Below are 57,355 nucleotides of genomic sequence, written 5' to 3' on the forward strand. Positions count from 1 at the left end.
GGATACGGTCTGGCTTTGTGCGGCGAGCGAGGCCTTTTCGGCCGCTCTGATGTTGCGTGCTCTGCGCCATGTCAGCAGCACACCGGCCAGATAAAGGGTGGCAATCACCACAAAACCCACCACGTTTTGCCAGGTGAAAAGCTGAATAAGCAGCCAGGTGAATGGCGAACCGCCCTGGTCCATTGATGCCACCAGACTGCCCGATTTCAGCGCGCCTGCGTTGGCGGCAAGCTGCGTATGCAGGCCGATGGTTTGCGTGGCGACCCACAGCGTGATGCTCATGATAATAATGCCGGAGATCAGCGTGCGGAACAGGTTGCCCTGATGTACCGCAACCGCCATCGCCACAAAGAACCCGATGGTTGCCAGATCGCCGAAGGGCAGCACCTGGTTACCTGGCACCAGCACCGCAATCAAAATGGTTAGCGGAATAAAGATCAAACTGGCGGAGACCACTGAGGTGTGGCCAAGCAGCAATGCCGGATCTAGACCAATCAGGAATTCCTGGCTGCCAAATTTAGCCTGTAGCCGTTTACGCGCCTGTTTCGCGATAGGCGTTAGCCCATCCATAATCGGTTTGATGACGCGCGGCATCAGCAGCATCACGGCAGCCGTTTTCACCGCCAGTTGCAGCACGCCTTTCAGGTCGTAGCCTGCCAGCAGACCAATGACAATCCCCATCACAAACCCCACGGTGACCGGCTCGCCAAACGGGCCAAAACGTTTCTGAATATCGTCGGCGCTAAAGTGAACGCGGTTAAGGCCGGGGATTTTTTCGATGATTGTATCAACCAGCACGGCAATGGGGCCGAGGTAAGCAGAGGTACCGTGTGGGATGGCAATCCCTTCCAGCCCAAAGAAATCCCGCGTGTCCTTTGCAAACCAGTCGCCCAGCTTGAAGACGAACGCCGCATGCGCCACGACGCCGAGTATGCCGATCCAGTAAGAGCCGGTAGCGAGGTGCAGCATGGCGCCGGTAAAGGTCATGTGCCAGATATTCCAGATATCGACGTTCACCACGCGCGTCATGCGGGTGACCAGCATCAGGATATTCACGGCAATCGCGACCGGGATGGCGACCAGCGCGATCTGTGACGCCCATGTCATCGGTGACGAGCCAGGCCAGCCGACATCAATCACATGCAGGTTAATCTGGAAATGTTCAGCCATTGCTTTTGCCGCCGGGCCTATGGAGTCCAGCATCAGGCCAATCACCAGCCCAATACCGACAAAGCCAATCCCGATGTGCAGGCCCGATTTAAAGCAATCCCCGAGCTTCATCCCCAGTAATTTCGAGAAGATGATGATCACCGCCGGCAGCATGACGGTAGGACCTAAATCGAGGATATAACGCATAATTTCGCTAAACATCGCGTTACCCCCTGAGGATCGTCAGGATTTTTTGTTGCAGCGCTTCAATGCCCACGCCGGAGACGAAAGGCATGCCGTGCACAACAGGTATATCGCCAAAGGTACGATCGACTCTCGCAGTGGTGCAGATCATATCTGCGCCATCCATATAGGTTTCAATTTCATTCACCCGACACTGCACGAGGTCGAGTTCGATCTGGTGGTCGGCGCAGAGCTCTTTGATCTCTTCCGCTGCCATGGTGGAGGTGGCGACCGCACCGCCGCAGGCGACGATTACTTTACGTTTCATAGGGTACTCCTTTTATTATCAGTATGTTATTAAGCCTGCTCGCACTTCTCAGGCTCCAGGATCGTGTCCCGAAAAAGCGTCGCCAGGTTATCGGCAGGCGTATCCAGCAGCGCTTCCAGCGTGTTCGGGTTTTGCAGCTCACTAAAAAGACGTCGTAACAACTTCAATTGCTCGGCCGGGTTTTCCACAATCAGGGCGATAATTAGCGAGACGGCGATTTCGGCATCATCGTCAGCTTGTTGAAAATAAACCGGTTTATCCGGGCGGATCAGATACAGTGCCGGGGACTTAGCATGTACCGCCTCGCAGTGCGGGATGGCCACCGCGTGGTGTTCAAGGGCAATGCCGGTCGGGTAAATCGCTTCGCGCGCCACGAGGGCTGCCGGATAGCTTTCATGCACGACGCCCTGCGCCAGCATCTCCTCGCCAATATGCGTCAGCACATGCTGTCGCGAGGTAAATTCAATTCCGGTGCAGACAAACAGTTGGCTCATACATTCTCCGGTCATCAGGCAATTTCAGGGGCGCATCCATAGCGATAGGCGCGCAATACATCCTGTATTTTGTCAATGATCAGGCTGTGCGGCGTTGCGGCGATCTCATTTAGCGACGCGCGTTCCAGTTGTACGGGTAAATACTGGCTGATCAGCCCTAACGGCAGCGTTGTGGCGCTGAGATTTGCCAGCAGTTTCCCTACGCTCTGGCGAATGCGCGGGTGCGGCCAGTAGTAGCGGATACGATCCGAAAGGCTGAAGTGGATATCCACCATCGACTGGCTCCAGGTCGGACGGTAATACTTTTTCCAGTAATCTGGTTCGTTAAGCATCACTTCATCGATTACCTCCAGTACGCGGCTGCGGTTTTCCGGCGCAATCAGTTCGTTTTCCATCTGCGCCAGCGCAAAAATGGCTTCGCGTAGCGCAAAGGTCAGCGCGGGACCCACTTTCAGAATGGCGAAGTGGTCGCGTACCAGCGCGCGGTAAGCCTGGCGGGACTGGTAATCAGTGGAGTGCGCTTCGTAGACCATCGGCGTCTGGCGGATCCAGCCGGAAAGCGCTTCTGCTGCCTGCGGCTGATAGTGGATAACCTGGGTATGATCGAATTCAACGCCTGGCTGCACGACGATAGCAATAACGCGGTTCATCGCGTCATCCAGCCCTAATGCATGGAAAGCGACACGGTGTGTTTCCAGCGTACGAGCAGCATCTTCGACGCGTGTAACGTGAACCGTATTGATACTGCTGGCTTCGCCGCCGGGAACCGGAACTTCAGTACCTATCACGTAGGTCAGGTTTTTTTTCAGCGCGTCGCTGGCGGTTTCTTCCGCCGCCTGGCACAAACGTGCGGCGCGTTCGGCGACAACATGCGGTTCCAGCGGAACCGGATCGTCGGCGCAGGACATCGATGCATCCAGATGGATCTTGCTGAAACCGGCAGCCACATAGGCTTTGATCAGCGCCACGGATTTTTCCATCGCGGCGGTAGCGGTTTCGTTTTGCCAGCAGTTAGGCCCAAGGTGATCGCCGCCAAGGATCAGCCGCTCCCGTGGAAAGCCGATCTCATCGGCGATGCGGTAGACAAAGTCGCGGAAATCGGCGGGTTTCATGCCGGTATAGCCGCCAAACTGATTGACCTGGTTCGAGGTTGCTTCGATCAATACTTTCGCGTCGGTCGATAAATCAAAGCGCAGCGCGGCTTCAATGACCAGCGGGTGCGCTGAGCAAACAGAACAGATACCGAGGTGCTCCCCCGCTTTATGGCGGGCAATAATCTCTTTCACGTCTTCCTCCGGTTATTACGCAATATTTTCAAAAGGTTGTGGCGTTATAGCTTGCCTTCGCAGCCGCAGACGCCGATCACTTTGCGCACCACCTCTTTCATGGCCGTTTTGGCCGGAACCATGTAGTGGCGCGGATCGCTGGCATCCGGGTGCGAAGCAAACCAGGCCTTTAACGCGTCCGAGAAGGCGATTTTCAGTTCGGTAGCGACGTTCACCTTGCAAACGCCCAGCGCGATGGCACGGCGAATATCCGCTGCGGGCAGCCCGGATGCGCCGTGTAAAACCAGAGGAATATCAACCTGTTGGCGTATTTCCGCCAGCCGTTCAAAATCGAGTTTCGGCTCGGCGGTATAAAGGCCGTGTGCGGTGCCAATCGCCACTGCGAGCGAATCAATACCGGTTTTCTCGACGAAATCTTTAGCCTGTTGCGGATTGGTGTAGCGGGTGTCTTTTGCATCGACAATCAGATCGTCTTCCTGTCCGCCGAGGCGGCCCAGCTCCGCTTCCACGCTGGCGTCGTAGCGATGGCATAAATCCGTTACCGCTTTCACCAGCGCAACATTGTCGTGGTAGGGGAAGTGGGAACCGTCAATCATCACCGAACGAATACCGGCCTGAACTTTGGTTTCTATGTCGCTGAATGTTTCATGGTGATCGAGATGAATGGCCAGTGGCTGGTTGAAGTGGCTGGCCAGATTACCGGCGATAGCTACCAGATTGCCGACGCCTGCATAACTGAATGTCCCTGGTGTGCCCGCAACAATCAGCGGAGAGCGCAATTCGGCAGCAGTTTCGACTACCACTTGTAAGGTTTCGAGATTGTGGATATTGAAGGCGGGCACCGCGTAACCTTCACGTTGTGCTTTGTTAAGCATGGTTTTCGTCGAAATAATATACACACAGCCTCCGAAATCTTTCGTTTGTTTTCTTCGAAAGAATCTATAGGCTTTCGTAATGTTTTTTTGTGATTGGTGTCTGGAAAATGAAAATTTCGAAAGTGAAAGGAAGTTTGTGAAAGGAAAAGCAGGCAAAAAAAAGCATGGCCGAAGCCATGCTTAAAAGTGAGGTTTACGTTTTTGTTATTAAAATCAAGTCACCGGAGCCGGGTTAAACACTGCCAGCTGGTTATGCAGCCCCCACTGATCGGAGAAGGTTTTCTTACGACCGCTGGCGACATCAAGGATAAAGTGGAACAGCTTCCAGCCCACATCCTCGATAGTCTCTTCGCCGGTTGCGATCGTCCCGGCATTGATATCCATTAAGTCATACCAGCGATTTGCCAGCTCGGTGCGGGTCGCCATTTTGATTACCGGTACGGCAACCAGGCCGTACGGCGTGCCACGCCCGGTGGTAAACACTTGTACGGTGATCCCGGAAGCCACCTGCTGCGTACCGCAGACGAAGTCGCTCGCCGGTGTTGCGGCATAAATCAGCCCGCGTTTGGTCGGACGTTGTCCCGGAGAGAGCACTTCAGAGATGGCGCTCTTACCGGATTTCGCGATCGAACCCAGCGCTTTTTCCACGATATTCGCCAGGCCGCCTTTTTTGTTCCCCGGAGAAGGGTTGGCGCTGCGGTCGGTTTTACCCATATCGAGATAGTTATCGTACCAGGCCATCTCTTCCAGCAGGCGTTTGCCCACTTCTTCGTTGATGGCACGCGGCGTCAGCAGGTGAATCGCATCACGTACTTCGGTCACTTCGGAGAACATCACCGTACCACCGCAGCGAATAATCAGGTCGGAGGCATAGCCCACCGCCGGGTTCGCCGTCACGCCGGAGAATGCATCGCTGCCGCCACACTGCATACCGACTACCAGTTCAGAAGCCGGGCAGGTTTCACGTTTACGCTGGTTCAGCTTCGCCAGGTGGCGCTCGGCAACCTGCAGAATATCGTCAACCATTGAGCGGAAGCCCACATGCTGCTCATCCTGCAAACGAACAATACTGGCGCTGTCAACCGGAATGGCTTTCACATCCTCGGTCCCTTCCAGCAGACGCTCCGGCTGCAATTTTTCACAGCCCAGGCCAATTACCATGACTTCGCCGCCGAAGTTCGGGTTCAGCGAAATGTTATGAATGGTGCGAATGGGAATGACTGCCGCCGGTGCATTAATGGCTACGCCGCAGCCATACAGGTGATTCAGGCCGACCACGCCGTCAACGTTCGGGTATTTCGGCAGCAGATCGCGCTCAATGATCTTCACGACATAATCCACCACGCCCGCAACGCAGTGCACGCTGGTGGTCAGGCCGAGCAGGTTCTTGGTGCCGACGCTTCCATCCGCGTTGCGGTAACCTTCAAAGGTATACCCCTCCAGCGGCGGTAGTGGCTCCGGGACTTTCGTCGCCAGCGGCAGTGTATTCAGCGGCGGTGCTTTTGGCAGCTCAACCATGGATTCATCAATCCAGCTACCGCGGGGGATATCACGCATGGCGTAACCAATGATCTCACCATAGCGCACGATTTCGCCGTGATGGGGGATATCAACCAGCGCCACTTTATGGCCTTGCGGAATATGCTCAATTAGCTCGAGACCGTCCGGAAAACGGGTTCCCGCCTTTAAGCCATTGTCATTGACGATGATAGCGACATTATCCGTGTCGTGTACCTTAATATAAAACGCCCCTGGCGGTTGCTGTCTAATTTCAATGTTGGACATTGTCAAGTAATCTCCAGCTAACTTATACGATGCATTGCTCTATAAAAGCGGAATCATTCTTTATTCTGGAATTAATATCGGGAATAAAAATCTTGTTTGCTGAAATAAGAATGTCAGGAGTTTAAATATTAAAATGTGATCTAAATCACTTATTATCTCGATTCCCCATCTGGCGGGGCTGCATATTGCAAGATCTGTGCATCAGCGCCCAGGCTTATGTGCAAATGCTCAAAATAATCTTTCCAGATAATGTTAAAATTGAGCAACCCACCAGTGTGTGGTGCCTTGTCGGTGATTATACTGAAGGCTAATAAAATCAAAGTGCCATTATCTGATAATAAGTTTCGAGTGCTTAAATAAAATCAGATAAGAAACGTCTCAATAATTATATTTTAAAGTTAGCGGCGCCCAAGGAAATTAAAAATGACTATCGAAGATTCTGTCGTGGAAACAAAACGGGGGTTGCCGACCCGTTATTTAATTCTGCTGATTATATTTATTGTAACCGCAGTGAATTATGCAGACCGCGCCACGTTGTCCATTGCCGGGACCGAAGTGGCGAAAGAGCTGCAACTTGACGCTGTATCGATGGGCTACATTTTTTCGGCTTTCGGCTGGGCTTACCTGCTGATGCAAATCCCTGGCGGCTGGCTGCTTGACCGCTTCGGCTCTAAAAAAGTGTATACATGGAGCCTCTTTTTCTGGTCGCTCTTTACTTTCCTGCAAGGTTTTGTCGACGTTTTCCCGATCGCCTGGGCCGGCATTTCCATGTTTTTCATGCGCTTTATGCTGGGCTTCTCTGAAGCGCCGTCATTCCCGGCGAATGCCCGCATCGTTGCGGCCTGGTTCCCGGCGAAAGAGCGCGGCACGGCATCAGCGATTTTTAACTCTGCGCAGTACTTCTCACTGGCGCTGTTCTCGCCGTTGCTGGGCTGGCTGACCTTTGCCTGGGGCTGGGAACATGTCTTCACTGTGATGGGCGTGATCGGTTTTGTGCTGACCTTCGCCTGGGTGAAATTTGTTCACAACCCGACCGATCACCCGCGTATGAGCCGCGAAGAGCTGGAGTATATTGAGAAAAATGGCGCGGTTGTCGATATGGACCACAAAAAAGCCGACGATGGCAAAAATGCGGGTCCAAAAATGGATTATATCAAGCAGTTGCTGTGCAACCGCATGATGCTCGGCGTCTTCTTCGGGCAATACTTCCTGAACACCATTACCTGGTTCTTCCTGACATGGTTCCCGATTTACCTGGTGCAGGAAAAAGGCATGTCGATCCTGAAAGTGGGATTTGTTGCTTCCATTCCGGCGCTGTGTGGTTTTGCCGGTGGCGTACTGGGCGGGCTGTTCTCTGATTATCTGATCAAGCGCGGTTCAACCCTGACGATGGCGCGTAAATTCCCGATTGTGGTCGGGATGTTACTGGCTTCCAGCATCATTCTGTGTAACTACACCGATAACACGGTGATGGTGGTCGCACTGATGGCGCTCGCCTTCTTCGGTAAAGGTTTTGGCGCGCTGGGTTGGCCGGTTATCTCCGACGTCGCGCCAAAAGAGATCGTCGGTCTGTGCGGTGGTGTATTCAACGTATTTGGTAACGTGGCTTCTATCGTGACGCCGCTGGTCATCGGATACATGGTTAAAGAGTTGCATTCTTTCAACGGTGCGTTGGTGTTCGTAGGCTGTTCAGCGCTGATGATGATGGTCTGCTATCTGTTCGTGGTCGGCGACATCAAACGTATGGAATTGAAGAAATAAGCAACGACACATTTAAGGTACAAAAGATGAATAACGATATCTTCCCAAACAAATTCAAGGCCGCGCTGGCGGCCCAACAGATTCAAATCGGTTGTTGGTCTGCGCTGGGTAGTCATATCAGCACTGAAGTTCTGGGCCTGGCAGGCTTTGACTGGCTGCTTCTGGACGGCGAACACGCCCCAAACGACGTGCTCACTTTTGTACCGCAATTAATGGCGTTGAAAGGCAGCGTCAGCGCACCGGTCGTGCGTGTACCGACTAACGAGCCGGTGGTTATCAAGCGCTTGCTGGATATCGGCTTTTACAACTTCCTGATCCCGTTTGTGGAAACCGAAGAGGAAGCGGTAAATGCGGTAGCGGCAACCCGTTATCCGCCGGAAGGCATTCGCGGCGTGTCGGTTTCGCATCGCGCCAATATGTTCGGCACCGTGCCGGATTACTTCCGTCAGTCCAACGCCAACATCACCATCCTGGTACAGATCGAAAGCCAGGCCGGTGTGGATAATCTTGATGCAATCCTTGCCACAGACGGCGTGGATGGCGTGTTTGTCGGCCCAAGCGATCTGGCGGCGACGCTGGGTTATATCGGTAACGCGGCGCACCCGGAAGTCCAGCGCACCATTCAGCACATTTTTGCCCGCGCGAAAGCACACAACAAACCGAGCGGCATTCTGGCGCCGGTGGAAGCTGATGCTCGCCGCTACCTGGAATGGGGCGCGACCGTCGTTGCGGTTGGCAGCGATTTGGGCGTGTTCCGTTCGGCGACGCAGAAACTGGCCGACACCTTTAAAAAATAACCAAACCACCCTTTAAAAGAGAGACGCAATTATGACGATGAAAGTTGGTTTCATTGGCCTTGGCATCATGGGTAAACCAATGAGTAAAAACCTCATTAAAGCAGGTTACTCACTGGTGGTCGTGGACCGTAACCAGGAAGCGGTGGCTGAACTTATCGCTGCAGGCGCGGAAACGGCAGCGAACGGGAAAGCGGTTGCTGAGAAGTGCGATGTCATCATCACCATGCTGCCGAACTCCCCACACGTGAAAGAAGTGGCGCTGGGTGAGGGCGGCATTATTGAAGGTGCTAAAGCCGGTACCGTGCTGATCGACATGAGCTCCATCGCACCGCTGGCCAGCCGTGAAATCAGTGACGCGCTGAAAGCGAAAGGCGTGCAAATGCTTGATGCGCCGGTAAGCGGCGGCGAACCGAAGGCGATCGACGGTACGCTGTCTGTGATGGTTGGCGGCGACAAAGCTGTCTTCGATAAATACTACGACCTGCTGAAATCCATGGCCGGTTCTGTCGTGCACACCGGTGATATCGGTGCGGGCAACGTCACCAAACTGGCAAACCAGGTGATTGTGGCGCTGAACATCGCTGCGATGTCTGAGGCGCTGACACTGGCAACCAAAGCCGGCGTTAATCCGGATCTGGTGTATCAGGCTATCCGTGGTGGTCTGGCAGGCAGTACCGTGCTGGATGCGAAAGCGCCAATGGTGATGGATCGCAACTTCAAACCGGGTTTCCGTATCGATCTGCACATCAAAGATCTCTCCAACGCGCTGGATACGTCGCATGGCGTGGGCGCTCAACTGCCGCTGACCGCTGCAGTGATGGAAATGATGCAGGCGCTGCGCGCTGATGGTCTGGGCAACGCCGACCACAGCGCCATTGCTTGCTACTACGAGAAACTGGCGAAAATCGAAGTTACTCGTTAATTAAGAAGGGCGCGGCTCTGCGCCCTGGATTTCTTGTACATCCACATCTTCGGGCCGCAGTGGGCCTGAAGGGTGAAGTGCGCGGCACTATCAGGCTCACAATTATGAAAATCGTAATCGCCCCAGACTCTTATAAAGAAAGCCTTTCTGCTACTGAAGTAGCTCAGGCGATAGAAAAAGGATTTCGGGAAATTTTTCCTGATGCTCACTACGTGTCAGTTCCGGTTGCCGACGGTGGTGAGGGAACAGTTGAAGCCATGATTGCTGCCACTAAAGGTATTGTGCATACCGCGCACGTTACAGGCCCGCTGGGGAATGATGTTGATGCCCGGTGGGGGATGTCCGGCGACGGGAAAACCGCTTTTATTGAAATGGCGGCGGCCAGCGGTCTGGCGCTGGTGCCACCGGAATTACGTAACCCTTTGATTACCACTTCGCGCGGCACCGGGGAACTTATTTTGCAGGCGCTGGAACATGGGGCGAACAATATTATTATCGGCATTGGCGGCAGTGCGACCAACGATGGCGGTGCGGGCATGGTACAGGCGCTGGGCGCCAAACTGACCGATGCGAACGGCACCGAAATTGGTTACGGCGGCGGCAGCCTGATGAGCCTGAATGCGATTGATATTTCCGGGCTGGATCCGCGCCTGAGCGATTGTACGATTCGCGTGGCCTGCGATGTGACTAACCCGCTGACCGGCGAGCAGGGCGCATCGCGTATTTTTGGGCCGCAAAAAGGGGCCACCGAAGCGCTGATCGTTGAGCTGGATCGAAACCTTGGTCACTTCGCCGACGTCATCAAAAAATCGCTGCGAGTGGATGTGAAAGAGGTGCCAGGCTCCGGCGCGGCAGGCGGTATGGGCGCGGCGCTGATGGCTTTTCTCGGCGCGGAACTGCGCAGTGGTATTGAGATTGTGACCCAGGCGTTGAATCTCGAAGAGCATATTCATGACTGTACGCTGGTAGTAACTGGCGAAGGGCGTATCGACAGTCAGAGCATTCACGGCAAAGTGCCGGTCGGCGTGGCGCATGTTGCTAAAAAATACCACAAACCAGTCATCGGGATTGCCGGCAGTCTGACCAGCGATGTTGGCGTGGTTCACCAGTACGGTATCGATGCGGTGTTCAGCGTGTTGACCGGCATTACCACGCTGGAAGAGGCGTTCCGAGGCGCGTTTGATAATATTTACCGCGCGTCACGCAATATTGCGGCCACATTGCAGGTCGGAATGCTGACGGAAGGGTGACAGGCGCGCGCAAACCCACTATACTGCGCGCCGAAGCTGACCAGACAGTCGCCGCTTTGTTGCAGTCCTCCTTCGGGGGAGACGGGCAGAGGGGAGGAAAGTCCGGGCTCCATAGGGCAGGGTGCCAGGTAACGCCTGGGGGGCGCAAGCCTACGACCAGTGCAACAGAGAGCAAACCGCCGATGGCCCACGCAAGTGGGATCAGGTAAGGGTGAAAGGGTGCGGTAAGAGCGCACCGCGCGTCTGGCAACAGTTCGCGGCACGGTAAACTCCACCCGGAGCAAGGCCAAATAGGGGTTCACAAGGTACGGCCCGTACTGAACCCGGGTAGGCTGCTTGAGCCAGTGAGCGATTGCTGGCCTAGATGAATGACTGTCCACGACAGAACCCGGCTTATCGGTCAGTTTCAATTTTTCAGGCAAAACCCGCTTCGGCGGGTTTTTGCTTTTTTGCTTTTTTGCTTTTTTGCTTTTTTGCTTTTCTGCGGCTCTGCGGCGAGAGATGAATGACTGTCCACTCCGCTTACCCGGCCTACGCCCGGACCTGCAATCCCACACTCCCGCTACGCCAGGCGCATGGCGATATTCCGCTGAACAGAGCATGCGAATTGAATCTCTTGCGCTTCTGCCTTCCCCATTTTGGGAAAACAGCTTTATTGTCGTAGAGACGTATCGCTGGGAAATGTATAAAGATGCCCCGGCATAAACCGGGGCGGGAGATTAGGCGGCGTCTTCTTCCGCCTGCCGAATTTCGGCTTCGGCGACGATGGCTTCCAGCTCGGTCAGCATCTCTTCAAACCCAAAGGCCGGAAGCGGTTCATGGAGCGTAGGCTGTGTGTGGACGCTCTCAACAGATATTTTAGTTACGCTGCTATTCATATACTCACCTGCTAAAACATAACTGTCACACTGGTAAATCTATCAGCAAAGCGCGCAACGGCGTATCGGCAACTAACGTTATGTTAGCCTCATCACGAATAAAAGCGCCGTCGCCGCAGGTCAGGGCTTCCTTCGCTTCGCAATGCGTAACCGCATGCACCGTGCCGTGGATCGATTGCAGATAGGCGCGCGGGCCATGTAACTGAATTGTCAGCTCTTCGCCTTTTTTCAACTCGATATGGTGCAGCCACACTTGTTGGCGCAGTTGCAAACTGCCCTGGTTGCCATCCGGCGAAGCCAGCAGTTGTTGCGCTGCATCGGCAATCGTCATTTTCTGTACCGGCGGATTTTCGCGCTCCGGGCAGGCATCAAGCCACAACTGCATACGCGTTAACGACTTGTCTTTGCTCAGGTTATGTTCGCTATAGCTGATGCCTGGCTGAGTGGCAATAAGCAGCGCTTCACCGGCTTTCGCCTGGACATGGTTCCCTTCGCTGTCGCGGTATTCCGCTTCACCTTCAAGGATCAGGTTCAGAATATCCACTTTCGGGTAGGCCCGTGGCTGGAAGGAGGCACCTGGAGCAAGGACTTCCTGGTTCAGTACACGCAGGGAGGCATAACCTAACAGTTTCGGGTCAAAGTAATGTCCAAAAGAAAAAGTGTAGCGGGCCTGAAGCCAGCCGAAGTCAGCTTGTCCGCATTGTTTTGCAGTACGGGTAGTAATCATCGTTATTGACCTCTCTTTACTTAAAACAATGTTAAAGGTATGGACGATGCATTGTTAGCCAGATATTCTGCCCGGTATGTTCAAATTTACTGAATGAGAACAATAAATGGCGAAAGAAAGGGCACTTACGCTGGAAGCGTTGCGCGTGATGGATGCGATTGATCGACGCGGAAGCTTTGCCGCTGCGGCGGATGAGTTGGGGCGCGTTCCTTCCGCACTCAGCTACACCATGCAAAAACTGGAAGAAGAACTGGATGTGGTGCTGTTTGACCGCTCCGGCCACCGGACCAAATTCACTAACGTCGGGCGTATGCTGCTGGAGCGCGGGCGCGTGCTGCTGGAAGCGGCAGATAAACTGACGACCGATGCCGAAGCGCTGGCGCGCGGTTGGGAAACGCATCTGACGCTGGTCACCGAAGCGCTGGTGCCGACGGTTGAACTCTTCCCGCTGGTGGAGAGGCTGGCGGCGAAAGCCAATACGCAATTATCGATTATTACCGAAGTGCTCGCCGGGGCGTGGGAGCGTCTGGAGCAGGGGCGCGCGGATATCGTTGTCGCGCCGGATATGCACTTTCGTTCGTCTTCGGAAATTAACTCCCGCAAGCTCTACTCGGTAATGAATGTGTATGTTGCCGCGCCGGATCACCCGATTCATCAGGAGCCGGAACCGCTGTCGGAAGTCACTCGCGTGAAATACCGCGGCGTGGCAGTGGCGGATACCGCCCGCGAACGGCCGGTGTTAACGGTACAACTGCTGGACAAACAGCCGCGTCTGACGGTCAGTACCATTGAAGATAAACGCCAGGCGTTGCTGGCAGGCCTCGGCGTGGCGACAATGCCTTACCCGTTGGTGGAGCAGGATATTGCCGAAGGCCGGTTGCGGGTGGTGAGCCCGGAATATACCAGCCAGGTGGATATCATTATGGCGTGGCGTCGCGACAGCATGGGTGAAGGGAAAGCCTGGTGCCTGCGTGAAATCCCCAGGCTGTTTGCCGGTAAATAACCGCTTTCAGGGAAACGCTTTCGGCTGCGGCCCAAAACGGTTCTCCTCCGGCGTACTGCGCTGGCTGTAAAAGGCCAGCAACATTAACCAGCCCAGCACCGGAAGCAGGAGCAACAACAACCAGCGACCGCGGCGATCGGTATCGTGCAGGCGGCGAACCTGCACCGCCAGCGAAGGCACCAGTACCAGTAACGTGTAAATCAGGCTCAATGGGCCAAACCCGCCGTCAAAGTGCCAGCCAAGAATGTGGTCCACCGTCATCAGCACGCCGGAAAGGATGATGTTGACCAGCGCGAACATCCAAAACTCGCGCCGGTGCGCCCGTCCGTGGAAGGTGGCATAGTTACCCAGTACCTTAAAATACCAGTCCATTTTTAACCTCGATCAACGGTCAATTCGTTGTTTTCTAAACGATCAAAGTAAGAATAGACGGCAAAAATACAAAGCGATAAATCCGGCGGGAAATAATTTGGGCGCGCTAACGCGCCCGAAAGATCAGGCGAAACGAATGTCGCGCCCGTGAGGTTCATCCAGATCCTGCCATGGCCCGACAGAGATAATCCCGGTTGGGTTGATGGTTTTGTGGCTGCGGAAATAGTGATTGCGGATATGCGCAAAATCGACGGTTTCCGCAACGCCCGGCATCTGGTAAATATCGCGCAGAAAACCGTGCAGATTGAGGTAGTCGCTGATGCGGTGTTTATCGCATTTAAAATGGGTGACATATACCGGATCGAAGCGGATAAGCGTGGTCCACAGGCGAATATCAGCTTCTGTCAGCCGATCGCCGGTCAGATAACGGTGCTGACCCAGGATCTGCTCCAGCCGTTCCAGCGAGGTAAAGACATTCGTTACGGCTTCGTCGTATGCCTGCTGGCTGGTGGCGAAACCCGCTTTATAAACGCCATTGTTGACGTTGTCGTAGATCCAGCTATTAAGCTCATCGATTTGCGCGCGCAGTTCCGGCGGGTAGTAATCCCCGGCTCTGGCGCCCAGCCCGTCAAAGGCGGTATTGAACATGCGGATAATTTCCGCTGATTCATTACTGACAATGGTGTGATTCTTTTTATCCCACAGCACCGGCACGGTGACGCGGCCGCTGTAGTGTGGATCGGCATGCAGATAAAGCTGATAGAGAAATTCGTGCTGATAGAGGGTATCACCGGTCGCTGCCGGGAAATCGTCATCAAACGTCCAGCCATTTTCCAGCATCAAAGGGTTAACTACGGAAACAGAGATAAACGGCTCCAGGCCTTTCAGTTTACGCAGGATCAGAGTGCGGTGCGCCCACGGGCAAGCCAGCGAAACATAGAGATGGTAGCGATCTTTCTCTGCGGCGAAGCCACCTTCGCCGGATGGGCCTGGCGCGCCGTCGGCAGTGAGCCAGTTGCGAAATGCGGAAACAGAGCGCTTAAACCGCCCACCGGTGGATTTGGTGTCATACCAGGTGTCGTGCCAGACGCCGTCAATCAGTTGTCCCATTTTGCTTCCTCCTTCTGATAGCAAAAAAGCGAGGAGTGAACTCCTCGCTTTGATCTCTTTACTCAGTATAGAGTGCTTACCATTTTTTATTCAGCACGCGGTCGATGCTGATGGCACCCGGACCGGTGATGCCCAACAGCAGATAGCCGCCAGCGATGGTCAGGTTTTTCATAAACATCAGAGAGTTCACGCCTTCCGCAAAGTTGCTGTGGAAGATGAATGCGGTCAGCAGTGTGAAGCCCGCAGTGAACAGAGCGGTGGTACGGGTCAGGAAACCGAACAGAATTGCCAGACCGCCGCCGAACTCAAGCAGGATGGTCAACGGCAGCAGGAACCCCGGCACGCCCATTGCTTCCATATATTGCTGTGTACCTGCATAACCGGTGATTTTTCCCCAGCCAGCCACGATAAACAGAATCGGCATCAGGATACGTGCGACCAGAAAACCAACATCTTCTAATTTTTTCATCTTTCTCTCCAGGGGGCCACTACCGCGGCTATCAGTAAATAGTGTGCAATTACGGGCATATGCCGCGTGCTTGCTGTTGATGGAGAGGATAGTAATCGTGGCGGGAAAAGATTGTTAGCAAGGAAAACTGTCGAATCTTTTCAAAAAAACTGAGTAAGAAGAGAAGGGCGGTCGTCAGGACCGCCCTTAACGCATTAACGCGGTGAGTTAAGCGTGGTTTTAACCAGGCGCCACAGGCTCCAGATGCCGAGACCGCGTTTACCCCAGCGCACCAGCATATTAGGATGGCGAACCGACCAGACAGCGAGCGCGCTGCTGCCAATTAATGCCCATGAACGCAGGCTGAGCAAGGTATTCCAGCCGCGATCGTAAGGGCTGGTCGCTTCAAGCCAGTCACGACGCCCGGCGGTGAGATCCAGCCGTTGCTGCTGGATCTCGCTGAGCAGGCGCGCTTTACGTTTCAGACGCTCTGCTTTGCTACTCACGATTTATCGTCCTCCAGCAGGGCGCGGTCATTTTCAAGCTCCTGCCGGGTATGGCGCAGCAGTGTTGATGCGCGCGCTTTGCGTAGCGTCCAGATGCCGCCAATCAGCGCCAGCACCAGTAACACTACCGTGGTGGCAATCATCGCGTTCAAGCGATATTGCGGATCAATGGCCCAAATAATCAGCACCATCAGACTCATCAGGCCAAATGCGGCAAAAAGCATGGTCAGACCCAGCATCATCAACAGTTGGAACAGATTGGCTTTCTCTTCTTCCAGCTCGACAACCGCCAGCCGCAGGCGGGTCTCAACCATCTCTACAAGGATCGTCAGAATACGCTGACCAATCCCCAGTGCGCTTTTGCCTGGCCCCTGCGCGTGTCGTGGCTCCGTCATATCAACGACGCGTCAGCAGCACGCCCAACACCACCCCAATAGCGGCACCGATGCCTACACTGGCCCATGGGTTTTCGCGGACATATTCATCAGTACGGGCGGCGGCTTCACGCGTTTGTTTGGCGATAACATCGCCCGTTTCGCCGAGGCGATGACGACTCTCACGCAAAGCCTGCTCAGCTTTTCCCCGCAATTTACTCAGCTCTTCTTTCGATTTTTCACCAGAATTACTCAGCACTTCTTCCAGCGTATCCGCGAGGGATTTCAGTTCAGCGCGCAAATGGTCGGCATTATCTTTTGACATAATTTTCTCCAGGTGAGTGAGTGGTAACGTCCTTAAAAATCAGTAATCGCGAGCCTCCAGCTCTTTCAGTTCAAGCTGTGCTTCTTTCAGCTTGTGTTCGCGTTTGCTTATTTTCTCCGCATCGCCTTTCTGCTTTGCTTCCGCCAGATCGCGACGGCGCTCGGCAACCTCTTCTTTCTGCTCGGCTATTTTTTTCTGGTGGGCGGCGCGGAGTTGGGTATCTGAACAGTTAGCGCGCATTTCATGCAGCGCCTTTTTCAGCCCCTCAATTCGGCTCTGGTTGTTATGCTTTTCGGCATAACTGATTTCGCGCTGGATATCATGTTCTTTCTCCTGACAGGGGCTTGCAGCCTGTGCAACAGCGCTCAGAGAAAGAAGAACCAACGCCAGTGCGATGCGGTTTTTCATCATCGAAACCTTCCATTGTTGGCCAGCGAAACGGTCGTTGCGCCAGCATCCAGTTGTACAAAGTGAACCCTGGTTCCGTTTACTCAAGCATAGTAAGTAAACCGATAAACACCAAAGTGAGTGAAAAGATTCAGAATCCTGGAAGGATTAACCGAATCGGTGAGTGGTAGTGCGCAGAAGCGCCAGCCACGCAGAGGGTTGGCCGTTTTCATCATCCTGGGCGGCGATGATATAGCCACGGGGCAAGGTACGATCGAGGACGGCTTTCGCCGCTGCGCTTTGGTCGCTGGATTCGAAAGTAATCAATAACGTATCGTTTTTCGGCGTAATACTTTTGAATTGGATGCCGTTGGCATCCAGATGGTGCCAGACGGAGAAACCATCCGGCACGCTGACGTTCTGCGTCGCCGGGCGAATCGCCAGCGTGGATTCACTGTTTTGCAGCGTCGCCCAGGCAATAAACATGACGCTGAAAATCGCCATCGTAATGAAACCCATTAATAACCGGCGCAGGAAGGGACGTTGCAATTCCATGTTTCTTAGCCTCGATCGCGATATTTTTTCTTCCACAGCACCACCAGTGAGCCGACAAGGCCAATCACCAGCAATACGACCGGAAGCAACATCAGGCAGGACATCAGCGCGTCTTCATACTTACGAAACACTGGCGTCTTACCCAGCAGGTAACCGAGCGATGTCAGAATCAACACCCACAGCAGGCCGCTCATCCAGTTGAAAAACTGAAAGCGTGCATTACTCAGACCAGAAAGACCGGCAATCGTTGGCAACAAGGTGCGAACAAAAGCAATAAAACGCCCGATTAACAGTGCGGAAAGGCCATGCTTATGGAACAGGTGGTGCGCGCGCTGGTGATAATGCGCGGGCAGATGCGACAGCCAGTTTTGCACAATGCGCGTGTTGCCAAGCCATCGCCCCTGGATGTAGCTCAGCCAGCAGCCAAGGCTGGCCGCAACGGTCAGAAGGATGATAGTTTGCGGGTAACCCAGCGCACCTTTGGCAATCAACACGCCGATCAGCACCAGAAGACTATCACCAGGCAGAAACGCAGCCGGAAGCAGACCGTTTTCCAGAAATAAGATGACAAATAAAACAAAATAGAGCATGCCGATCATGCCGGGATGCGAAAGCGTTTCGAAATCCTGGCTCCAGAGGGCATGAAGTAATTGGCTTAAAAGTTCCATTCGGTGTTCCTGGTACATCGGTTTACGTCACGTCTGTTACTGGCACAGAACAACACGGCGGCGGGCTCTAATATATTATGACCGCGCATGGCACATCCGGGTGCGATTGTTATGCAGCTAAAAGACGCTGTGAGTAAGCGCTAACTCATTCAATGGCGAAATGCATCTAATTGTAACAAAAGCTGACCATGTGCGTCAGTCAGAATAACGCTCGCAAACGATTTTGCTTGCCAGGAGAGGGGGTGGCGAGGGTATTTACAAAGGCTGACACTCTATACCATTCACTGACCCAAAAAGGGGGCGGCGCAGCGTAAGTGTGCGCCTGCATAGCGGTTTTTATTTCGTGCCGGTAGCGGCAGTATCAAGATGGACCACCGGGTTTTCGGCAAACAGGTAGCGGTCAGCGTTGAACTCAAAATCATCGCTGGTTTCGTTAAACAGCATCTGCTTGGTATTTTCCAGGTGTTGCCACATCGCCACTTTCGCCGCGTGCGGATCTTTGCGGATCAGCGCCTTCAGAATTTGGTCATGATCGTCACACCAGTTATCTACGGTGCGTAAATCAATATGATCGTGCAGTTTTTTCCAGTACGGGTTATGTACGCGCTGCGTCCACATTTTCTCGACAATCGCCGCCAGTGCGCTATTTTGCGTTGCCAGTGCGACCTGAACATGGAATTGCAAATCCCATTCTGAATCGCGGAAGCACTTCTCTTTGCGGGCGTTATCCTGGATTTCCATCAGCTTCATAATGTCCTGTTTCGTCACCTGAGTGGCGGCGAACTCAGCGATATTACTCTCGATAAGCTGACGAGCCTGCAACAGTTCAAACGGGCCGTAATTGGCAAACTCCAGGCTCTCATCCGGCGCTTGCGTATGGCGTGGCTGGTTGGAAATGACATGGATGCCGGAGCCTTTGCGAACTTCAACGTACCCTTCCACTTCCAGCATAATGATCGCTTCGCGAACCACGGTCCGGCTGACGCTTTTCTCATCGGCAATAAAGCGCTCAGCGGGCAGTTTGTCCCCCACAAGATACACGCCTTGCTCAATACGGCTCTTAAGCTCGGCGGCAAGCTGCTGGTACAAACGACGTGACTCGGAAATTTCCATATAGGCTCCAGGGAAAAGAAAGGCGAGAGTAGATTTGTTATACCACTTTTACCGCATTCTCACCATCATCTGTGACGAAAAAGCCGCCTTGAGGCGGCTTTTACATCGTTCTGTCATACTTCCGTGAATCGCTAATTTTGCGCAGCGGTTCCGCCAACCGTATGATTCACCACCTCTTCGGCGGTCTGGTTTTTCAGCACCGTCCAAATCACCACGGCGCCCATCAGGTCAAACAGTGCCAGCACGGCGAACAGCGGGCTGAAACCGATGGTATCCGCGAGCGCACCGACGACCAGAGCGAACAGCGTACTTGCGGTCCAGGCAGCCATACCGGTCAGGCCATTTGCCGTTGCCACTTCATTACGACCAAAGACGTCAGAAGAGAGCGTAATCAGTGCGCCGGACAGAGACTGGTGAGCAAAACCACCGATGCACAGCAGACCAATTGCAACGTACGGGCTGGTGAACAGGCCGATCATACCTGGGCCGATCATCAGCAGCGCGCCCATGGTCACCACCATTTTACGGGAAACGATCAGGTTGACACCAAACACGCGCTGGAACAGCGGTGGCAGATAACCCCCCACGATGCAACCCAGGTCAGCGAACAGCATCGGCATCCAGGCGAACATGGCGATTTCTTTCAGGTTGAAACCGTACACTTTAAACATGAACAGCGGGATCCAGGCGTTGAAGGTACCCCAGGCCGGTTCTGCCAGGAAGCGCGGCAGTGCGATACCCCAGAACTGACGGGTGCCCAGAATCTGCCAGACGGACATTTTCTTGCCGTTGTTGGTCTGGTGCTGTGCTTCCTGACCGCCAATGATGTATTCGCGTTCTTCTTCGCTCAGTTTTTTCTGGTCACGCGGGTGTTTATAGAAGAACAACCAGGCCATTGCCCATGCGAAACTCAGCACACCAGAGATGATGAACGCCATTTCCCAGCTGTGCATCACAATTGCCCACACCACCAGCGGCGGAGCGATCATAGCACCGATAGAAGAACCGACGTTAAAGTAGCCAACGGCGATAGAACGTTCTTTCGCCGGGAACCATTCAGACGCGGCTTTCAGGCCTGCCGGAATCATGGCTGCTTCAGCCGCACCTACCGCACCACGCGCCAGCGCCAGGCCGCCCCAGCTGCCTGCCAGCGCTGTAGCGCCACAGAATACAGCCCAGGTGATCGCGAAGAAGGCGTAACCAATTTTGGTGCCCAAAATATCCAGCACATAGCCGGCCACAGGCTGCATAACAGTATAAGCCGCGGAATACGCTGCAATGATGTAAGAATATTGCTGGGTAGAAATGTGCAGCTCTTCCATTAATGTTGGAGCCGCGGCTGCCACTGTGTTACGTGTCAGATAGCCCAATACGGTGCCGACCGTCACCAGAGCTATCATGTACCAACGTAATCCTTTGATTTTACGCATGTAAACCTCATCGTTATGTTATTACCGCTAGCGCGGTCACCCTTCGATCGTGTTCGGAGGATGAAAACGGGAGGACGTAACCGGGAGAGTCCCCGGTACGGCCCAAACCTTGCCACAAGTAAGCGTTTTTTTAATCCGGCATCCGTACCGTCAAGACCGATTTAATGAGTTATCGGGAATGCATTCCGTCGGCTATGTGTTCGACGGCTGAAAGATAACTTGTCATACAACTTGAAAAGGTGAGTGATATCACAAAAGTGTTTTTCTTTGTGTGGTCTTTAACTTTGCCGGGAGAAGCCAGATTTGGCGCGGTCTGGCGGGGTATTTATCGCGCAGAAGCGGAAATTTTTGTCCGTTTTTATTGATCCAACTCACGAAAATATCTTCGGTCTATAGAAATTGGTGTGATAACTTTGTCAGCATCAAAGGTAAGCATCAGACGCACTCGTTGAGAGGAAGACGATAATGACCCCGTTTATGACTGAAGATTTTCTATTAGATACCGAATTTGCGCGCCGCCTGTACCACGACTACGCCAAAGACCAACCGATTTTCGACTATCACTGCCATTTACCGCCGCAACAGATCGCTGAAAACTACCGTTTTAAAAACCTGTATGACATCTGGCTGAAAGGTGACCACTACAAGTGGCGCGCGATGCGTACCAATGGTGTGCCTGAGCGTCTGTGTACCGGCGATGCGTCCGATCGTGAGAAGTTTGACGCCTGGGCGGCGACGGTGCCGCACATGATCGGTAACCCGTTATACCACTGGACACATCTTGAGCTGCGTCGCCCATTTGGTATTACAGGTAAGCTGTTTTCTCCGGCGACTGCGGATGAAATCTGGGAGCAGGGCAATGCACTGCTGGCGCAGGATAAATTCTCCGCGCGCGGCATCATGCAGCAGATGAATGTGAAAATGGTCGGCACCACCGACGATCCGATCGACTCCCTGGAGCATCACGCGTCTGTCGCCAAAGACAAAACGTTCAGTGTCAAAGTGCTGCCGAGCTGGCGCCCGGATAAAGCGTTCAACATTGAACAGGCGACCTTTAACGATTACATGGCGAAACTGGGTGAAGTGTCCGATACCGACATTCGCCGCTTTGCCGATCTGCAAACTGCACTGGCCAAACGTCTGGATCACTTTGCGGCGCACGGTTGTAAAGTTTCCGACCATGCGCTGGATGTTGTGCTGTTCGCCGAAGCCAGCGAAGCAGAGCTGGATAGCATCCTGGCCCGCCGCTTGGCTGGTGAAAGCCTGAATGAAAAAGAGATCGCGCAGTTCAAAACCGCAGTACTGGTCTGGCTGGGTGCGGAATACGCGCGTCGCGGTTGGGTGCAGCAGTACCACATTGGCGCGCTGCGTAACAACAACCTGCGCCAGTTCAAACTGCTGGGGCCGGATGTTGGCTTTGACTCCATCAATGACCGTCCGCTGGCAGAAGAGCTCTCCAGACTGCTGAGCAAGCAGAATGAAGAAAACCTGCTGCCGAAAACCATCCTCTACTGCCTGAACCCGCGCGACAACGAAGTGCTGGGCACCATGGTCGGTAACTTCCAGGGTGAAGGTATGCCGGGCAAAATGCAGTTCGGCTCCGGCTGGTGGTTTAACGACCAGAAAGATGGCATGGAACGTCAGATGACCCAGCTTGCGCAGCTCGGCCTGCTGAGCCGTTTCGTCGGCATGTTGACCGACAGCCGCAGCTTCCTGTCTTACACCCGTCACGAGTATTTCCGCCGCATTCTGTGCCAGATGATTGGCCGCTGGGTGGAAGCAGGCGAAGCGCCGGCAGATATCCAGCTGCTGGGCGAGATGGTGAAAAATATCTGCTTTAACAATGCGCGTGATTACTTCGCAATTGAACTGAACTAAGGCCGTTTGAGGTTGATATGCAATACATCAAGATCCATTCGCTGGATAACGTTGCGGTAGCACTGGCGGATCTCGCCGAAGGGACGGAAGTCGTTGTCGACAACCAGACCGTTCGGCTGCGCCAGGCAGTGGTGCGCGGGCATAAGTTTGCTCTGCAACCCATTGCCGAAGGTGAAAATGTTGTCAAGTATGGTCTGCCAATTGGTCATGCGACATCAGATATCGCGCCGGGCGAGCACATTCATTCCCATAACGCGCGTACCAATCTGAGCGATCTGGACGAGTATAGCTATCAACCTGATTTTCAGGATGAAGGCGCACAGGCGGTGGATCGGGACATTCAGATCTACCGTCGCGCAAAGGGTGAAGTCGGGATCCGCAACGAACTGTGGATCCTGCCGACCGTGGGCTGTGTTAACGGCATCGCCCGCCAGATCCAGAACCGTTTCCTGAAAGAGACCCAGGATGCCGAAGGTATCGACGGCGTTTACCTGTTCAGCCACACCTATGGTTGTTCCCAGTTGGGCGACGACCACATCAACACCCGCACCATGCTGCAAAACATGGTGCGTCACCCTAACGCCGGAGCGGTGCTGGTAATTGGTCTGGGTTGTGAAAACAACCAGGTCGATGCCTTCCGCGAGACGCTGGGTGAGTTCGACCCGGAACGCGTTCACTTTATGATTTGCCAACACCAGGACGACGAAGTGGAAGCCGGGCTTGAACATTTGCATGAGCTCTATCAGGCAATGCGTAACGACAAACGCGAGCCGGGTAAACTGAGCGAGCTGAAATTCGGTCTGGAATGCGGCGGCTCAGATGGCCTGTCCGGTATTACCGCGAACCCGATGCTCGGTCGTTTCTCCGATTATGTGATCGGTAACGGCGGTACTACCGTGCTGACCGAAGTGCCGGAAATGTTCGGTGCTGAGCGTATTCTGATGAGCCATTGCCGCGACGAAAGCACCTTTGAGAAGACCGTCACCATGGTGAATGACTTCAAACAGTACTTTATCGCTCATAATCAGCCGATTTATGAGAACCCATCGCCGGGTAACAAAGCAGGCGGTATCACCACGCTGGAAGAGAAGTCCCTCGGCTGTACACAGAAAGCAGGGGCCAGCCAGGTCGTGGATGTGCTGCGTTACGGCGAGCGTTTGAAAACTCACGGCCTGAATCTGCTGAGCGCTCCGGGTAACGATGCCGTTGCCACCAGTGCACTGGCAGGTGCTGGTTGCCATATGGTGCTGTTCAGTACCGGTCGCGGTACGCCGTACGGTGGTTTTGTGCCAACGGTAAAAATCGCCACCAACAGCGAACTGGCCGGGAAGAAAAAACACTGGATCGACTTCGATGCAGGTCAACTGATTCACGGCAAAGCGATGCCGCAACTGCTGAACGAGTTTGTTGATGTGATTGTCGATATCGCTAACGGTAAGCAAACCTGTAACGAGAAGAACGATTTCCGCGAGTTAGCCATTTTCAAAAGCGGCGTTACGCTCTGATTGGCCTTTATCTTTCGCGCCCGGGGTCGCCGTTGTAGCCCTGGCGCGAAATATTTTGGTAAATACGTTAGCGCTGGCATGTTGTAACATCTTCTCTTTTGGACCTGACAAGGATTTTTCATGACCACGTATTGGCTTGCCCAGGGCGTTGGTGTCATTGCCTTTCTGATTGGTATTACAACCTTCATCAATCGTGATGAGCGCCGCTTCAAAAAGCAGCTCTCGCTCTACAGCGCCATCATCGGCGTGCACTTTTTTCTCATGGGCGCATTTCCCGCCGGATCGAGCGCCATGCTCAACGCAATACGAACGCTAATCACGCTGCGCACCCGCAATGTGTGGGTGATGGTGCTGTTCATTGTGCTGACCGGCGGGTTGGGGCTGGCAAAATTCCACAATCCGATTGAGTTGTTGCCGGTGGCGGGAACGATCGTCAGTACCTGGGCGCTGTTCCGCTTTAAAGGTTTACCGATGCGCTGTGTCATCTGGTGTTCGACCGGATGCTGGGTGATCCACAACTTCTGGCTCGGATCGATTGGCGGTACGCTGATCGAAGGCAGTTTTCTGGTGATGAACGGGCTGAACATTATTCGTTTCTGGCGTATGCAGCGACGCGGTATCGATCCGTTTAAAATCGAAACCGCGGTGCATAAAGAGCCTGCCGCCCGCTGACGGCAGGTTTGCTATTCCTGCGCTTTTTTCTTGTCGTTCTGGTAGTTAACCCAGGCGTTGATCAGCAGCGTCAGCGCCAGGATCCCGCCGACCACCCCCAGCGAAATGGCGATAGGGATATGGAAGAAATCCACGATCAGCATCTTGATACCAATAAACACCAGGATCACCGACAGCCCGTACTTAAGCATTGAGAAGCGCTCCGCGACGCCCGCCAGCAGGAAGTACATGGCGCGCAGACCCAGAATCGCGAACAGGTTTGAGGTCAGTACGATAAAGGGATCGGTGGTCACCGCAAAGATCGCCGGAATGCTGTCGACGGCAAAAATCACATCGCTCAGTTCCACCAGAATCAGCACCAGCAACAGCGGCGTGGCGAACAGCAGGCCATTTTTACGCACAAAGAAGTGCTCGCTTTCGATGCGATCCGTCATGCGCAAATGCCCGCGCAGCCAGCGCACCAGCGGCTTATCGCCGATCCCGGTTTCATCTTCTTTCGCCAGCGCCATCTTCACGCCGGTAAACAGCAGGAAAGCGCCAAACACATACAGCAACCATGAGAATTGCGAGATTAGCCAGCTACCGGCGAAGATCATGATGGTACGTAGCACAATCGCGCCGAGTACGCCGTAAACCAGTACCCGACGCTGGAGCGCCGCCGGAACCGCAAAGTAGCTGAACAGCATCAGCCAGACAAAGACGTTATCCACCGCCAGCGCTTTTTCAATCAGGTAACCGGTGAGAAACGCCAGCGCCTGCGTATCTGCCACTGCGCGCCCTTCGGTTTGCGTCAGATACCACCAGAACGCGGCATTGAAGAGTAACGAGAGGCTAACCCAGACGATCGACCATACGGCCGCTTGCTTCATGGACATGGTGTGCGCGCCGCGTCGTCCCTGAAGCAAGAGGTCGATGGCCAGCATAATCACGACCACGACAGCGAACCCGCCCCATAACATCGGTGTGCCGACTGTATTCATAATGAATTCCTTACCTAAAACAAAAAACGGCTAACGTCGAAAGACGTCAGCCGCTTGCTTTAGATGCAGGGAGTCTCGCCTTCCGGCAAGGTCTCACTTACGTCTGCGAAGACGCCCGGCGACCGGATGCAATAACGCATCGTAATGACGATCCACCGGCAATGAAGTTACTCCCCTTTGCGAGTAACAAAATATGTCAGTCTATTCGTGCCGTCAATGATTCGGCTTGCCTGGTTTACGAACCTTTACGCAGTGAGTTCAACGCCAACGTCATCTGCCGGGAATTTCACGCCGGTCTGACGGCGGATTTCCGTTTGCAGTTTGGCCGTGGTACGGCTGATAGCCAGCCCCGGATGGTTGATCTCATTCTCTTCCACCAGCCGCGCAAAGGTCTCCGCTTCATAGAGCATGGTGTTGATATGCTGCGGCTGCGTCAGCTCCTGCGCTTTACTGCCGCGCGGCACGAACGACACTTTCTGGCATTCGGAGATCTTTTCCACCACCAGCGAACCGGCTTCACCCTGGATCTCGCTTGGCAAAACGGAGTCGCTCACTTTCGAGTGTTGCAGCGTAACGCTGAAATCGCCGTAATCCATCACCACCACGCCGTGCGCATCAACGCCGCTGTCGAGCAGGCTGGCGGTGGCCTGTACGCTGTGCGGCTCGCCCCACAGCGCTACCGCAGATGCCAGGCAGTAGAAGCCGATATCCATAATCGAACCGTTAGAGAACGCCGGATTAAAGGTATTCGGGTTTTCGCCATCCAGATAACGCTGGTAGCGCGAAGAGTACTGGCAGTAGTTGATAAAGGCTTTTCGCACTTTGCCCACTTTCGTCAGCGACTGTTTCAGCAGCACGAAGTTCGGCAGGCTGGCGGTTTTGAAGGCTTCAAACAGCACCATCTGATTTTCCCGCGCACAGGCAATCGCCGCTTCGACTTCCTGTAAGTTCGAGGCCAGCGGTTTTTCACAGATCACATGCTTTTTGTGGCTCAGAAACAGCCGGGTCTGCGGGAAATGCAGAGAGTTCGGGCTGGCAATATACACCGCATCAATGGCATCGCTTTTCGCCATCTCTTCCAGAGAGGTAAACAGATGTTCTACCGGGTAGTCGTTGGCGAACGTTTGCGCCTGTTCAAGGCTGCGGGAAAAAACGGCGGTGAGTTTATATTTGCCCGTCTCATGGGCGGCGTCGACAAACTGGCGGGTGATCCAGTTTGTACCTATGACAGCGAAACGTATCATAAGGGCGCAATTTCTCCGTAAAGGGGGTATTTGTGCACTCTACCACGTCATAATGACAAAACCAGTGCACTGCTACGCAGAAGCACAAATGGCCTCAACCGGGGAAGAGACGCAGCGCGGCAATACGCGAAAGCGCGGTTTCGAGCGCCTCATCGCTGGCCGTCAGGCTGATACGAATAAACTGCTCGCCTCCTTTACCAAAGCCTGAACCCGGCGCAACCAGCACATGCGCCTCGTTGAGCAGTAAAGCGGAAAACGTAGCGGCGTTAAAGCCCGCAGGTACGGGCAGCCAGAGAAAAAACGTGCCTTGCCTTGCGTGTACCGGCCATGACATCGCGGCCAGCATTTCCAGCACCCATTTGCGTCGCTGATGGTAAACCGCCACCAGTTGCTGCGTACGCTGTGGCGGCAGCGCTAATGCCGCGATTGCCGCATCCTGCACCGCACCAAAAACGGTGCTGTAGCTGTGGGTATGCAGCTTTTTAAACGCCTGAATGACAGACGCATTGCCGACGGCAAAACCAAAGCGCCAGCCCGCCATGCTGAAGGTTTTCGACAGCGTATAGGTCTCTACACCCCACGCTTTAGCGCCGGGCATCGCCAGCAGGCTTAATGGCGCTTCTTCCGCGTGGCTGCCAATCGCCGCATAGGCAAAATCATGCACCACCGGAAGATGGTATTCGCGGGCGAAATCGAGCGCCGCCGAGAACAACGCTGGCGTGGCCAGCGCGCCGGTGGGGTTGTGCGGATAATTGAGCATCAACAAACCGGCATGACGGGCGACATCGGCGGGCACGCGGCTGAAGTCCGGTAAAAAGTCATCGGCTTCCTCCAGCGGGATGCCATAAAAGCGAGCCTGTGCCTGTAGCGCGGCTGAGCGATAAATGGGGTAACAAGGATCGGTGGAGATCAGGTATTGCCCGGGCTTGAGCAGCGCGCGCGGCAGACCGCTGACGCCGATATGCGATCCCTGAAAAACTGCCACTTCCCGCTCCGGATCCAGTTCGACGCCATAACGTTGCCGGTAAAAATCGGCAATCGCCTGGCGCACCTGTGTCTTGCCCCAGAATGAGGGATAACCGTGGTTCTGCTCGTCGGCAACGGCGTGTTGCAGGCGGGCAATAATTTCCGGCGGTGTGGGTTGCCCAGGGCTGCCGCTGGAGAGATCCACGAGCGGCAACGCGGCGGTATCAATGGTTGCCGCCACCTTTTCCAGCGCGCTAAACAGGTTCTCTTCCAGCGCATCGATCAACGGTGAAGGGGAAAAATCAGGCATAGTTTGCTCAACATAGTATCCATTATTCCCTATGGCATAACAGCAAATGGCGGATTCGCTAAAGAATAAAAGCGGCAATGTTTTTTTATTTTTTGAATATTCTGTGGGCAATTATCGTTATGACAAAAAAACAAAATAAAAATATATCGCCTGTGATTTAATCAGATCGAAATTTACTCTGATGGGGACATTATTAATGAGCAGGCCAGTCATATTGGGTGTTATCTTTGCATTATTAGCCACTTCCTCTTCGCTGGCGCTGGCGGCGGATGCACAAACCAAACTCATCCGCGTGGGTTTTAACCCTGGTCCTTATAAAGAACAGTTTGAAAAAGGTGTTGTCCCTTTCCTGCAGGCCAAAGGCTACACCGTCGAATTTAAAGATTTTAGCGACGGTATTCAGGTGAATGATGCGGTGGCGCGCGGGAATATTGAAGCCAATATCATGCAGCATCCGGTGTATCTAAAATCGGTGAATGAACGGTTAGGCATCGATAATATCGGCATTGTGCAGGTGCCAACGCCGCCGATGGGCCTCTATTCCGCGAAGATAAAACAACTGGTGAAACCCGAAGCGGGTACCACGGTATCGGTACCGAATCAGCCCTCGAACGAGTATCGCGCCGCGCTGGTGCTGCAAAGCCTGGGCTGGATAAAGATCGATCCAAAGAGCGATCCGGCAACCTTCTCCCAGCGCAATATCAGCGAAAACCCGTATAAAATCGTATTGAAAGAGATGGATAACGCCCAGCAGGTTCGCGCCCTGCCGGATGTGGATTATGGATTAATTCAGGGGAATTTTGCGGTCTCCAGCGGAATGAAACTGGCTTCGGCATTAAAACTGGAAGATCCCACCAGCAACTTTATTAATGTGGTGACCATCGCGGGCAAAAATAAAGATGCGCAGTTTGCCAAAGATATTATTGCTGGCTATCACTCGGCCGAATTCAAAAATTATATTCACGGACAATCGCAATATAGCGGCTATCTGTTGCCTGATTACTTTAAATAAATAATCCGATGATTGAGTTTCGTAACGTCAGTAAAACCTTTGCGCGTAACGGCCACCAAATCCAGGCGCTGGATAATATTACGCTGAAAATTGAAAAGGGCGATATTTTCGGGATTATTGGTTACAGCGGTGCAGGGAAAAGTACCTTGCTACGTTTAATCAATCGTCTTGAATCGCCAGGGAAAGGCGATGTCGTGCTGAATGGCGAATCGTTGCAGGGCGTAACCGGAAAGCGCTTGCAGGCGATCAAAAAAAACATCGGCATGATCTTTCAGAATTTTAATTTGCTGAATGCGAAAACCGTTTTCCATAACGTGGCCATCCCGTTGATTCTGCAAGGCAAAGATAAAGCTTTTATTCAGGCGCGTGTTACGGAACTGCTTGATTTCGTCAGCCTTGGCGACAAGGCGCACAGCTATCCGGACGAGTTATCCGGCGGGCAGAAACAGCGCGTTGGCATCGCCCGTGCGCTGGCAACCAACCCTTCAGTGCTGCTGTGCGACGAAGCGACCTCGGCGCTGGATCCGCACACCACCGTGCAGATCCTGCTGCTACTGAAAGAGATCAATCAGCGCTATGGCATCACTATCGTGTTGATTACCCATGAAATGTCAGTGGTGCAAAAGATTTGCAACAAAGTGGCGGTGATGGAGCGGGGCCGGGTCGTGGAGCACGGCGAGGTGTTTACGTTGTTTGCTGAACCCCGTCACGCCGTAACCGCCAGCTTTGTGCAGTCGGTGATCCATGACCGGCTTCCGGCGCGCGTTGATGCATTACTTCAGGCGCACGGGCGCGGGTTGCGGCTGGAGTTTGTCGGCAGCACCGCGCAACAGCCGATCATCAACCGCATCATTAAAAGTTATGCGATTGAAATCAATATCCTTTTTGCCAGCATGTCAGAAGTCCAGAACCGCATTATCGGTTTTATGATTGTGCAAATTCAGGGAGACGACGCGGCGATAACCAGCGCGATTGCCGATCTTCACGAGGCGGGGGTAAAAATCAGCGATGTTTGAGTTATTTGATACTGCCGTGACCGGCGATCAGTTTGTGCTGGCGCTGCATGACACGCTGGTAATGGTGTGCGTGTCGTTAGGGTTTGGCTCCCTGCTCGGCATTCCGCTGGGGATTGTGCTGGTGATTTGCCGACCCGGCGGCATTGTGCCTAATCGCGTGGTTCATCAGGTGCTAAACCCGGTGATCAACGTCGTGCGCTCGCTGCCTTTTATCATTTTGCTGATCACCATTCTGCCTTTCACCCGTTTGCTGGTTGGCACCACCATCGGTACTGCCGGGGCGATTGTGCCGCTGATTGTCTTTATCGCCCCGTACATTTCGCGGCTGGTGGAGAGCTCACTGCTGGATATTGATGACGGCATTCTGGAAGCGGCGGATGCGATGGGCGCTTCTCCGTTGCAAACGATCTGGCACTTTATGCTGCCGGAAGCCGCCTCTTCGCTGGTCCTCGCATTAACGACCGCCACCATTGGCCTGCTGGGCGCCACCGCGATGGCCGGAACGGTCGGCGGCGGCGGTATCGGCGATCTCGCCATTACTTACGGTTACCAGCGTTTTGATGCGTTTGCCACGCTGGTGACCGCCCTTGTTCTGATTGTCATTGTGCAGTTAATCCAGACCCTCGGCACCCGCCTGGCGCGCCGTCTGCGCCGCGAGTCGTCGCGGTAACCCTGAGGAGAAAATCATGCCTGTTGTTGAAAGCTTTACGCTCGACCACACCAAAGTAAAAGCCCCTTACGTTCGCGTTGCCGGTGTTGAACGCCACGCGCTGGGCAGCGTGGTGCAAAAGTTTGATTTGCGTTTGCTGCAACCGAATACCGACGCCATTCCGACAGCGGCGCTGCACACCCTGGAGCATCTGCTGGCCTTTGGCCTGCGCGAGGAGCTGGACGGCATTATCGATATCTCACCAATGGGCTGTCGTACCGGTTTCTACCTGATCCTGTGGGATGAGCACAAACCTGCTGATGTGGCTGCCGCTCTGACGCGCGTCCTGCGCCGCGTACTTGACGCGACAGATGTTCCGGCTGTGACGCCGCTGGCCTGCGGCAACTATCGTGACCATTCGCTTTTCTCGGCGCAGGAGTACGCAAAACAGGTGCTTGACGCCGGGATCAGCGATGACCCGTTCCGGCGTAACTAACCATGATTGCCCTCGACTTTAGCGGGCAAACCGCCGTGGTGAGCGGTGGGTTACAGGGGATCGGCAAAGCGATTGCCGATCTGCTGCATCATGGCGGCGCGAATGTTGTTGTCGGCGATATCGCTGCGACAGCCGCACAATTGCATTCACGCTATCTGCTGCAACCCTGCGATGTGGCTTCGCGTCCGCAGGCGGAGGCCTTGATCGACGCTGCGATGAGTACGTTTGGCGGGGTGGATATTCTGGTCAATAGTTGCGGCGTTTCGGCGATGAGTCCGGTAGATGCAATGCGCGACAGCGACTGGCAGCGGCTGCTGGACATCAATGTTAAGGGGCTGAGTTACCTGTCAGAAGCGGCGATCCGCGTGATGAAACCGCAATCCGCCGGGCGCATCATCAATATTGCGTCGCAGGCCGGGAAAAACGGTTACCGGTTGATGGGGCAATATGTCGCCACCAAGCATGCGGTGCTGGGGCTGACGCGGGTGATGGCTATCGAACTGGCGCGGCATAACATTCTGGTGAACGCCGTTTGCCCCGGTATTGTCGAGACCGAAATGAAGTGGCGCGAACGCCGCGAAGGTGCGGTTTTGCGCGGTTTAACGGCGGAAGATATCTACGCAGAAGATTGTTCGCAAGTGCTGCTCGGGCGCACGGCGCAGCCGCTGGATGTCGCCAACGTGGTCGCCTTTCTCGCCAGTCCTTTAGCCTCGTATATGACCGGGCAGGCCATCAATGTCACCGGGGGCATGACCATGCATTAACAAACCGGGTTCCGCGTCCTTGCGGAACCCGCCAGGGATTATTGAACGGCGGCGAACGCCTGCGCCACGCGGGCGATATTGTGGTGGTTCAGCCCCGCCATGCAAACCCGGCTGCTGGCGATCAGGTAGACGCCAAATATTTCACGCAGTTTTTCCACTTGCTCAGGGCTAAAACCGGTGTAACTGAACATGCCGCGCTGGCTTAGCAGGAAGCTGAAATCCTGCTGCGGTAACGCGGTTTTCAGCGCCGCCACCAGCGCGTGACGCATCTCGCTGATACGGGTACGCATCGCTTCCACTTCAGCACGCCAGAGTACATTCAGTTGCGGGTCGTTAAGCACCAGCGAAACCACCTGTGCGCCGAAATTAGGCGGGCTTGAGTAGTTGCGACGCACCGTGGCTTTAAGCTGCCCAAGCACGCGGGCGGCGGCGTCCGCATCTTCACACACTACTGACAATCCGCCGACGCGCTCGCCATAGAGTGAGAAGATTTTCGAGAACGAGTTGCTGACCAGCACAGGCAAACCGGCGCTGGCAATGGCGCGAATGGCATAGGCATCGTCATCCAGCCCGGCGCCAAAGCCTTGATAGGCGATGTCGAGGAACGGGATCAGTTCGCGGGCAATCAGCACTTCAATGACCTGATCCCACTGGTTACGCGTCAGATCCGCCCCGGTTGGGTTATGGCAGCAGGGATGCAACAGCACGATACTGCGCGGCGGCAGCGTTCTCAGCGTGTCGAGCAGAGCTGCGAAATCGACGCCGCGGCTGGCGTTATCAAAGTAGGGATAGCTATGCACCGTGAACCCGGCACCGGCGAAAATCGCGATATGGTTTTCCCAGGTCGGATCGCTGACCCAGACTTCGGAATCCGGGAAGTAGCTTTTCAGAAAGTCCGCACCCACTTTCAGCGCCCCGGAACCGCCCAGCGTCTGGATGGTTGCGATACGCCCGGCACGCAGCGCCGGATGTAACTCACCAAACAGCAGCGTTTGCACTGCACTGCGGTAAGGCGCAAAACCTTCCATCGGCAGATAGAGGCTGGCGCTTTGCGGCTGGCTTTGCAGGCGCTCTTCCGCCTGCTGTACGGCCTTGAGGCGCGGAATGATCGCCTGCTCATTGTAATAAAGACCGATACTGAGATTGACCTTGTCGCTACGGTTATCCTGATGGAACGCTTCCATCAGAGAGAGGATCGGATCGCCCGCATAGGCATCAACATTCTGGAACACGTTACAACTCCTGGGGTTGGTCAGAGGTTCAATCCATTACACCGCGTAGCGTCCGGGGCGGTGGTTCATGGCGATAATCAAATTGAGGATGGTTGCGCCGACAACCGACACCACCAGCATCGGCCAATTCACCACAAACAGCGAAGCGGTGACGATGCAGGCATCCACCACCATCTGGAATTTCCCGGCGCGGATTCCACTCTTTTCCTGAAGCCAGAGCGCCAGAATATTCATGCCGCCGAGGCTGGCTTTATGGCGGAACAGCACCACAAAACCAATACCCATCATGATGTTGCCAAACAGCGTGGCGTAGAACGGATTGAGCTGATCGATATGAATAAAGCGGCCATGCAGATCGGAAAAGAGCGATACCATCGCCACCGCGCAGAAGGTCTTCAACGTAAACTGCGCGCCCATGCGGCGCACGGAAAGCCAGTAAAACGGCAGGTTAATCAGGAAGAACGCCACGCCAAACGAAACATGGGTGGTGTAGTGGATCAAAAACGCCAGCCCTGCCGTCCCGCCGGTCAGCGCGCCGGACTGACGAAACAGCACGACGCCAAAAGAGATCATCAGCGTACCAAACAGCAGCGCCAGCGCATCTTCCAGCCAGCTATGGGCGAGTTTATTTGGGGTAAGGACGTTATCCATAAGTGTGCACAATTATTTCAGTGATAAAGATAAGTATCACCTGCAATAAATACACCAGATGGCAGGGTTGCGAAGCGCTAATGGCGAATAAACCGACGACACACTCGCTAACATCTTGAAATGTCGGAAAAGAGAATTTTGCACGTTACGTGCGTATATGGCGTTACTTTCGGGTGATGTGTGCGCATTAGCTATGATTTATGCGTGAAAATATCGCCGCGTCGCACCAAAAAAAGGCGTTATGCCCCATTTTAGGGCAATGCGCTGCTGCCTGGCATCAGCAAACCGTTCTCTTTCAGGCGATTCAGCACCACCGAGGTTTTCAGATGCGCGACGCTTTTATTTTGCGCGAGGATACCGCTAATTAAGTGGTTTAACCCCGGCAGATCGGCAACCGCCACTTTGAGTAAATAATCCGCGTCACCGGTCGTTTTATAGGCGTCAATGATTGCATCCACGCCGCTGACCATCTGATGAAAGCTCGCCACGCACTCCGGCGTATGGTTCAGCAGACGCACCTCGATCAGGCCCAGCATCTCCTGGCCTGCGGCATCCGGCGCGAGTCTTGCGTGATAACCGAGAATCAACTGTGCCTGTTCCAGCGCAATACGGCGGCGGGAACACTGCGAGGCGGAGAGGCCAATCAGCGCGCTCAGCTCCTGGTTGGTTAAACGGCCGTTGGACTGTAGCAGCGTCAGGATCTTCAGATCGAAGTCATCAATGTTGTACATAGGTCTGCCTGGCGGACAAAAAAGAGTGGCTAACAGACTACCAGTTTTTTGCCCGGTGCAAAGGCGGGATTATTTCAGCGCCAGGTGCGTCAGCCACAGGCGGGTATCAAACTCAAGCTGGTGGTATTGCGGCTCCATATGGCAGCAGAGTTGATAGAACGCTTTGTTGTGATCTTTCTCTTTCAGATGCGCCAGCTCATGCACCACAATCATCCGCAGGAACGCTTCCGGCGCTTCGCGAAACACTGTCGCTACGCGGATTTCCGCTTTCGCCTTTAGTTTGCCGCCCTGCACGCGCGAGACTGCCGTATGCAGGCCGAGCGCATTATTCAGCACATGAATTTTGCTGTCATACATCACTTTATTGACCGGCGCGGCGTTACGCAGATACTGGTTTTTCATCTCCTGCGTGTACTGATACAGCGCTTTATCGGTGGTGATGTCATGGCTGAGCGGATAGCGTTTTTGCAGCACCTCGCCCAGCCGGTTCTGTTCAATAAGCGTGGTTACCTGCGCCAGCAGGGATTCAGGATAGCCCTGAAGGTAGGTAAGCGTGTTCATGGCGAAATGTGTTTACATCTCCGGATAATTAAGCGATAAAACGCGCGAATTTTAGCACTTCGGAGGGGCGATGAGCCAGGTTGAGTTAAACGGACAATCATTTACTTTAGACCGCTTTCCTGTCGGCGTGGAAGAGGCGTCATTACAGGCGTGGGACGCGGCGGACGAATATCTGCTGCAACAGGTGAATGAGGTCGAAGGCCCGGTTCTGATCTTTAACGACAGCTTCGGTGCGCTGGCCTGCGCGCTGGCGGAGCATCACCCGGTCTGCATTAATGATTCGTACATTGCCGAATTAGCGACGCAGCATAATCTGCGTATTAATGCGATGGATGAAAACGCCGTCACGCTGCAAGACAGCCTTAGCCCGCTGCCTGCCAACCCGGCGCTGGTGCTGATCAAAGTCCCGAAACAACTGGCGCTGCTGGAGCAACAACTGTTCGCGCTGCGCGATGTGGTGACGCCGAATACACGGATTATCGCCGGGGCGAAAGCGCGCGATATTCACAATTCGACGCTGGCGCTGTTCGAGAAAATTCTTGGCCCAACGACGACCACGCTGGCATGGAAAAAGGCGCGTTTGATCAACTGCACTTTTACTGCGCCTGCGCTCGCCAGTGGGTTGCAGCTCGCCAGCTGGAAGCTGGATGGCACCGACTGGACTATCCATAACCATGCCAATGTCTTTTCACGCAGCGGGCTGGATATCGGCGCGCGCTTCTTCCTGCAACATCTGCCGGAAGGGATAGAAGGCGAGATGGTGGATCTCGGCTGCGGCAACGGGGTGATTGGCCTGCAACTGCTGGCGCAAAACCCTGGCCGCGTGCTGTTTGCCGATGAGTCGGCAATGGCTGTGGCATCCGCTCGGCTGAATGTGGAAAGCAATCTCCCGGAAGCGAGCGCGCGCAGCGACTTTATGATCAACAACTCGCTCGCCGGGATTGAGCCGGATCGTTTTGATGCGGTGCTGTGCAACCCGCCGTTTCATCAACAAAGCGCCATCACCGATCATATTGCCTGGCAGATGTTTAATGATGCGCGCTTTTGCCTGAAATATGGCGGCGAGCTGCGGATTGTCGGCAACCGCCACCTGGATTACTTCCGCAAGCTGAAGCGCGTATTTGGTAACTGCGAAACGATCGCGACGAACAACAAATTCGTGATCCTTAAAGCAGTGAAAGTGCGTAAGAAGCGCTAACGGTTAAATGAACCGCATGCCTGATGGCGTTTCGCTTATCAGGCATGCGATATTTGCCGCTGTTCCAGGCCGGGTAAGGCGCAGCCGCCAATCAGATGCACTATTTTGCCCGCCTCACGCAGCGGTTCCGCCAGCTCGCGCTTTGGCTCCTGACCGGCGCAGATCACGATATTATCCACCGCCAACAGTTGCGGTTCGCCACCAACCAACAGGTGCAGCCCGGCATCATCGATCTTCTGATAACTGACCGACGGGATCATTTTCACCCCGCGTGACAGCAGCGTAGCGCGATGGATCCAGCCGGTCGTTTTACCCAGATTTTCTCCCGGCTTACCGGCTTTACGTTGCAGCATCACAATGCGCCGCGGGCTTTTCGCCAGTTGCGGCCCTTCCGGGCGCAACCCGCCGACTTCCTTCAGGCTGGTGTCGATCCCCCATTCCACGCAAAACTCGGCAATGTTCTGGCTGGTCGGTTCGCCAGGCTGGCTTAAATACATTGCGGTATCAAAACCGATCCCGCCGCAGCCGATGATCGCCACACTTTCGCCAACCGGGGCTTTGTCGCGCAGCACGTCGAGGTAGCTCAGCACCTTAGGATGATCGATGCCTTCGATCGGCGGAATGCGCGGTTCAATACCGCAGGCGAGGATCACCTCATCGAACAGCATCAGCATCGAAGGGTCGACGCGCTGGTTCAGGCACAGCGCTACGCCTGTCAGTTCAAGCATGCGCCGGTAGTAGCGCAGGGTTTCGTAAAACTCCTCTTTGCCGGGGATCTGTTTGGCAACGTTAAACTGCCCGCCGATCTCCGCCTGTGCGTCAAACAGCGTCACGCTGTGCCCGCGTGCAGCGGTATTCACGGCAAACGCCAGCCCGGCGGGACCAGCGCCGACAACGGCAAGGTTTTTCTTGCGTAATGCCGGAAGTACCGGCATTTGCGTTTCATGGCAGGCGCGCGGGTTGACCAGGCAGGAGGTTACCTTGCCGACGAAGATCTGATCGAGGCACGCCTGGTTACACCCGATACAGGTGTTGATTTCATCTGCGCGACCACTTTGCGCTTTAGAAAGTAGCTCGGCATCGGCAAGGAACGGACGCGCCATTGACACCATATCAGCATCGCCGTTACTCAGGATCGTTTCGGCAACCTGCGGATCGTTGATGCGGTTAGTGGTGACCAGCGGAATGCCCACTTTCCCTTTCAGCTTGCGCGTCACCCAGCTAAAGGCTCCACGCGGAACCGGCGTGGCGATCGTCGGGATCCGCGCTTCATGCCAGCCGATGCCGGTATTAATGAGGTTCGCGCCTGCCGCTTCGACTGCCTGCGCCAGCGTGATGGTCTGTTCCAGCGTGCCGCCGCCTTCGACCAGATCCAGCATCGACAGACGGTAAATAATAATAAACTCGCGGCCGACCCGTTCACGCACCTTGCGCACCACGTCCAGCGCAAAACGGCGGCGGCGGGCTTCATCGCCTCCCCATTCATCTTCCCGCTGGTTGGTGCGGGCGGCGAGGAATTCATTAATCAGATAGCCTTCGGAGCCCATAATTTCCACGCCATCATAACCGGCCTGCTGCGCCAGTTGCGCGCAATGGGCGAAGTCATCGATCAGCGCGAGGATCTCGTCGTGGCTCAGGGCATGCGGCGTAAAGCGGTTAATCGGCGCCTGTAACGCCGAGGGCGCCACCAGATGCGGCTGATAGCTGTAACGGCCGGTATGCAGAATTTGTAGCGCGATTTTGCCGCCTTCCTGATGCACGGCATCGGTGATCAGCCGATGATGTGGAAGCTGGCTGGCATCCTGCAACACAGCACCGCCCTCCATCGTCACGCCGGAGAGCGCAGGCGCGACTCCGCCCGTCACAATCAGCGCTACGCCGTGGCGTGCGCGTTCCGCGTAGAAGGCCGCCAGCCGTTCAGCGCCGTCCGGGCGCTCCTCCAGACCGGTGTGCATCGATCCCATCAGCACACGGTTTTTCAATGTGGTAAAGCCCAGATCGAGTGGGGCGAATAACGATGGGTAATGGCTCATGCGCGCTTCCAGTGTAAAATTATTGTTATGTGGTCGGATGAGTTCTACTTTAGCCGTCGCCGTCAAAAAGGGAAAAGCGGGAGGTAATGATTGTGATGGGATTCAAAATAGTGACCCCGCTTCCCGCAGGGAAGGGGGCCAGGTGAGAAGGGACGTTAGGCTTTTTCCGCAAGGCCGGGCGCGCGCCACATTGACGTTGTCAGCCCGCTATCGACCAGGCCCAGCTGATCGGCATAGATTTTTTGCCACTTCAGCATCATGTTGTCGTACAACTCGCGATGCGCCGGGTTTGGCATGTAGGTCTGGCTCCAGCGCACCAGCCGCTCGCCGGTTGCCGCCATGTCGTCATACAGCCCGGCACCGAAACCGGCCGCAATCGCGCAGCCCAGCGCAGTGGCCTCTTTCACTTCCGGCACGCGTACCGGCAGGCCGGTAACGTCACTTAAAATCTGGCTCCACAGCGCCCCTTTTGCGCCGCCGCCAGCGAACACCAGGCTGTCGAATTGCACGCCGGAGAAGCGTGAGATCTGCGCCAGGTTACAGGCCGAGACGATGGCGGCATTCTCTTCCAGTGCGCGAAACAGCGTGGCTTTATTGCATTTTTCCGCATCGATGGAGAGGTTAATAAACGACGGCGCAGCGTGATACCACTGCTTAAAATGCATAGCGTCGGAGAAGATTGGCATCACGCCCCACGAACCGGCGGGTACCCGGCTGGCCATCTCTTCCAGCAGGTGATACGCATCGGTGCCGAGACGTTCGGCGATCAGATTCTCTTCCGCGCAGAACGCGTCGCGGAACCAGCGCATGGTCAGCCCGGTAAAAAAGCTGATGGATTCCGCCTGCGCCATGCCGGGGATCACATGCGGATTCACGCGGATATTCATCTCCGGATCGGTACGCACCTGCGGCAGATTAACCACCTGCTGCCAGAATGTGCCACCGAGCACCGCAGTTTGCCCGGCGCGAACCACGCCAAGCCCGAGGCAGCCAAGCTGCACATCTCCGCCGCCCATGATCACGGGCGTTCCTTCGCGCAGCCCGCACTCTTGTGCCGCCTGCTGCGTCACTTCGCCGAGCAGGCTGCCGGTCTCTTTCACCGGCGACAGAAGATCCGCGCGCAGCCCGGCCATATCCAGCAGCTCTGGTCGCCAGTCGCGGGTGAAGAGATCCAGCATGCCGGTGGTTCCGGCGTTGGAAGGATCGACCGCCAGCCAGCCGGAGAGGCGTGACGCCAGCCAGTCGCTGATCATGGTCATGGTCGCGGTATCGCGGTAGATATCGGGACGATGGTGCGCCAGCCACAGCAGGCGCGGCATGGCGCTGAGCGCCAGCGTCTGCCCGGAGACGCTGTAGACTTCGGATTCAAACTGCCAGTCGTGGATCTCTTTGAGCTCAGCCACTTCGTGGCTGGCGCGGGAATCGACATTGGCGCAGGCCCAGATGGCATCACCGTTGCGATCGTAGAGCACAATGCCTTCACGCATTGAGCAGCAGGCGATGGACTGAATATCGGCACCACTCAGGCCCGCGCTGTCCAGCGCCTTGCGGATGCACTGGCAGGCGAGTTGCCAGTTGCTGTCGAGATCGAACTCCATTGATCCCGGCACGTTTTCGATGCTCAGGTGTTTCCATTCGGCCTGGCCGGCGGCGATTTGCCGCCCGGATAAGTCGAAGATCACTGCGCGAATGCTGCCGGTTCCTGCATCCAGTGCCATCAGGTAACTCATGGGTTTGGCCCCCTCGACCAGCGTTATAGATAAAACTGTGATCCTCGTATGGTCGAAAATATAGTTCAGCGCCTACGCTTTTGAACAATCTTCAATCACAAAATCAATAGTTCAATCACAGCTTTGCGCGGGAGGAGAGATGGCGGACCTGGACGATCACAAAGAGGGGAAGGATTTTGGCGTTGGCATACCGCAACAGAATGTGCCCTTTACTCTGAAAGGTTGCGGCGCGCTGGACTGGGGCATGCAGTCGCGACTGGCAAGGATCTTTAACCCGAAGAGCAATCGCACGGTAATGCTGGCCTTCGATCACGGATACTTTCAGGGGCCAACCACCGGGCTTGAACGTATCGATCTCTCCCTTGCGCCGCTGTTTGGTGAAACGGATGTGCTGATGTGTACGCGGGGGATCTTACGCAGCGTGGTGCCTCCGGCCACTAACAAACCCGTGGTGCTGCGCGCCTCCGGCGGGAATTCGATGCTGACGGAGCTTTCCCATGAATGCGTCGCGGTGGCGATGGAAGATGCGCTGCGCCTGAATGTATCGGCCGTAGCGGCACAGGTGTATATCGGCAGCGAATATGAACATCAGTCAATCGGCAACGTTATCAAGCTTGTCGATGCGGGGAGCCGCTATGGTATTCCGGTGCTTGCGGTGACCGGCGTTGGTAAAGAGATGACGCGCGATGCCCGTTATTTCTCGCTTGCCAGCCGTATCGCCGCTGAAATGGGCGCGCAGTTTGTGAAAACCTATTTTGTGGAGCAGGGGTTTGAAAAAGTCACCGCCAGTTGCCCGGTGCCGATTGTGATTGCTGGCGGCAAGAAATTGCCGGAGCAGGAGGCGCTGGAGATGTGTTTCCGCGCCATCGATCAGGGCGCATCCGGCGTGGATATGGGGCGCAACATCTTCCAGTCCAGCGCGCCGCTCGCCATGCTGAAAGCGGTGAAAAAAGTGGTTCACGACAATATGAGCGCCCATGAGGCTTATCAGTTCTGGCTGGAAGAAAAACAAGGAGAGCAACCATGAATGTGACGCTGGTGGAAATCAATATTAAACCCGATTGCGTGGAGGATTTTTTGCACGTGTTTCGCGCCAATCATGAAGGCGCAATCCGCGAGCCGGGCAATCTGCGTTTTGATGTGTTGCAGGATCCCAAAGTGAAGACCCGCTTTTTTATTTACGAGGCCTATCAGGATGATGCGGCTGTTGAGGCGCATAAGAAGACACCGCATTATCTGGCGTGCGTGGAGAAGCTGGAGGCGCTGATGTCCGAGCCGCGCAAAAAACGCAGTTTCATTGGTTTGCTGCCGGAATAGCATCAAAAAAATGCCGGAGAGCACCGTTGCCTCACCGGCATTCATGATTTGCAGGCCCGGTAAGCGCGGACGCTACCGGGCACCGGATTACTCAGCGTTTACCGCCACCCGCAGCGCTGCCAGCGCATTGCTTGCCGCTTTCAGCACCTGCTCACACTGCTCAATGGTCAGTGTCAGCGGCGGTTCGATGCGAATGGTTTTCGCGTTGTTGAGCGTTCCGGCAACCAGCACGCGCTGGCGGAACATTTCGCTGGCGAAGTTGTAACCTGTTTCGTTATCGACAAATTCGATAGCCATCAGCATGCCACGACCCCGCGCGGTGTGTACCAAATCCGGGTACGCGCGCGCCAGCGCCAGGAAGCCATCCAGCAACATATCGCCTTTCTGCTCCGCCTGCGCCGGGAGGTTCTCCTCCAGCAACACATTGATGGTCGCCAGCGCCGCTGCACAGGCCAGAGGGTTACCGCCAAAGGTGGTGGTATGCAGGAACGGGTTATCAAACAACACAGAGAAAACCTCTTCCGTGGCGATCGTCGCGCCAATCGGCATCACGCCGCCGCCCAGTGCTTTGGCGAGGCACAGAATGTCCGGCTGCACGTTTTCATGTTCACAGGCGAACATTTTACCGGTGCGGCCCATGCCGGTTTGCACTTCGTCGAGGATCAACAGTGCGCCAAACTCGTCGCACAGCTTGCGAACTGCAGGCAGATAACCGACCGGCGGCAGGATCACGCCGCCTTCACCCTGAATAGGTTCCAGGATCACCGCCGCCACATCGTCGCCGGTTTTACGGCATTCGCTAAGCAGGGTACGCATTGCCTCGATATCGCCGAACGGCACGTGGCGAAAGCCCGGCAGCAGCGGCATAAAGGGTTTGCGGAAGGTGGATTTTGCGGTCGCGGACAGCGCGCCTAATGATTTGCCATGAAACGCGCCGCTGGTCGCGACAAAGGTGAATTTGCCGCGCGGCGACTGGTACGCCTTGGCGAGTTTCAGGGCGGCTTCGACGGATTCCGTCCCGCTATTACTAAAGAAGCTGTATTTCAGTTTGCCTGGCGCAAGGGCCGCCAGCGTTTTTGCCAGCATCGCCCGCAGTGGGTCGAGCAGTTCCTGACTATGAAGAGGTTGTTTGGCGAGTTGATTCTGTACGGCGGAAACCACAACTGGATTACGGTGCCCCACATTAAATATTCCAAAACCACCCAGGCAATCTAAAAACTCCTGTCCCTGGGTGTCGACAAGCGTATTAAGACTGCTCGCTTGCCACTCTACGGCTCCGTAATCCCCGCCGGCGGTAACAGATTTGCGGTACTCCAAAAACCCCGGATTGACATGCTCTTTAAAGTAATCCACTACCTCTCGGTTTAATGCTTTCATCTCCTCATGATCAAGCGTTCGCTTCTCAATGAGATTCAGGGCGTGAGCGCTGCACGCTAATGCCGATGCGCTGGAAGGTAACCTGTTCAAAATGGCCTCCGGGGGCTGGCGTATCACATGATACCGATTTAAGTATTGCAGGGATTGCGCCACATCGGCGTGGGCAGGTGAAATCGGGATAAACACCAGGGGAAAACGCGAGCGTACAAAATTTAATCATGCCGCTACGTTAATATTTTGTATCTTTTGTGATTAAAAGTTGTACGTATTTAGCCGGGTTATCGCGGCGTTGCGCCAATATGGTGCGCTTAATGCGCGATGATGGAGCAATTATGTTAAGGCCATTTAGTGGTAACATAGTGAAACTATTAAAATCAGAGAGTTAACGAACCCATAAAAACCAGGGTTTTATTGCGAATTGCGATCTAAATCAAATTTAACATCTAAAGATAAATTCATTATCGCCGAAATAACATTCGCACCAATTTTTAACAGCAATATAACCCGCACAGGACGCAACCATGTCTTCTCCTCCTTATGTCAGCCAGCAGCGTTTTATGCTGGATGCTGATACAACTCTGATGTCAACGACTGACCAGCAAAGCTACATTACTCACGCGAACGATGCTTTTATCCATGCCAGCGGTTACACCCTGGGCGAACTGCTCGACCAGCCCCATAACGTGGTGCGGCATCCTGATATGCCCAAAGCGGCATTTGCCGATATGTGGTACACCCTCAAACAGGGCGAGCCGTGGAGCGGTGTGGTGAAAAACCGCCGCAAGAATGGCGATCACTACTGGGTGCGCGCTAACGCCATACCGATGGTGCGCAACGGTAAGACTATCGGCTATATGTCGATTCGTACCCAGGCGACCGATGAGGAGATTGCCGCGGTTGAACCGTTGTACAAGGCCCTGAATGAAGGGCGCTGTAATAAACGGGTGCATAAAGGGTTGGTGATCAGCAAAGGCTGGTGGGGGAAACTCGCTTCCTTATCGCTGCGCTGGCGTACGCGCAGCGTGATGTCGCTGCTGTGGCTTGCGCAGATGGCCGGGCTGTGGCTGAGTGGCGCAGGCGGGATGGCGCTGGCGATCGGTACGCTGGCGATGCTGGTGGGCTGTATGGCCGTTGAATGGCAGATTGTCCGTCCGGCGGAGAATGTTGCCCGGCAGGCGCTCAGCGTGGCTACCGGCGAGAGCAACAGCATACAGCCGCTGAACCGTAGTGATGAACTCGGGCTGACGTTACGTGCCATCGGCCAGCTTGGGCTGATGTGCCGCTGGTTGATCAATGATGTTTCTGGCCAGGTTAACAGCGTGCTTAACGGCAGCGAGACGCTGGCGAAAGGCAATGATGATTTGAATGAACGCACCCGCCAAACCGTGGTGAATGTGCAGCAGACAGTGGCGACCATGAGCCAGATGGCGGCATCACTGCAAACTAACTCGGAAACTGCTTCGGCAGCCGATCAGCTCTCCAGTTCCGCCAGCAGCGCAGCAACCCACGGCGGTAAAGCGATGGAGACGGTGGTGAAAACCATGGATGAGATTGCCGACAGCACGCAACGTATCGGCTCCATTACGACGCTGATTAACGACATTGCTTTCCAGACCAATATCCTCGCACTGAACGCGGCGGTGGAAGCGGCGCGGGCCGGGGAGCAGGGTAAAGGCTTTGCTGTGGTGGCGGGTGAAGTTCGCCATCTCGCCAGCCGCAGCGCCAGCGCGGCAAACGACATCCGTAAGCTTATCGATGCCAGCGCCAGCAAAGTGCAGTCGGGTTACGATCAGGTGCATGCCGCTGGCCGTACGATGGAAGATATTGTCAGCCAGGTACAGAACGTGACGTCGCTGATTGGGCAGATTAGCCGCTCCACTTCCGAACAGGTTGACGGGCTTTCCGATCTGACGCGTGCGGTCGCTGAGCTGGATGCAATCACCCAGAAGAATGCCGGTTTAGTAGAAGAAAGTGCTACCGTCTCGGCGATGGTGAAACATCGCGCAGGCCGCCTGCAGGACGCTGTATCCGTTTTGCATTAATGTTTTGTTGCCCTATTAAAAACCGCCATGTAATGCCGTGGCGGTTTTTTTATCTCTCCAGAGTAAATATCTATACGCATATGTAATTATATTTTTTGTTTTTTGTTAAAATATTATTAATTTATTGTTGTTGATATGGGCCATTAATATATTTCACACCTTTCTGTTTAATCCTGAATTAAATTCATTTAAGTGGCATTAATATATGTTGCGCAAATCATTCTTCTCGAGAATATAACGATCGATAAACAGCGATTAATAGTTATTAACTATCAGATTCATCAATAAATAATTAAAAAAACGATCAAACTCATAAAGTTAGCGATTTGGTTACCGATAACGTGTTTTGGCTGCATATGTTTAATTTGCGCCAGGGACTTAAGCGGGCCTTTAGGGTTAAGCGCCCGACACTTTCGTCGGTAAAATAATCAAACCCATGGAGAAAATATGTTTTTACATAATGTAAAAATAGGCACGAAATTATTTCTGGCGTTCGGCTTTTTTATTGTGTTGATGGTGGTGAGTTCCTCAATGTCACTCACCAGCCTGGATCGCGCAAATAATGGAATGCAAGAAATCGTGCGTGATGACTATCCAACCACTGTTAAAGCCAATCAGCTGATCGATAACTTCAACTCTTTTGTCAGCATTCAGCAACTGATGCTACTTGATAGCGAAGGGAAGTGGACCTCCGAGTCGCAGAAGCAGCTTTCTGAGATCAGCAGCCACATTACCGCGTTGCTCGAAGATCTGGCGAAAAACCTGCATGATGACAAGTCGCAGAAAATCCTTGCTGAAATCCGCACCGTACGCCAGCAGTACCTTGATTCTCGCTTTCGTATCCTCGACGCCGTGAAAAATAACGATCGTGCGGCTGCGATACAGGAGATGATGAGCAACACGGTGAATATCCAGAACGCCTACAAAGCAAAGGTGCTGGAGCTGATTGCTATCCAGGATGCGCAGATGAAAGGGGCGGGTGAGGTCGTGCAGCACGATTTTGCCGCGAGCCGCTTGATCCTCATTCTGCTCGCAGTCTTGAGCATTGGCTTCGGCAGCCTGATCGGCTGGATCATTGTCCGTATGATCACGCGTCCATTGCGTGAGGCTGTCACCTTCGCAGAAGCCATTGCTAATGGCGATTTGACCCGCTCGATCGACTCACACCACCGCGACGAAACGGGGGTTCTGCTACAGGCATTAATGGAGATGAAAGAGCGCCTCGTGGAGATTGTTCATCAGGTACAGAACGGTTCGGAGAGTATCTCCAGCGCGGCGGCGCAGATTGTTGCCGGTAACCAGGATCTGGCGGCAAGAACGGAAGAGCAGGCAAGCTCGGTGGAACAGACTGCAGCATCGATGGAGCAAATCACCGCCACGGTAAAAAATACCGCCGATCACACCTCAGAAGCCACGCAGCTTTCCGCGGGCGCAGCGACAGTGGTGAAAAATAACGGCGAGATGATGAAACAGGTCACGGAGAAGATGCGCGTCATTAACGACACCTCAAACCGGATGTCTGACATTATCAACCTGATTGATTCCATTGCGTTTCAGACCAACATCCTCGCGCTGAACGCAGCCGTTGAAGCTGCGCGCGCAGGGGAACACGGACGTGGTTTTGCGGTGGTTGCGGGCGAAGTTCGTCAGCTGGCGCAGAAAAGCGCCTCGTCGGCGAATGATATTCGCCATCTGATCGAAAATTCCACCAGCCAGACCCGTGAAGGGATGGCGCTGGTGGAAAAAGCCAGTGGGTTGATTAACGGCATGGTGAGCAATGTGCAGGAGATGGATGTGATCCTGCGTGAGATCGGCCAGGCGAGCCGCGAACAGACCGATGGCATTTCGCAGATTAATAGCGCCATTGGCCTGATTGACTCAACCACCCAGCAGAACTCCAGCCTGGTGGAGGAGTCGGTTGCGGCGGCGGCGGCCCTGAACGATCAGGCGCTGCACCTGCGCGAACTGGTTCAGGTCTTCCGTCTGCGCGATACGCCAGAAATGGCTTAATCGAGTTGTGAAATATCCAGCGCCGCGCGGTCGATAATGCCAATTATCTGCTTAAGCTGTGCGGCGCTGAGTTCCCCCTGATTTACCCGTAAATCCAGCACTGCTTTAAAGTTATCCAGCGCCCGCTTCATTTGCGGGTTTCTGCGTAGCTGATAACCGACGTTACGCACCCGGATGCGTTCCTGAATCTCCGCAATCTGCGCCTGGCTCTCTTCCAGCCAGCGCAAACCCTGCGGCGTTATCGCAATAGTTCTGCGCCCATTCTCTTCATCGCCAACGGTAATGAACCCCTGCTCTTGCAGGTAATCGAGCGTGGGATAAATCACGCCAGGGCTGGGCGTATAGTTGCCCTGAGTCAGGGATTCGATGGCTTTGATCAACTCATAGCCGTGGCTGGCGTTGCTGCTCAGCAAGTAGAGGATGACCAGACGTAACTCACCGTGACCAAAAAAGCGCTGGCGTCGTCCGCCGCCGTGGTGCGGATGTTCGCGGTCGGCCCGCTCGTGATGATGGCGCATGCTGTACTCCTGATAAATTGATATATCTAATTTATATCTAAATTAACTATTTAGACAGTGCTGGAGTGAGGTTTTTTTATTTTATTGATAATAAAAGAAATTATTTTATGCTTTGGCAATCGGTGCTTTCCCTGTGTTTATATCATAAAAATTCCTTGTCTTCTGCGCAATCAACAATCATTATCATTTGCACAACATTTAGATATATCGTATTCACTTTCACGAAGGCCGATTATGACAACTCATTCTCCACGTTATCCCCAACGCGTACGCAATGAACTGCGCTTTCGCGAGTTAACTGTTCTGCGCGCGGAACGCGCTGGCAGTGGTTTTCAGCGCATTGTGCTGGGCGGTGAACAACTGGAAGGCTTTACGTCGCGCGGTTTTGACGATCACACAAAAGTCTTCTTTCCGCAGCCGGGATCGCACTTTGTACCGCCGACGGTGACTGACGAAGGCATCGTTTGGGGCGATGGACCACGCCCGGCATCCCGCGATTACACGCCGATCTATGACGCCAGCCGGCACGAACTGGTGGTGGATTTCTATATTCACGACGGCGGCGTGGCGAGCCACTGGGCGGTGAATGCGCAGGCTGGGGATACACTGACGATCGGCGGGCCGCGCGGTTCGCTGGTGGTGCCGGAAGATTATGCCTGGCAACTCTATGTGTGCGATGAATCCGGTATGCCTGCGCTGCGTCGCCGTCTGGAAGCGCTAAGCCTGCTCGCAGTTCGCCCGAAGGTGACGGCAGTGGTGACGGTTGCCGATGCGGCGTATCAGGATTATCTGGCGCATCTGAGCGGCTTTGATATTCAATGGGTGGTTGGCCATAACCCGCAGGCGCTGCACGATAAACTGGCTTCGCTGACCGTCGCCGATGAGGACTATTTTATCTGGCTGACCGGGGAAGGTGAGGTGGTGAAATCGCTGATGGAGCGCTATGCGACCGACAATATCGATCAGCAACGGGTGCGTGCGCAGGCGTACTGGCACAAGAAATAATGACGAAGCCCGGTATTTCACCGGGCTTGCTGCTTTCAGGCCACTTCGTCGTATTCGGCTTCGCTGACTTGCTGCTCCAGCGTCTGGCGAATTTCACCCAGCGCTTTTTCCTGCTGGCGGAAGTAGGTTTCCCGATCGCCCAGCGACGACACAAGTTGCCAGGACTCCTCTTTCTCGAGCGTTGCCAGCTCTTCAATCAGGCTGGCAATATGCTGCTTCACTTCAGCAATACGCTGACGCAGGCGCTGCAGATCGTTTAAACGATCGCTTGCCATCAGCGGCTCCAGCCCTTTCTGCAGGCGGGTCAGAATGGCACGGATAGCGCTAAGATCGCCGCGCTGGCGCGCCTGGTTGAGCTGCACCATCATGCCGTGCGCTTCATTTTTTAAATCGTTGTCCACCAGATCCGGGTGGCAGAGTTTGCTGGCCTGGCGCCACAGGCGCTTCAGCTCGTGACGCTCATCCTCTGACATCTTCTGCTCGAAGCTGAAACGTTTTTCGGCATCGTGCTGCTGTTCCTGATAGCTCTCGTATTCCTGACGTGCTTCGTCACGCGCCTGGCGTGCCGGTTCTTCTTCACGCGTAAGACCGCGTTCCAGCTCCTGCGCTTCGGCCAGCAACGAGGCTATCAACTCGCTTTGCTGTTGCAGATGTTTACGCGCTTCGGCAGCCTGCAATGAGTGCGGCGGCATGCTTTGCCAGCGCTGCGTCAAGGTAACCAGCACTTCCACCGCCTGCGACAGATACTTCTGGCAGCGCAAATAGTCGGCTTCGCGACGGCGCGCTTCCGCTTCCTGGCGGCGAACGGCGGCTTCTGCCAGGGTTTTGCGCAGGCGCAGGATCTGTGACATCAGCGGCCCAAGGCGGGTTAAGTAGAGATCGTTGAACTCGTCGAGCAGCTGGATGCGCGCGTTGCGTTTATCAATCAGTTCGCGCAGTTGTTCTTCCAGGGCTTTCAGTTCCAGCTTACTGGCGGCCACTTGCGGATCCTGCCAGCTTACGACGGAACGCTGGCTTTGCAGCCAGTTCGTTATGGCGCGCATCGCTTCGCTGTAATTCTTCTCTTCAAGCGCATGGACGATAAACGCTAACTCCGGATCCGTAACTTCATTTTTCAACAAAGGAAGCTGACTGAGGATGATGCCGTCATCCTCCAGTTCGATGGCGTATTTGATGATTTCAAGCCGTTTTATAGGTTTGTTCATGGCGTTTCGTCAAAGCGCTTAAGAGTTTATTAAGGGGTGTGGTTATTCATCAAATCTGGACTATAGATGTGAATCTCGCAATAGTCTGCATCCATATTACATTGGACATATTTCAATGCGTTAGTGTTTCTGTGAAAATTGCGCTTATGGGGGCTTAAATCGGCGAAATACGCGAAAAAGTGCGCGCATTGCGGCTTTCAGGCCACTCTGCTGACATGCTTTGCGGCCTGAAAGGATCCCTTACACTTGCGTTAACCCGCCATCGACACAAATCTCGGCACCAGCGATATAGCTGCTTTCGTCACTCGCAAGAAACAGCGCGGCGTTGGCCACTTCTTCCGGCTGGCCCATGCGACCCAGTGGAATTGCCTGCGTTAATCCCTGACGAACATTTTCCGAGGCCGCAGCCATCATTTCCGTATCAATAGGGCCGGGCGCGACGACGTTAACGCGAATGCCTCTGGCTGCCAGTTCGCGCGTCCAGGTTCGGGCAAAAGAGCGCAGCGCGGCTTTGCTGGCGCTATAGACACCATAACCTTCCGTTCCGATAACATCGGCAATCGACCCTATCAGCACCACGCTGGAACCGGGTTTGAGCAACGGCAGCGCAGCTTGCAGGGCAAATAGCGGCGAGCGGACATTCAACCCGAAGGTGCTTTCAAAGTGCGTTTCTGAAACCTGCTCCAGGGTGGCGTACTCTGACATGCCGGCATTAATCACCAGCACATCCAGTTGCTGAATATTTTCCATTATGCGCGCCAGTTCGCTGTGCTGGCTGACATCAGCACGCAGCGGCAGCGCATTTCCTTCGATTTTAGCGGCAGCGTTCTGTAACTCTTCCTCGCGGCGGGAGGTAAACCAGGTCGTGGCGCCTTCATGGGCAAAACGCTGGGTTATCGCCAGGCCAATTCCTTTTGCGCCACCCAGTATGAGGGCCGTTTTGTTGTGCAGTCTGTTCATGATGATTCTCCTGTTGAGTGGAAAATCGATGATATAAGTTTTATATTTAGTATCAATTACGCACTTTGTTTATATTAGATATCATTGGATATACCGCTATGACAAAAATCGATGACTGCGTTTTAGGAAATGTGGGCAAAACGCGCCCGATACTTGAGCACATCACCAATAAATGGTCGATTTTGATCCTGACTGTGCTGTGTACAAAACCTTCTCGTTTCAATGAGATCCGTCGCAGGCTGGATGGTATCACCCATAAAGCGCTGGCCGACGCTCTGAAACGGCTGGAGCGCAACGGGTTGGTGCACCGGGAAGTGTTGCCGACAATGCCGGTGGGTGTTGAATACCGTATTACGCCGCTTGGCGAATCACTTCGACAGCCATTTGAGGCACTGTATCGCTGGGCGCTGGAATATGGGCCACAATTGACGGCGGCGCAGGATGAGTATGATCAAAAATCTGCAGAGGCTGAAAGAGCATTAGCCTCCTGAAACGGGGCGTTCTGCTTGTCGGAACGCCCCTGCGAAAGGTCAGCGGAAAGTATGACTGACAAGTGAGCGTCGAATATCTGGCGTCCCTGGAATTCGGCGGGCCCTGAATTCTGTCTGGCTGTATGTTACTCCGGCGCCATGGTATCCGGTTACCTGAATGCTGTTGTAACCGAGACGCTGGAGCTCTCTGCTTATGGTTTGCGCCAGAGGTTGAGTGCCTTTCAGGGAGATGAATTTTCCTATTATTCCTTTTCTTTTTGCACCTGACGATGCTTCCAGCTCGACAGCAGCAAAAGACGTTGGCTTGAAAGAATCAGCGCTATAACAGGCAGTTATACGGATATCCTCGAATGTTTTAGGTAGCCCGCATGAATGCAATTGTTCAGCGAGGGTTACGGCCGTCATCAACCCCAGGGTTGCCGCTTCATCGGCTGCCAGTACGTCTGCACCGGCCGTTCCGTGCCCAAGAATATAGAGTTTATCCGTGGTAGCGGATAATTGACTTAATGGTATATGTGTAAAGTTTGTATTTTTTAATACAACCAGTTGTTGTGATAATCTCGCAATACTGGCTGTGAATTTATCAAATATATCCGGTGACAGCGCTTTTCTTAATGTCTCACCATTCCAGTCCTCATGCACTTGTAAACCAGCATCGACCTCCTGCAATTTATCGCTGACAGTGTTTATCTGAATAACCAGGTTATTTATTTCTGCAGCACGTAGTTCCATTATTTCATTTCGAATTTTCTGATTTGGCACAATTAGTGGATAGAGGCTTTTTCCCTTCAGGTGGCGGATTAAATTTAAGCCCAGACTTTGATGGATCATATCCTCTGCTGCAAAAGGAATATACAGATAACCTTGTTTGGGAAAACCGCTGTGCATCACCGGAGGCGCGCCATATCTCGCTTTAAATTCAGGTTGATTGGCCGGGGTTCCTGGCGGTGTATTGTTTCCGAATATCATTTTCTTCATTGAATCATCCTGGATATATTTTATATGAGTGGTTATCTCAATACGGATAGCTAAAAGCATTATAGCGATACATTATACGTTTCTGCCTTATAACATGGTACGTGGGAGAATAATCTATAATTCATGCCGCTGGAGCGATTCATACAGTGCTAAGGCATTTATTCTAGCGTATGCAATGGTGGTTATTAATAGTTGTTGTCACGTTTTTATTATATTATTTGTTCTATTAAGATATATCAGAGAGGTAATTTATTAAGGAAATTATAGTGCGGAGAGTAATTATTTATAGTAAAGCGTTGATTAACTTTTTATGTTGGTGCCGGTAATACGTTATTCTCGTGTGAAAAGATGCGGATCTTATTAAGATTCGGAAGACACCGCATGAAAAGTGTTGTCGCTTGAGTGATGGCTTCATCGGGAAGGAACGCATTGCGCCATTCTGCGACTGTTGTTGTAGCGATAGAAGCGACAGAGTGATGGGGATTACCAAAAGTTGGGGCGATACTTTTGGGACATTCAGGATTTAAAAAACAAAAAACCACCATAAGAGGTGGCTTAAGTATCTGTTTCTAAATTTAAAATTTGGTGGCCCCTGTTGGGTTTGAACCAACGACCAAGCGATTATGAGTCGCCTGCTCTAACCACTGAGCTAAGGGGCCACAGCGGGGGGATTATAAAGTAACTTACCCCTGCAATCCAGCATGAATATCCTGGCTGATGTTTTTATAAACAGCGGATTTTCAATCCCTTATACTGGTGTTTATGACAATTGACCAGGAATAACTATGATCAATGATATTCTCGCTCCCGGGCTGCGCGTGGTGTTTTGTGGTATCAATCCGGGTAAATCTTCCGCGCATACCGGCTTCCACTTTGCGCATCCTGGCAACCGTTTCTGGAAGGTGATCCATCAGGCCGGCTTTACCGACAGGCTGCTGCGACCGGAAGAGGAGATTCATTTGCTGGATACGCGCTGTGGCATCACCATGCTGGTGGAACGCCCGACGGTACAGGCCAGCGAAGTGGCGCTGCATGAGCTGCGTACCGGCGGCAGAGAGCTGGTTATGAAGATCGAAGAGTATCAGCCTGCAGCGCTGGCGATCCTCGGTAAACAGGCCTTCGAGCAGGCATTCAGCGTCAGAGGTGCTAACTGGGGCAAGCAGACAATGAGCATTGGCGTGACGCAAATTTGGGTGCTGCCGAATCCCAGTGGGTTAAATCGCGCGACGCTGGATAAACTGGTAGCCGCTTACCGCGAACTGGATGATGCGCTGGTGACAAGAGGGCTATAGTGCGGCGGAAATAAAAAAGGCTCCCGTGGGAGCCTTTCGTTATAACGATGCGATAAATTAATCGTCGAGGAAGCTACGCAGCACTTCAGATCGGCTCGGATGGCGCAGTTTACGCAGCGCTTTCGCCTCGATCTGACGGATACGTTCGCGGGTAACGTCAAACTGTTTACCCACTTCTTCCAGCGTGTGGTCGGTGTTCATATCGATACCGAAACGCATACGCAGTACTTTCGCTTCACGGGCTGTCAGACCAGCCAGCACGTCGTGCGTTGCCGCACGCAGGCTCTCGGTGGTGGCTGAGTCCAGCGGCAGCTCGAGGGTGGTATCCTCGATAAAATCACCCAGATGCGAATCTTCATCATCACCAATCGGTGTTTCCATGGAGATTGGCTCTTTGGCGATTTTCAGCACTTTGCGGATTTTATCTTCCGGCATCAACATGCGTTCGGCCAGCTCTTCCGGCGTCGGCTCGCGACCCATTTCCTGCAGCATCTGGCGGGAAATACGGTTGAGTTTGTTAATGGTCTCAATCATATGCACCGGAATACGGATGGTGCGCGCCTGATCCGCGATGGAGCGGGTAATCGCCTGACGGATCCACCAGGTTGCGTAGGTGGAGAACTTGTAACCACGGCGGTATTCGAACTTATCAACCGCTTTCATCAGACCGATGTTGCCTTCCTGAATTAGATCGAGGAATTGCAGACCACGGTTGGTGTATTTCTTGGCGATAGAAATAACCAGACGCAGGTTCGCTTCCACCATCTCTTTCTTCGCACGGCGCGCTTTCGCTTCGCCGATGGACATACGACGGTTGATATCTTTTACCTGCTCGATGGTCAGGCCGGTTTCTTCTTCAATCTGTTGCAGTTTTTGCAGGCTGCGCTGAACTTCTTCCGTCACTTCATGCAGCTTTTCGGACCACGGTTTGTTCATCGCCAGCGCAGCATTGAACCAGGTTTCGCTGGTTTCATTGCCGGTGAACAGCGTAATGAAGTTTTTCTTCGGCATTTTGCACTGTTCAACGCACAGCTTCATGATGATGCGTTCCTGGGTGCGCACGCGATCCATCATGATACGCATGCTGTTCACCAGGTAGTCGAACTGTTTCGGCACCAGACGGAACTGCTTGAAGACTTCAGACAGCTTGAGGATCTCTTCCTGTGCTGCAGCGTGGCTGCGGCCTTTGGCTTTGATCGTGTCGCGGGTCAGTTCGTACTGGGTACGCAGCTCGCCGAATTTTTCACGGGCCAGCTCAGGATCGATGCTGTTGTCATCGTCGCTGCTGTCATCGTCGTCTTCATCTTCGTCATCATCGTCGTCATCCATCTCTTCGCTGGAGAGCTCAGAGCCGACATGCGTTGCCGTTGGCGCAAGATCTTCTTCCGCATTTGGATCGACAAAGCCGGTGATCAAATCGGACAGACGCGCCTGTTCCGCTTCGACGCGGTCGTATTGTTCTAACAGATAGGTAATGGCTTCCGGGTACTCGGCGACGGAGCACTGAACCTGGTTAATCCCGTCTTCGATACGTTTGGCGATGTCAATTTCGCCTTCACGGGTCAGCAGTTCAACGGTACCCATTTCACGCATATACATGCGAACCGGGTCGGTCGTGCGCCCGATTTCAGATTCCACGCTGGAAAGCACTTGCGCAGCCGCTTCGGCAGCGTCATCGTCCGTGTCGGCAGTGGTCTCAGCCAGCAGCAAATCATCAGCATCCGGTGCTTCTTCCATCACCTGAATGCCCATGTCGTTGATCATTTGGATGATGTCTTCGATCTGATCGGAGTCGACGATATCTTCCGGCAGATGGTCATTGACCTCGGCATAGGTCAGATAGCCTTGCTCCTTACCACGGGTGACAAGTAGCTTCAGCTGTGACTGCGGGTTTTGCTCCATAAGACGGTATCCACACTTAAATTCATGAGGGTTGGTGTCGGTCGGCGAAATAAACAGCCAACATTTAACGCGAGGGTGTATTTATATTTTTGCCGCTGGCCCTCATCGCGGCTGTCGGGATCAACCCGATCGGTTATCGGCACTTAAGCCGTTGAATTCATTTTTTCGCCAGTTCCTGGTTTAACTGCCAGAGCTCCCGGCGTTCTTCGCTGCTTAAACCGTGCGTACGATCGCGAGCTATCAGCTCTTCCTGTCGCCGTTCAAGCATCGAATCAAACATATGATTGAGCGAGTCGGTAAACGCTTCTTCTGCGATTTCCTTATCTGCTATATCGTCCCACATCGACAGTTTTTCAAGGGTTGCCGCCTCTTTGGTGCCGCGATAGTGCTCCAGCAACTGTCCGGTAGTCAGACCTGGCTGAGACAAACAAGTGTTGACCAGTTCTGCAAATAAGCCAAGCCCGGGGAGCCTGGATTGATCCAGCCCTTCTAATGAAGGAACCGCTGATGCCAGCTCCGGGTTCTGGATCAATAACCCTATAAGTATACGCATGGTTGTGCGTTTTAGCTGCGGAGCGGGGCGCGGAGCGTTGTTTTCCGCTTGTTTTGGCATTAAACGATCAAGTTGCGCATCGTCGAAAATACCAATCTTGTTCCCCAGCAGCTGTCGCAACTGAATGCGTAACGTCTCACCTGGCACCTGAATGATTAACGGCAGCGCCAGCGCTGCAAGTTGAGTGGTACCATCCGGCGTCGTCAAATCCGCCTGCGGCAACAGGCTGTTAAACAAAAACGTGGAGAGCGGCTGAGCCTGCTCCATCCGCGCTTCGAACGCTGCTTTGCCCTCTTTACGCACCAGCGTATCCGGATCTTCACCATCCGGCAGGAACATAAACCGCAGTTGACGACCGTCGCTCATATAAGGTAGCGCGGTTTCCAGCGCACGCCAGGCAGCATCACGACCAGCCCGGTCACCGTCATAACAACAGATGACGTTTTTCGTCACTCTGAACAGCAACTGGATATGATCCGCCGTGGTGGAGGTGCCCAGCGAAGCAACCGCATAGTTGATGCCGTACTGCGCCAGCGCGACCACGTCCATATAGCCTTCGACGACCAACAGACGCTGAGGTTCATCGTTATCCAATTGCGCTTCATAAAGGCCATACAACTGGCGGCCTTTATGAAAAATATCGGTCTCCGGGGAGTTGAGGTATTTGGGCGTATCGTTACCTAGAACACGCCCGCCAAAACCAATCACCCGGCCACGCTTGTCGCGAATGGGGAACATTACCCGTTCACGGAAGCGATCGTAACTGCGCCCCTGATCGTTCGTTACCAGCATGCCGGCATCGATCAGAGATTTGCGGTTTTCGCTATTGCCGCCAAAACGCTTTAACACGTTGTCCCAGCCGGGAGGGGCGTAACCAATGGCGAAACGCGCAATAATTTCGCTACTCAAACCGCGCCTTGCCAGATACTGGCGCGCCGGTTCAGCAGCAGGTTGCGTCAGAGATTGCTGATAAAATGCGTTGAGCCCGTCCATCAACTGGTAGAGCGTTTGTCGTTGATGGCGCTCTATCAGGCTGGGCCCGCTGCCTGCTTCAAAAGGCACTTCAAGGTTGTGCATGGCAGCCAGTTCTTCGACGCTTTCCACGAACTCGAGCTTGTCGTAGTTCATTAAAAAGTCGAGGGCGTTACCGTGCGCGCCGCAGCCAAAGCAGTGATAAAACTGTTTTTCACCGTTTACGGTGAAAGAAGGGGTTTTTTCATTATGGAATGGACAACACGCGTGGTAGTTCTTGCCCTGCTTTTTCAGCTTTACACGCGCGTCGATGAGATCGACGATGTCGGTGCGCGCCAGCAGGTCATTGATAAAAACACGTGGGATTCGTCCAGCCATA

The 57,355-nt window shown here is 54.1% G+C and carries 55 protein-coding genes, 1 tRNA gene, 1 other RNA gene and 1 pseudogene (1 of these 58 only partly in view); 22 read left to right on the forward strand and 36 right to left on the reverse strand.

Features of this window, described 5'->3' with window-relative positions:
- From DK872_RS10340 to garD, 6 genes are all read right to left on the reverse strand, one after another.
- Positions 1-1,371, reverse strand: partial view of a galactitol-specific PTS transporter subunit IIC gene (locus tag DK872_RS10340; RefSeq protein WP_090397677.1) — the 5' portion only. Its footprint begins 3 nt before the window's first position; the window shows 1,371 of its 1,374 coding nt (coding positions 1-1,371); it begins with the start codon at positions 1,369-1,371; the stop codon falls past the left edge of the window.
- A 4-nt stretch (positions 1,372-1,375) separates the two neighbouring features.
- The gene (gene gatB, locus DK872_RS10345) at positions 1,376-1,660 is read right to left on the reverse strand and encodes a PTS galactitol transporter subunit IIB (protein ID WP_007369954.1); all 285 of its coding nucleotides are present in this window, start codon (positions 1,658-1,660) and stop codon (positions 1,376-1,378) included.
- Positions 1,661-1,689: 29 nt separating this feature from the next.
- Positions 1,690-2,154, reverse strand: coding sequence for a PTS galactitol transporter subunit IIA (gene gatA, locus DK872_RS10350; RefSeq protein WP_090397679.1), 465 nt, complete (start codon positions 2,152-2,154; stop codon positions 1,690-1,692).
- 14 nt (positions 2,155-2,168) lie between these two features.
- On the reverse strand, positions 2,169-3,440 hold the full coding sequence (gatZ, locus tag DK872_RS10355) for a tagatose-bisphosphate aldolase subunit GatZ (protein WP_035887916.1): 1,272 nt from the start codon (positions 3,438-3,440) through the stop codon (positions 2,169-2,171).
- 44 nt (positions 3,441-3,484) lie between these two features.
- A complete protein-coding gene (locus DK872_RS10360; protein ID WP_035887915.1) occupies positions 3,485-4,339 on the reverse strand; it encodes a tagatose bisphosphate family class II aldolase in 855 nt (284 codons plus the stop codon).
- Between the two features lie 189 nt (positions 4,340-4,528).
- The gene (gene garD / locus DK872_RS10365; RefSeq protein WP_043956430.1) at positions 4,529-6,100 is read right to left on the reverse strand and encodes a galactarate dehydratase; all 1,572 of its coding nucleotides are present in this window, start codon (positions 6,098-6,100) and stop codon (positions 4,529-4,531) included.
- A gap of 423 nt (positions 6,101-6,523) precedes the next feature.
- Between garD and DK872_RS10370 the strand changes: the two genes are divergently transcribed.
- The 5 genes from DK872_RS10370 to rnpB all read left to right on the forward strand — a co-directional run bounded on the left by DK872_RS10370 (position 6,524) and on the right by rnpB (position 11,242).
- The gene (locus tag DK872_RS10370) at positions 6,524-7,861 is read left to right on the forward strand and encodes an MFS transporter (RefSeq protein ID WP_007369960.1); all 1,338 of its coding nucleotides are present in this window, start codon (positions 6,524-6,526) and stop codon (positions 7,859-7,861) included.
- Positions 7,862-7,887: 26 nt separating this feature from the next.
- A complete protein-coding gene (garL, locus tag DK872_RS10375) occupies positions 7,888-8,658 on the forward strand; it encodes a 2-dehydro-3-deoxyglucarate aldolase (RefSeq protein WP_007369961.1) in 771 nt (256 codons plus the stop codon).
- Positions 8,659-8,689: 31 nt separating this feature from the next.
- Entirely contained in the window at positions 8,690-9,580 is an 891-nt protein-coding gene (gene garR / locus DK872_RS10380) for a 2-hydroxy-3-oxopropionate reductase (RefSeq protein WP_064563447.1), read from the forward strand.
- A gap of 104 nt (positions 9,581-9,684) precedes the next feature.
- The gene (gene garK, locus DK872_RS10385) at positions 9,685-10,830 is read left to right on the forward strand and encodes a glycerate 2-kinase (RefSeq protein ID WP_035887910.1); all 1,146 of its coding nucleotides are present in this window, start codon (positions 9,685-9,687) and stop codon (positions 10,828-10,830) included.
- A gap of 32 nt (positions 10,831-10,862) precedes the next feature.
- Positions 10,863-11,242: RNase P RNA component class A (gene rnpB / locus DK872_RS10390), an RNA gene on the forward strand.
- A 307-nt stretch (positions 11,243-11,549) separates the two neighbouring features.
- Here rnpB and DK872_RS27315 read toward each other — a convergent pair.
- Together DK872_RS27315 and DK872_RS10395 are read right to left on the reverse strand one after the other, a co-directional pair.
- Positions 11,550-11,708: a hypothetical protein gene (locus DK872_RS27315; RefSeq protein ID WP_007369966.1), complete on the reverse strand. Its 159-nt coding sequence runs from the start codon at positions 11,706-11,708 to the stop codon at positions 11,550-11,552.
- Positions 11,709-11,733: 25 nt separating this feature from the next.
- On the reverse strand, positions 11,734-12,435 hold the full coding sequence (locus DK872_RS10395; RefSeq protein WP_007369967.1) for a pirin family protein: 702 nt from the start codon (positions 12,433-12,435) through the stop codon (positions 11,734-11,736).
- 106 nt (positions 12,436-12,541) lie between these two features.
- Here DK872_RS10395 and DK872_RS10400 point away from each other — a divergent pair, with 106 nt between their 5' ends.
- Positions 12,542-13,438, forward strand: a complete 897-nt coding sequence (locus DK872_RS10400; RefSeq protein ID WP_007369968.1) for a LysR family transcriptional regulator — start codon at positions 12,542-12,544, stop codon at positions 13,436-13,438.
- A 6-nt stretch (positions 13,439-13,444) separates the two neighbouring features.
- On the opposite strand, the gene DK872_RS10405 is transcribed toward DK872_RS10400, so the two are convergent.
- From DK872_RS10405 to DK872_RS10455, 11 genes are all read right to left on the reverse strand, one after another.
- Positions 13,445-13,810, reverse strand: coding sequence for a DUF805 domain-containing protein (locus DK872_RS10405; RefSeq protein WP_035887908.1), 366 nt, complete (start codon positions 13,808-13,810; stop codon positions 13,445-13,447).
- Positions 13,811-13,933: 123 nt separating this feature from the next.
- Entirely contained in the window at positions 13,934-14,920 is a 987-nt protein-coding gene (locus DK872_RS10410) for a glutathione S-transferase family protein (protein WP_107147026.1), read from the reverse strand.
- Between the two features lie 76 nt (positions 14,921-14,996).
- Positions 14,997-15,389, reverse strand: coding sequence for a DoxX family protein (locus DK872_RS10415; RefSeq protein WP_007369971.1), 393 nt, complete (start codon positions 15,387-15,389; stop codon positions 14,997-14,999).
- Between the two features lie 194 nt (positions 15,390-15,583).
- Positions 15,584-15,874 carry a YqjK-like family protein gene (locus tag DK872_RS10420; RefSeq protein ID WP_007369972.1) on the reverse strand — a complete coding sequence of 97 codons (291 nt, stop codon included), beginning with the start codon at positions 15,872-15,874 and terminating at the stop codon, positions 15,584-15,586.
- Complete coding sequence (locus DK872_RS10425) at positions 15,871-16,269, reverse strand: phage holin family protein (protein WP_007369973.1); 399 nt, start codon at positions 16,267-16,269, stop codon at positions 15,871-15,873. The genes DK872_RS10420 and DK872_RS10425 overlap by 4 nt, the downstream gene beginning before the upstream one ends.
- Before the next feature lies 1 nt (position 16,270).
- Positions 16,271-16,573 (reverse strand): YqjD family protein, encoded by a 303-nt coding sequence (locus DK872_RS10430; protein WP_007369974.1) that lies wholly within the window; start codon positions 16,571-16,573, stop codon positions 16,271-16,273.
- Positions 16,574-16,612: 39 nt separating this feature from the next.
- On the reverse strand, positions 16,613-16,981 hold the full coding sequence (locus tag DK872_RS10435) for a DUF1090 domain-containing protein (RefSeq protein WP_007369975.1): 369 nt from the start codon (positions 16,979-16,981) through the stop codon (positions 16,613-16,615).
- 147 nt (positions 16,982-17,128) lie between these two features.
- On the reverse strand, positions 17,129-17,515 hold the full coding sequence (gene mzrA / locus DK872_RS10440) for an EnvZ/OmpR regulon moderator MzrA (protein WP_161518328.1): 387 nt from the start codon (positions 17,513-17,515) through the stop codon (positions 17,129-17,131).
- Between the two features lie 5 nt (positions 17,516-17,520).
- Complete coding sequence (yqjA, locus tag DK872_RS10445) at positions 17,521-18,183, reverse strand: DedA family general envelope maintenance protein YqjA (RefSeq protein WP_079517310.1); 663 nt, start codon at positions 18,181-18,183, stop codon at positions 17,521-17,523.
- Between the two features lie 336 nt (positions 18,184-18,519).
- A complete protein-coding gene (gene exuR / locus DK872_RS10450; RefSeq protein WP_161518330.1) occupies positions 18,520-19,296 on the reverse strand; it encodes a transcriptional regulator ExuR in 777 nt (258 codons plus the stop codon).
- 131 nt (positions 19,297-19,427) lie between these two features.
- Positions 19,428-20,726 (reverse strand): MFS transporter, encoded by a 1,299-nt coding sequence (locus DK872_RS10455; protein WP_007369979.1) that lies wholly within the window; start codon positions 20,724-20,726, stop codon positions 19,428-19,430.
- Between the two features lie 465 nt (positions 20,727-21,191).
- Here DK872_RS10455 and uxaC point away from each other — a divergent pair, with 465 nt between their 5' ends.
- The 3 genes from uxaC to DK872_RS10470 all read left to right on the forward strand — a co-directional run bounded on the left by uxaC (position 21,192) and on the right by DK872_RS10470 (position 24,781).
- Positions 21,192-22,604 carry a glucuronate isomerase gene (uxaC, locus tag DK872_RS10460; RefSeq protein ID WP_161518339.1) on the forward strand — a complete coding sequence of 471 codons (1,413 nt, stop codon included), beginning with the start codon at positions 21,192-21,194 and terminating at the stop codon, positions 22,602-22,604.
- A gap of 17 nt (positions 22,605-22,621) precedes the next feature.
- On the forward strand, positions 22,622-24,109 hold the full coding sequence (locus DK872_RS10465; RefSeq protein ID WP_007369982.1) for a UxaA family hydrolase: 1,488 nt from the start codon (positions 22,622-22,624) through the stop codon (positions 24,107-24,109).
- 120 nt (positions 24,110-24,229) lie between these two features.
- Complete coding sequence (locus DK872_RS10470; RefSeq protein ID WP_007369983.1) at positions 24,230-24,781, forward strand: YgjV family protein; 552 nt, start codon at positions 24,230-24,232, stop codon at positions 24,779-24,781.
- An 11-nt stretch (positions 24,782-24,792) separates the two neighbouring features.
- Here DK872_RS10470 and DK872_RS10475 read toward each other — a convergent pair whose 3' ends face one another.
- The 3 genes from DK872_RS10475 to DK872_RS10485 all read right to left on the reverse strand — a co-directional run bounded on the left by DK872_RS10475 (position 24,793) and on the right by DK872_RS10485 (position 28,281).
- Positions 24,793-25,761: a TerC family protein gene (locus DK872_RS10475; protein ID WP_007369984.1), complete on the reverse strand. Its 969-nt coding sequence runs from the start codon at positions 25,759-25,761 to the stop codon at positions 24,793-24,795.
- 245 nt (positions 25,762-26,006) lie between these two features.
- Complete coding sequence (locus DK872_RS10480; RefSeq protein ID WP_035887893.1) at positions 26,007-27,005, reverse strand: Gfo/Idh/MocA family protein; 999 nt, start codon at positions 27,003-27,005, stop codon at positions 26,007-26,009.
- A 94-nt stretch (positions 27,006-27,099) separates the two neighbouring features.
- On the reverse strand, positions 27,100-28,281 hold the full coding sequence (locus tag DK872_RS10485) for an aminotransferase class I/II-fold pyridoxal phosphate-dependent enzyme (protein WP_035887891.1): 1,182 nt from the start codon (positions 28,279-28,281) through the stop codon (positions 27,100-27,102).
- 196 nt (positions 28,282-28,477) lie between these two features.
- Here DK872_RS10485 and DK872_RS10490 point away from each other — a divergent pair, with 196 nt between their 5' ends.
- From DK872_RS10490 to DK872_RS10510, 5 genes are read left to right on the forward strand one after another with little or no spacing between them, the layout of a single operon-like run.
- Positions 28,478-29,293 (forward strand): MetQ/NlpA family ABC transporter substrate-binding protein, encoded by an 816-nt coding sequence (locus tag DK872_RS10490; RefSeq protein WP_035887889.1) that lies wholly within the window; start codon positions 28,478-28,480, stop codon positions 29,291-29,293.
- 8 nt (positions 29,294-29,301) lie between these two features.
- Positions 29,302-30,309 (forward strand): methionine ABC transporter ATP-binding protein, encoded by a 1,008-nt coding sequence (locus tag DK872_RS10495; protein ID WP_064563487.1) that lies wholly within the window; start codon positions 29,302-29,304, stop codon positions 30,307-30,309.
- Positions 30,302-30,979, forward strand: coding sequence for a methionine ABC transporter permease (locus DK872_RS10500; RefSeq protein ID WP_007369990.1), 678 nt, complete (start codon positions 30,302-30,304; stop codon positions 30,977-30,979). Before DK872_RS10495 ends, DK872_RS10500 begins: the two co-directional genes overlap by 8 nt.
- 16 nt (positions 30,980-30,995) lie before the next feature.
- Positions 30,996-31,454, forward strand: coding sequence for an S-ribosylhomocysteine lyase (locus DK872_RS10505; protein ID WP_035887884.1), 459 nt, complete (start codon positions 30,996-30,998; stop codon positions 31,452-31,454).
- A gap of 2 nt (positions 31,455-31,456) precedes the next feature.
- Positions 31,457-32,218 (forward strand): SDR family NAD(P)-dependent oxidoreductase, encoded by a 762-nt coding sequence (locus DK872_RS10510; protein ID WP_007369992.1) that lies wholly within the window; start codon positions 31,457-31,459, stop codon positions 32,216-32,218.
- A 38-nt stretch (positions 32,219-32,256) separates the two neighbouring features.
- On the opposite strand, the gene DK872_RS10515 is transcribed toward DK872_RS10510, so the two are convergent.
- From DK872_RS10515 to DK872_RS10530, 4 genes are all read right to left on the reverse strand, one after another.
- Positions 32,257-33,450, reverse strand: a complete 1,194-nt coding sequence (locus DK872_RS10515; RefSeq protein WP_161518340.1) for an amino acid aminotransferase — start codon at positions 33,448-33,450, stop codon at positions 32,257-32,259.
- A 36-nt stretch (positions 33,451-33,486) separates the two neighbouring features.
- Entirely contained in the window at positions 33,487-34,101 is a 615-nt protein-coding gene (locus DK872_RS10520) for a YitT family protein (RefSeq protein WP_007369994.1), read from the reverse strand.
- A 251-nt stretch (positions 34,102-34,352) separates the two neighbouring features.
- Positions 34,353-34,832, reverse strand: a complete 480-nt coding sequence (locus DK872_RS10525; RefSeq protein ID WP_161518341.1) for an Lrp/AsnC family transcriptional regulator — start codon at positions 34,830-34,832, stop codon at positions 34,353-34,355.
- A 69-nt stretch (positions 34,833-34,901) separates the two neighbouring features.
- Positions 34,902-35,393: a M48 family metallopeptidase gene (locus DK872_RS10530; RefSeq protein ID WP_007369996.1), complete on the reverse strand. Its 492-nt coding sequence runs from the start codon at positions 35,391-35,393 to the stop codon at positions 34,902-34,904.
- Positions 35,394-35,463: 70 nt separating this feature from the next.
- On the opposite strand from DK872_RS10530, the gene rlmG reads away from it, so the two are divergent.
- Complete coding sequence (gene rlmG, locus DK872_RS10535) at positions 35,464-36,591, forward strand: 23S rRNA (guanine(1835)-N(2))-methyltransferase RlmG (RefSeq protein ID WP_007369997.1); 1,128 nt, start codon at positions 35,464-35,466, stop codon at positions 36,589-36,591.
- Positions 36,592-36,671: 80 nt separating this feature from the next.
- Here the strand turns inward: rlmG and DK872_RS10540 are convergent.
- A pseudogene (locus DK872_RS10540) lies at positions 36,672-38,624 on the reverse strand (FAD-dependent oxidoreductase); the annotation flags it as partial.
- A gap of 155 nt (positions 38,625-38,779) precedes the next feature.
- Positions 38,780-40,354, reverse strand: coding sequence for an autoinducer-2 kinase (gene lsrK, locus DK872_RS10545; RefSeq protein WP_161518343.1), 1,575 nt, complete (start codon positions 40,352-40,354; stop codon positions 38,780-38,782).
- Positions 40,355-40,493: 139 nt separating this feature from the next.
- Here lsrK and lsrF point away from each other — a divergent pair, with 139 nt between their 5' ends.
- Together lsrF and lsrG are read left to right on the forward strand one after the other, a co-directional pair.
- Positions 40,494-41,381: a 3-hydroxy-5-phosphonooxypentane-2,4-dione thiolase gene (gene lsrF / locus DK872_RS10550; protein ID WP_007370001.1), complete on the forward strand. Its 888-nt coding sequence runs from the start codon at positions 40,494-40,496 to the stop codon at positions 41,379-41,381.
- Positions 41,378-41,671 carry a (4S)-4-hydroxy-5-phosphonooxypentane-2,3-dione isomerase gene (gene lsrG / locus DK872_RS10555; RefSeq protein ID WP_007370002.1) on the forward strand — a complete coding sequence of 98 codons (294 nt, stop codon included), beginning with the start codon at positions 41,378-41,380 and terminating at the stop codon, positions 41,669-41,671. The genes lsrF and lsrG overlap by 4 nt, the downstream gene beginning before the upstream one ends.
- Before the next feature lie 87 nt (positions 41,672-41,758).
- On the opposite strand, the gene ygjG is transcribed toward lsrG, so the two are convergent.
- The gene (ygjG, locus tag DK872_RS10560) at positions 41,759-43,138 is read right to left on the reverse strand and encodes a putrescine aminotransferase (protein WP_172745712.1); all 1,380 of its coding nucleotides are present in this window, start codon (positions 43,136-43,138) and stop codon (positions 41,759-41,761) included.
- A 431-nt stretch (positions 43,139-43,569) separates the two neighbouring features.
- Between ygjG and DK872_RS10565 the strand changes: the two genes are divergently transcribed.
- Entirely contained in the window at positions 43,570-45,090 is a 1,521-nt protein-coding gene (locus DK872_RS10565; RefSeq protein WP_035887871.1) for a PAS domain-containing methyl-accepting chemotaxis protein, read from the forward strand.
- A 447-nt stretch (positions 45,091-45,537) separates the two neighbouring features.
- Entirely contained in the window at positions 45,538-47,100 is a 1,563-nt protein-coding gene (locus DK872_RS10570; protein WP_035887869.1) for a methyl-accepting chemotaxis protein, read from the forward strand.
- Here the strand turns inward: DK872_RS10570 and DK872_RS10575 are convergent.
- Positions 47,097-47,618 (reverse strand): PadR family transcriptional regulator, encoded by a 522-nt coding sequence (locus DK872_RS10575; RefSeq protein WP_035887866.1) that lies wholly within the window; start codon positions 47,616-47,618, stop codon positions 47,097-47,099. The two genes, DK872_RS10570 and DK872_RS10575, sit on opposite strands and share 4 nt — an antisense overlap.
- Positions 47,619-47,852: 234 nt before the next feature.
- On the opposite strand from DK872_RS10575, the gene DK872_RS10580 reads away from it, so the two are divergent.
- Complete coding sequence (locus DK872_RS10580; RefSeq protein WP_007370009.1) at positions 47,853-48,623, forward strand: siderophore-interacting protein; 771 nt, start codon at positions 47,853-47,855, stop codon at positions 48,621-48,623.
- Positions 48,624-48,658: 35 nt separating this feature from the next.
- Here the strand turns inward: DK872_RS10580 and DK872_RS10585 are convergent, their stop codons facing one another.
- Entirely contained in the window at positions 48,659-49,828 is a 1,170-nt protein-coding gene (locus tag DK872_RS10585) for a hypothetical protein (RefSeq protein WP_007370010.1), read from the reverse strand.
- Between the two features lie 240 nt (positions 49,829-50,068).
- Positions 50,069-50,788, reverse strand: coding sequence for an SDR family NAD(P)-dependent oxidoreductase (locus DK872_RS10590; RefSeq protein ID WP_035887863.1), 720 nt, complete (start codon positions 50,786-50,788; stop codon positions 50,069-50,071).
- 98 nt (positions 50,789-50,886) lie between these two features.
- Between DK872_RS10590 and DK872_RS10595 the strand changes: the two genes are divergently transcribed.
- Positions 50,887-51,279, forward strand: coding sequence for a helix-turn-helix domain-containing protein (locus tag DK872_RS10595; RefSeq protein WP_007370012.1), 393 nt, complete (start codon positions 50,887-50,889; stop codon positions 51,277-51,279).
- A gap of 39 nt (positions 51,280-51,318) precedes the next feature.
- Here the strand turns inward: DK872_RS10595 and DK872_RS10600 are convergent, their stop codons facing one another.
- Positions 51,319-52,257, reverse strand: a complete 939-nt coding sequence (locus DK872_RS10600) for a hypothetical protein (protein ID WP_035888025.1) — start codon at positions 52,255-52,257, stop codon at positions 51,319-51,321.
- Between the two features lie 583 nt (positions 52,258-52,840).
- A tRNA-Ile gene (locus DK872_RS10605) sits at positions 52,841-52,916 on the reverse strand.
- Positions 52,917-53,042: 126 nt separating this feature from the next.
- On the opposite strand from DK872_RS10605, the gene mug reads away from it, so the two are divergent.
- The gene (gene mug / locus DK872_RS10610) at positions 53,043-53,549 is read left to right on the forward strand and encodes a G/U mismatch-specific DNA glycosylase (protein ID WP_007370061.1); all 507 of its coding nucleotides are present in this window, start codon (positions 53,043-53,045) and stop codon (positions 53,547-53,549) included.
- Between the two features lie 57 nt (positions 53,550-53,606).
- On the opposite strand, the gene rpoD is transcribed toward mug, so the two are convergent.
- Both rpoD and dnaG read right to left on the reverse strand, forming a co-directional pair.
- Entirely contained in the window at positions 53,607-55,451 is a 1,845-nt protein-coding gene (rpoD, locus tag DK872_RS10615; RefSeq protein ID WP_007370062.1) for an RNA polymerase sigma factor RpoD, read from the reverse strand.
- Between the two features lie 157 nt (positions 55,452-55,608).
- Entirely contained in the window at positions 55,609-57,354 is a 1,746-nt protein-coding gene (dnaG, locus tag DK872_RS10620; protein WP_161518344.1) for a DNA primase, read from the reverse strand.
- Position 57,355: the final 1 nt, after the last annotated feature.

The organism is Kosakonia sp. MH5, from assembly GCF_009935945.1.
Classification (GTDB): domain Bacteria; phylum Pseudomonadota; class Gammaproteobacteria; order Enterobacterales; family Enterobacteriaceae; genus Kosakonia; species Kosakonia radicincitans.

Coding starts and splice junctions, on each gene's coding strand:
- gatB (WP_007369954.1), bottom strand. CDS start 1,660: ATGAAACGTAAAGTAATCGTCGCCTGCGGCGGTGCGGTCGCCACCTCC.
- gatA (WP_090397679.1), bottom strand. CDS start 2,154: ATGAGCCAACTGTTTGTCTGCACCGGAATTGAATTTACCTCGCGACAG.
- garD (WP_043956430.1), bottom strand. CDS start 6,100: ATGTCCAACATTGAAATTAGACAGCAACCGCCAGGGGCGTTTTATATT.
- DK872_RS10370 (WP_007369960.1), top strand. CDS start 6,524: ATGACTATCGAAGATTCTGTCGTGGAAACAAAACGGGGGTTGCCGACC.
- garL (WP_007369961.1), top strand. CDS start 7,888: ATGAATAACGATATCTTCCCAAACAAATTCAAGGCCGCGCTGGCGGCC.
- garR (WP_064563447.1), top strand. CDS start 8,690: ATGACGATGAAAGTTGGTTTCATTGGCCTTGGCATCATGGGTAAACCA.
- garK (WP_035887910.1), top strand. CDS start 9,685: ATGAAAATCGTAATCGCCCCAGACTCTTATAAAGAAAGCCTTTCTGCT.
- DK872_RS27315 (WP_007369966.1), bottom strand. CDS start 11,708: ATGAATAGCAGCGTAACTAAAATATCTGTTGAGAGCGTCCACACACAG.
- DK872_RS10395 (WP_007369967.1), bottom strand. CDS start 12,435: ATGATTACTACCCGTACTGCAAAACAATGCGGACAAGCTGACTTCGGC.
- DK872_RS10400 (WP_007369968.1), top strand. CDS start 12,542: ATGGCGAAAGAAAGGGCACTTACGCTGGAAGCGTTGCGCGTGATGGAT.
- DK872_RS10405 (WP_035887908.1), bottom strand. CDS start 13,810: ATGGACTGGTATTTTAAGGTACTGGGTAACTATGCCACCTTCCACGGA.
- DK872_RS10410 (WP_107147026.1), bottom strand. CDS start 14,920: ATGGGACAACTGATTGACGGCGTCTGGCACGACACCTGGTATGACACC.
- DK872_RS10415 (WP_007369971.1), bottom strand. CDS start 15,389: ATGAAAAAATTAGAAGATGTTGGTTTTCTGGTCGCACGTATCCTGATG.
- DK872_RS10425 (WP_007369973.1), bottom strand. CDS start 16,269: ATGACGGAGCCACGACACGCGCAGGGGCCAGGCAAAAGCGCACTGGGG.
- DK872_RS10430 (WP_007369974.1), bottom strand. CDS start 16,573: ATGTCAAAAGATAATGCCGACCATTTGCGCGCTGAACTGAAATCCCTC.
- DK872_RS10435 (WP_007369975.1), bottom strand. CDS start 16,981: ATGAAAAACCGCATCGCACTGGCGTTGGTTCTTCTTTCTCTGAGCGCT.
- mzrA (WP_161518328.1), bottom strand. CDS start 17,515: ATGGAATTGCAACGTCCCTTCCTGCGCCGGTTATTAATGGGTTTCATT.
- yqjA (WP_079517310.1), bottom strand. CDS start 18,183: ATGGAACTTTTAAGCCAATTACTTCATGCCCTCTGGAGCCAGGATTTC.
- exuR (WP_161518330.1), bottom strand. CDS start 19,296: ATGGAAATTTCCGAGTCACGTCGTTTGTACCAGCAGCTTGCCGCCGAG.
- DK872_RS10455 (WP_007369979.1), bottom strand. CDS start 20,726: ATGCGTAAAATCAAAGGATTACGTTGGTACATGATAGCTCTGGTGACG.
- uxaC (WP_161518339.1), top strand. CDS start 21,192: ATGACCCCGTTTATGACTGAAGATTTTCTATTAGATACCGAATTTGCG.
- DK872_RS10465 (WP_007369982.1), top strand. CDS start 22,622: ATGCAATACATCAAGATCCATTCGCTGGATAACGTTGCGGTAGCACTG.
- DK872_RS10470 (WP_007369983.1), top strand. CDS start 24,230: ATGACCACGTATTGGCTTGCCCAGGGCGTTGGTGTCATTGCCTTTCTG.
- DK872_RS10475 (WP_007369984.1), bottom strand. CDS start 25,761: ATGAATACAGTCGGCACACCGATGTTATGGGGCGGGTTCGCTGTCGTG.
- DK872_RS10480 (WP_035887893.1), bottom strand. CDS start 27,005: ATGATACGTTTCGCTGTCATAGGTACAAACTGGATCACCCGCCAGTTT.
- DK872_RS10485 (WP_035887891.1), bottom strand. CDS start 28,281: ATGCCTGATTTTTCCCCTTCACCGTTGATCGATGCGCTGGAAGAGAAC.
- DK872_RS10490 (WP_035887889.1), top strand. CDS start 28,478: ATGAGCAGGCCAGTCATATTGGGTGTTATCTTTGCATTATTAGCCACT.
- DK872_RS10495 (WP_064563487.1), top strand. CDS start 29,302: ATGATTGAGTTTCGTAACGTCAGTAAAACCTTTGCGCGTAACGGCCAC.
- DK872_RS10500 (WP_007369990.1), top strand. CDS start 30,302: ATGTTTGAGTTATTTGATACTGCCGTGACCGGCGATCAGTTTGTGCTG.
- DK872_RS10505 (WP_035887884.1), top strand. CDS start 30,996: ATGCCTGTTGTTGAAAGCTTTACGCTCGACCACACCAAAGTAAAAGCC.
- DK872_RS10510 (WP_007369992.1), top strand. CDS start 31,457: ATGATTGCCCTCGACTTTAGCGGGCAAACCGCCGTGGTGAGCGGTGGG.
- DK872_RS10520 (WP_007369994.1), bottom strand. CDS start 34,101: ATGGATAACGTCCTTACCCCAAATAAACTCGCCCATAGCTGGCTGGAA.
- DK872_RS10525 (WP_161518341.1), bottom strand. CDS start 34,832: ATGTACAACATTGATGACTTCGATCTGAAGATCCTGACGCTGCTACAG.
- DK872_RS10530 (WP_007369996.1), bottom strand. CDS start 35,393: ATGAACACGCTTACCTACCTTCAGGGCTATCCTGAATCCCTGCTGGCG.
- rlmG (WP_007369997.1), top strand. CDS start 35,464: ATGAGCCAGGTTGAGTTAAACGGACAATCATTTACTTTAGACCGCTTT.
- lsrK (WP_161518343.1), bottom strand. CDS start 40,354: ATGAGTTACCTGATGGCACTGGATGCAGGAACCGGCAGCATTCGCGCA.
- lsrF (WP_007370001.1), top strand. CDS start 40,494: ATGGCGGACCTGGACGATCACAAAGAGGGGAAGGATTTTGGCGTTGGC.
- lsrG (WP_007370002.1), top strand. CDS start 41,378: ATGAATGTGACGCTGGTGGAAATCAATATTAAACCCGATTGCGTGGAG.
- DK872_RS10565 (WP_035887871.1), top strand. CDS start 43,570: ATGTCTTCTCCTCCTTATGTCAGCCAGCAGCGTTTTATGCTGGATGCT.
- DK872_RS10570 (WP_035887869.1), top strand. CDS start 45,538: ATGTTTTTACATAATGTAAAAATAGGCACGAAATTATTTCTGGCGTTC.
- DK872_RS10575 (WP_035887866.1), bottom strand. CDS start 47,618: ATGCGCCATCATCACGAGCGGGCCGACCGCGAACATCCGCACCACGGC.
- DK872_RS10580 (WP_007370009.1), top strand. CDS start 47,853: ATGACAACTCATTCTCCACGTTATCCCCAACGCGTACGCAATGAACTG.
- DK872_RS10585 (WP_007370010.1), bottom strand. CDS start 49,828: ATGAACAAACCTATAAAACGGCTTGAAATCATCAAATACGCCATCGAA.
- DK872_RS10590 (WP_035887863.1), bottom strand. CDS start 50,788: ATGAACAGACTGCACAACAAAACGGCCCTCATACTGGGTGGCGCAAAA.
- DK872_RS10595 (WP_007370012.1), top strand. CDS start 50,887: ATGACAAAAATCGATGACTGCGTTTTAGGAAATGTGGGCAAAACGCGC.
- DK872_RS10600 (WP_035888025.1), bottom strand. CDS start 52,257: ATGAAGAAAATGATATTCGGAAACAATACACCGCCAGGAACCCCGGCC.
- mug (WP_007370061.1), top strand. CDS start 53,043: ATGATCAATGATATTCTCGCTCCCGGGCTGCGCGTGGTGTTTTGTGGT.
- rpoD (WP_007370062.1), bottom strand. CDS start 55,451: ATGGAGCAAAACCCGCAGTCACAGCTGAAGCTACTTGTCACCCGTGGT.
- dnaG (WP_161518344.1), bottom strand. CDS start 57,354: ATGGCTGGACGAATCCCACGTGTTTTTATCAATGACCTGCTGGCGCGC.